Genomic DNA, 55,508 nt, shown 5'->3' with positions numbered 1-55,508 from the left:
TAGCGCCGGTCATCGGCCCGCTCGTGACACCGTTCGGGTTGGCCAACGCCTTCGCGTCGGCGGCAGCTTGCGCATACCACCGTAGGATCTGATGTCGATCTTCGAGCGGCTTCGCCTGCTCGGCGTTCGACCAGTCTGGGCCAAGGCTGCCAAGCAAATAGTCCCTAAGGAAGTCGTGGAACGTCAACCACTTGGTGGAATGGTATCGACGCTTACCAACGATCACAAACCGTGTGCCGGCAACCTCGGCGGAAAGGATTGGGCGGCCAAGGCCCTGCTGCTGCAACCGCCGCATGCGGACCGCGTCGGCACGGCGCCGCGCAACGTCTATCTGATTAAACGTGGGCGCCGACAACATCGCGCAGGTCGCCGTAGCAACGCTTCGACTTCTTGCCACTGCCACACGGACAAAGCTGGTTTCGGCCGATCCGCGCCATCGAAACAAGATCGTTACGGGCCTGCCCTTTATCAAGTGCGACTCCGCGACTGATTGCTGACTGGCCGTTTTCACGATTTTAAAGTCGAACAGCTACTGCTTTTCGCTGGTGATGTCCTGTGGACCAATATTAACGAATGGCTGAAGTCGGCAAGCGGCGACGATGGTTTGAACGTCCACTTGTGGGCGGTTCCGGCCAACCAGCCTTTCCCATCAGGATGGTAATATGGGAGAGGCGATCTGCGCGGCTGGAACACAGATCGCCTATCGGAGCCATCTTGTAGGCCGCACCGGCCCGAGAATCCTCTATCGGACAAGTCCGGAGGATTCTCGGCTTCACACTGCGTAGATTATTGATGCAACCAGTCGATTTAGTGCTCGACCTTTGGACCAACCCGCTCGGCGCCATCCTGCACGCCACCCTTGCGTGGTACGGGATCGGCCCGCAGCCCCAGCGTGATCAGCACGATGACGACACGTAGATGGACGAATACGTTCCCACGACGATCCCCAAGATCATCGCGGCGGTGAAGCCGCGCAGCACATGCCCGCCCAAAATCAGCATCGCGAACAGCGCAAGCAGTATGGTCACAGAGGTCATTACGGTACGAGGTAGAGTTTCGTTCACGGACAGGTCGATGATATCGCGCATGTCCATCTTCCGATAGCGGCGCATGTTTTCTCGGATACGATCGTCGATCACGATCTTGTCGTTGATCGAGTACGAGATGATCGTCAGTACCGCCGCGACGATGTTGAGGTCGACCTCGAAATCATTCCGCATGAGCGCGAAGAAGCCGAGCGTCATCAATACATCGTGGACGATCGCGACGATGGTCGCCGATCATCTGCTCCATGGCGTTGGTATCGGGCTGCTGACTGGCGCTGCCGCGACCGCGATCGGCGTCATCGCCACCAGCTTGATCCCGCAATGGCCGCGCATCGTTAGGCTTGCGCTCGGCGAGGTGGAGCCAGCGCATCGAGTGTGGGACGTTATTCCACACCTCGCTAGCGATGGCAGAGAGTCCTGCCCGTTGCAGACAGGTCGTCCGCCTATGAGCACGTCACGTACCATCACCAAAGCGGTCCGCCTGTGACGTGGCGGACGTCGCCGTCTGTGGTGGTGATCGCGCCCTCTTCGGAGGGTTCGGCCGCACCGGTAAGCAACGAGACGTCCTCGCCGTCCGCAAGGCGTTCGCCTCGGTTCGCTTCGATGACGGGCAGGCAGTCCTCTGCCTCGCCAAGGATCTGCACCCGATCCAGCGCCGCCCGCCGCCGATGTTTTGAACGCCCGGCACTTGGTCAGCCCCTTTCTGCAAGGAAGGCCGCTGGCGCGAGCGCTCGATCCCCCCGCACGAACAGGATCTCCATGATGATCAGCGCCGCTCCCACCGAAGCCAGCAAAGATACGACATTGACGGTCACGAAGCCCTGTTCCGCAAATCGGGAACAGGTAGCGTATCCAATCGAAGTGGCCCGTATGATGGGCCTAGACACCGCAGCCGGATTGTTCGGTAAGATCCGGCTCGCCGACGAACTCTGTATCACCGTCCGCAACCTGAATTACAAGATCAACGGAGAGCGCGGCGCGTCTGATGCAGATGTCGTCGCAGCGGCTCGCGGACTCGAACAGCGCGCGGAGCGGCTCCTGGCGCACGCACAAAAGCTGCGAGCCGTGGTGTCGCCTGCCGTATCCGACGCTGTAACTGCCGCTCGCTTGAGACAGGCGAGCACCGTCCTCGCACACTGCGATCACGTCGAGCGCTTTGCTTACGAGCGGCAGGGCGTGGGGCTGGATGCGATTGAGCGCGAAGATACGCCTTCTTGCTTCTCCCAATACGCCCTCTGTGAATGAAAGCGCAGGCAATGAACGCTCCGTCGCTCGTCAAACTCTCCCGCAAGCTGTTGCGCGCGGCGGACGTCGGGAAAGGCGTCCGGATCGAGTCTCCCGACCTCGATCTACTCGGAAGCCTCGGACTCTTCGACATCATCAATCGCGCCGTAGCCGACTACTCGACAGAACAGACACAATGTCGCGACGCAATTCGCCGATCTACCAGCGTGGCAAATACTGGCTCGGCTTCAATCAGCTCGCCGATGGAAGCCAGCGCAGCCCTAACCTCTATATCTGGTGGTACGACGCAAGCACGCGACGTGAACGCGGCATGTCAACGGGTACAGTAGATCAGGCCGCTGCTATCCTGTTTCTCGACGAACTATACTTGGCTGACAAAGGCGAGGCACCCGCATTTTGCCAATCATGCGGACAGACGCTTGCCCAGGCGAATGCGTACCTGCTGACCGATGCTATTGCCGACTATAAAATCGAGTGGGGCAATACGCGTGCGTCGGCCGACACGATTGCGAGCCGACTGGCGCACGTCGTTGCATTTCTCGATGCCGAGGAGGCATTGGGTGCGCAAGGCCGGTTTGGTCACGCGACAGCGTGTGCGGTAGCATGCGCGTCGGTTTTTGTTCACGCGTTCCGCGCCTGGTCCAAGCAGCAGCCGGTCGAATGGCGAAACGGGAAGTGTGACGTCACTATATCGCGCGCACGATCGCCCGCTGCGACCGAGGCGTCGATCGCGCAGCTTATCGCGGTATTGAATCATGCCGCCAACGCGGAACCACCCCGCTCTGACAAGCGGCCGATCTATAAGCCACTTCCAGCAAGCCAGGTGCGGCGCAAACGGCGCACCCGGATCGGTATCGAAGAACTGGCGCAGATGCTTTCCTGCGCGGCCGAGTCCGGTCGCCAGCGCGAATCGCTGCACGCATTCCTCGTCGCCTCGATCTGCACGCTCGCGCGCCCGGGTGCGATTGTGGACATCAACATCACGCCCGACCGTGAGCAGTGGTGGCCAGGTGCGCCGACCGTCGACCTGAACCCGCAGGGCAGGACGCAGAACAAGAAGCATCGTGCTCTGGTGCCCGTCCTCCCAACGCTCGATCGCTGGCTGCGCGCCGAATACGCGACGTTCATGGATCTCAAGCCGGAAGAACGCGCTGGCCGCGGCTGGCTGGTCAACTACCACGGCCGCCCCGTCCAGGACGTCGACCGGGCATGGGACACGATGCTTACGAAGCTCGGACTGCCGAAGGGCCGCGAGTGGCGCTCGTACCTATTGCGCCACAGCCTCGCGACGCTCGCGCGCAACCGCGGCGCTACGAAGTGGGATCTGGAGGGCTTCATGGGTCACAGCGATGGCGGCCAGACCGAGGTCTACGCGATCGGTGAATTTCCGAGCGTCGTCACCGCACTGACCGGCATTTTAGCCGACCTCGAACGGCTTGCCCCCGGTGCATTGCACCGAACCCGCACCGAACAGGCAAACACCGCAGCACAGGCCGGAGTGACAAAAATGTGAGGTAAAACAGGCACTTGTCGCTTGGAAAAATGGTGCCCCACAGGGGACAAAGATGGGCACTCAGATCATTGGATAATTTCGGTCAGTCGTCAGTGATGTAAGCATCGACGCCGAACTGTGCGGCCTTGAGATTCCCACGATTCCAAGTACCGCCGTTCAACCCTTCGCGTCGCGCAAAGCTTCCAGTGCCGCCAGCTTGACCGGGTCGCCTGCTGCCAGCGCGTCTTCAAGATAGTAGCCATAAGCTATACCGCGCACCACCTCTTGCGCCTCGCCGCTGTATTGTTCCGCTATGATCGGGAACGCGTTCACGAGCTCACGGAGAAATCCCTTGTCCATCTCTTGAAGCTGACCAGCCAAGGCTTCCATCATCTTCACGGCAGTGTCGAGGTTAAGGTCCTCTTCGTCGGTCAGTTCGAGAAAGACGACGTACTGCGCGATAATCTCTGCAACCTGCATAGCGATCATGGCTTCACAACCTTCACGTGGATGTTGGTGATGCTCATCTGCTTGAGCAGTTTCAGCGCCTTGGCTTTCTGGACAGGCGTGGGGACCTCCCACGTCCCGATCAAACGGTGTTGTGCCAATACCTCTGACTGCCGTAAAATCTGGGCCCGCGCGCGCGGCCTATTTACGACAGACCATTTTCGGTCGATCATATAATCGCCCTGAATGCCGTCAAACTTCACCGGCCGCTTCGAACCGTCAGCCATCGTCCGCATCAACGTTGGTGCCTGACCGGCGCGCGCGCCCGGCGCGGTATCGTTATAGGATTTCCAAGGCTTTTCCGACTTGGTCGCTTCCTTCACCCAGCCGATTTGCGGCGGGTCAAAGGTAATACGCGGCGTCGCGATAGGGAGTCGGCGCAATGCGGCAGCCTTTGAGAGCGCCGCCCCCGGCGCTACCGCCAGCGCGACGTTCCCAGCAACCTTTCCTGCGGCGCGACCGATGTCCCGTGCCGAGGCGTTGGCAACGGCGCTTGCCGCGCGGGAGGCCTGGATATGGGCCGGGGTATCCTCAGCAGCGATTGCGGTGTCGATCATGGCCGCGATGCCACGGCCGGCGTTGCGAACAGTCGTTACCGGATTTGTTGCTAGCGCAGCATGGACTCCCGCCACGGTTCCTTCCCCAACATCATAAAGTCCCTGACCGACGCCATCAACGAATTCGGCGACGGGGTTCGGCTGACCACCGGGCCGCGCTCCCGGAATCCGCGTGGACTGCACCTTGGCCGACCTGCGTTCTACCGATTTCGGGTCGTCGCCCGCAAGCGATCGGGCGCGGGGCGTTTCAGCCTTTGGCGGTTTTGCGGTTCGCGATGTATGATTATCCCCTGGGCTTGGAGCGCGACCGCTCCCAGAACGCGCACGATCGTTTCTGGCGCTCGTCGTATCGGTTTGGGTCGGTCCATCATGGCGCCCCGCGCCTGCAAATGTAAACCGGCCGTCCGCCGGATCATGCCATGGATTGAATTTGAGTTCGAGACCGTCAGGACCTAGCGCCGATGGCACCATGCCCGTCCGTAGCCACCGTGAAAATGCGATCCGCTGACTGGTGCCTGATGTCTGGACCATGCCGTCCCCCGCCTATTGCTGCGGTGAGAACATCTGAGCAACATTATTCTACAAGTCAAGCGCAACGCGAGCAAATCTTAAAATTCGCCCTGCTCGACCGCGCTTCTGTAGCATGGTGCCGCTTACAGGACTCGAACCTGTGACCCCCGCATTACGAAGGCTAGTGACGCACCGGGATTAATCCAACGATTACATGCTCTTATGTGCCAATACCCTGTACCTCGGCGGCGGCACCCACCCGCTTCCCAGTTTGGCATGAGACCGCCAACCGGACACTTCCTAGCGAAAGCGCTTTGGCTTGGGAAAACCGAAAAAGCCCACCTGCGCTATACCTACGGACTCGATCGACCGCCGACAGACTGCGCGGCCGTTCGGCGCACGGTTACCGGAAAATTTACAAAGCTATGTGCAAATGGGGCATGACTACCATACCGTACGTCGGTGAGCTCCGGTGGCTTTCATCCCAGCGTCCAAAAAGTCGCGAGATCATCCGATCGGTAGGTGCGCCCTCCCCGGCGCCGGCGTGGCGGATAGTCGGCCTGATGGCCTTCCTAGTCGTGATAACCGGACACATGTTGAGGTTCACCTTCAACACGGATGCAATAACGTTCACAGCAACTGCTCTGGGCGGCGCTGTCCTTCTCGCTCGAGTCGCGCTTGCGGTGGGAATGCGAATCATCGCAACGTTTGTCGAGTCGTGCGCCCTCCTTCTTGCAGCGAGTATTTGTGCTGTAAGTTTGACCGTCCTGGTCTCAACGTTAGGCCTGCCCTACGCCGATCCAGCAATGGCCGCGGTCGACAACGTGCTGCTGCCTTTTTCTTGGCGCCAAATGGTGGAAGCGCTAGGACCACGTCACGACTTAGTAACCGTTATGTGCGCAATCTATCAGTCACTGAACTGGCAACCGTTCGTTCTGATGGCAGCATTAGCAATCAAAGCAGACGAGCTAACGGTGTGGCGGTTCGCGCACGCATGGTGCTTGGCGTTAGCTCTTTCAGTAGCTATATTTGCAATCGCACCATCGGTGACGGCGTACGTCCATTACGGGATCAATCCTTCCGCGATGCCCGCACTAACCGTAAACGCGGGATGGCGTCCGGCCGAGGTACTTCATGCAATTCGTGATGGCTCACTTCGAGAGGTAACGACGTTCGGAGTTCCGGGATTAATCACGTTTCCCAGCTTTCATGCAGCTGGCGCGATGTTACTAGCATGGGGGTTTTCTAAAATTCGCCCATTTGGGCTCATCTTCGTTTCACTGAATGTAGCAATGCTGCCATGTATTCCAGCGATTGGTAGCCACTATTTCGTGGATGTGATTGGAGGCATTATAGTCGCTGGCACTTCACTACTAGCAAGCTCTACGAAACGGGCAAGCTCTGTTAGGGAAAGTGCGAGCGGCAAAATGATAAATTGCGGACCTGCTGGAGCAAGTTTATAGAATCTGTGCGACAACGCTTGATCGGGATGCACCGAGCGAGACCGAGCGACAGACACCTGCGTGAAGAGCGATAGGAAGCTGCTCAGCGTGAGCGACCGGCGCGAGTAGCTTCATTGCACGTACTTCTAACCGCCGAGGCGCGTCTAAAAATTCGACGAACCCTTGGCCTTCGAAACTCAACGGCGGAACATGCCGGTCCCGCATAGAAATTTGCGCCTGGCTCGACGCGCTGGACGTAAGGGCGATCCGCATCGCGCATGCGTTTGGCGACTGCTGCCTGCATCTACAGGCGCGGGAGGCCATCAATCAATGCCGACAACGCGTCGTCCTGAAAGGTATGCGGTCGAACGTGCCGATCAGGTAGCGACAGACGCAGTCCGCGGCGCTCGGGTCGCTTCATGGCTTGGACCTTCTTGGCCAGCGTCAGCAACGAACCTTCGAACAGCAATTCAGTCGACTGATCGTCGGTTTGACCGGCGACGGCCATGCGCACCAACGTCGCATGTTCTTTCCACGGAAAGTTTATGATGTTTCCCCTCTCGAAAGTAGTATAACGTAATGCCTGTTGGCACTGATTGATCTCGCTGGCCCCGTCCAAGCTATGAACAGTTAGACGTCCGCCAGTACCTTCATCACCGTTATCAGACTTGTCGTCATCGTGACGCGATTATTTCGGCGGCGGTGGTAGCGTCACAAGCCCGAGATTGCCCAACTGACCACGTCCTCGCGGCTGTCGCTCGCCCAGAGTGACATATGGGGAATGTTTCCAAATGCGACCTCGCGCCCAAATGCTAATGCCTTGCCGCGATGAGCCTTCCAATTGCCATGCTTAGCATCGCAACTTTCGATGAAAAGAATTTTTACCCCAGCCTTGAAATGATCGAGATTTCCAAAAGTCATCAAGAAGCGGGGCCGAATCGCTTCGATAAATAGTTCGTGTACTGGGGCACACAACTCGACTGCGCTCCCGTACCCCGGATGCGTTGCCAACCCTGTTGACCGGGTGAAGGCGAGATTGGGCGATGGCGTTGCTCTCGTATCCACACCCATAGCTTTGCAGACCAAGCCGATTCATCCTGCAACGACAATTTATAGGCAGGGATCAAGCGCTTCGTTACCCTGGGCGCCCAGCGCCAACTCCTTGCTTTGCGATGGCGAACGAAGCTGCTCCACCTGACCATCCATTAGGCCTACGCTCCGTTCGGCCGCCATCAAGCGCCATATCACGAGCGTGATTGTGCGGGACGAAACCTGCCCTAGAGGCTCGACGTTACCGAGCATCGGAATACAGTTAACATGCCGACTTAAAGCGCGATATCGGTTAGAGCGATATGATCACGGCCGTTGCGGAATGTTAATTTGCAGCTGCTGGAGCATCAAATTTTGCGGAGCTGCGCGATGAGTATCGAGTTTCTTAGCCCAGAGATGGACGATCTGGCTCCTCGCATTGCGGTGATTGGGGTTGGTGGTGCTGGGGGCAACGCGATCGCCAACATGATGCGGGCCGACGTACAGGGCGTCGATTTCCTCGTGGCAAACACCGACGCGCAGGCGTTAAAGCAGTCGACCGCGCCGCAGCGCATTCAGCTAGGCACCAAAATAACTCAGGGCCTTGGTGCCGGTTCGCGTCCAGAGATCGGTCGCGCCGCGGCTGAAGAGACGATCGACCAACTCGCAAAGCTGCTCGAAGGCGCACACATGTGCTTCATCACCGCCGGCATGGGCGGCGGCACGGGTACGGGTGCAGCGCCGGTCATCGCCAAAGCAGCACGCGACATGGGTATCCTGACCGTAGGCGTCGTGACGAAGCCATTCGCATTTGAGGGCAATCGTCGCGCGAAGAGTGCTGAAAGCGGCATCGAGGAGCTGCAGAAGCATGTCGATACGCTGATCGTCATACCGAACCAGAACCTGTTCCTCATCGCCGACGCGAACACGACCTTCAAGGAAGCGTTCACGATGGCGGACGAGGTGCTCCAGCAGGGCGTTCGCAGCATCACCGACCTGATGGTGATGCCGGGCCTCATCAACCTCGATTTCGCCGACGTCCGTTCGGTGATGCAGGAGATGGGCATGGCGATGATGGGCACGGGCGAGGCCAGCGGCGACAACCGCGCGCTCGAGGCTGCACAAAAGGCGATCTCGAACCCGCTGCTCGAGGGCGTCAGCATGCGCGGCGCGAAGGGCGTCATAATCTCGATCACCGGCGGCGACGACATGCGCCTGCTCGAAGTCGACGAAGCTGCGAATCACATCCGCGACCTGGTCGATCCCGATGCGAACATCATCTGGGGTTCGGCGTTCAACCAGGAGCTCGAAGGCAAGATCCGCGTCTCGGTCGTCGCGACCGGTATCGACGCCGACGCGCGTCCGCCCGAGGCACCCGAGCCACCCCGCTCGTTCAGCTTCGGATCACGCAAGACCGACGAGAACAAGTCGTTCCGTCCGAGCGAACCTGTCGCTACGCCTGCTGCATCGTCCGCTGAGGATGAGCCGCTCGTCCTGAACGCATCGTCGGAAGTAGAGCCGTTGTCGTCCAAGTCGAATGACGAACTCGTGCTTAGTACCGAGACGATCGTGCCGCAGGCAAGCCCCGCTCCCATCGTTCCGGCGCAGCGCACTTATGGGGACGAGCCTTACGGCCGCGGCCCGATCGCGCGTCCGGCGCCTGCATCCTCCGTGCCACCGGCTCGCGCACCCGTTGCGACTGCAATTCCGGTACCGACGCCGGCTGCCGACGAAGGCGGCGCGCGTCGCCACTGGCTCGCTCCAGGTGCCGAGGCTGCACCCGAGGGAGTTCCGGCCGCGCCGCGCGTAAAGCTCGGCGGCACGCTGTTCGAACGCATGTCGAATGCAGCGCGTGGCGGTACAAAGGAAGACGGCGTAGACGGAGTGGATTTGCCTGTTCCGCGGTTTCTCCATCGCTCCATCGACGAATAGTTCCTTTTTGATTATTTACCGCCACTAGGGTTTGCGTGAATGGATAAGGTAGTTTCCCTGTTTTCAGGTGCGGGCGGTTTATCGCTCGGTTTCAAGAACGGAGGAGTCCAACCGGATTTTGCCGCCGATATGAACGTTGACGCGTGCCAGACATACGCGGCCAATCTTAATCACCCGTCTCACGTTCTTGATCTCGGTAGCGAAGACAGCACTGCTATTAAGAAGCTACTTCTACCGTTTAAAAATTGTCTGGCAGTGATTGGCGGCCCACCCTGCCAAGGTTTCAGCACCGCAGGCCGGCGAAACAGTAATGATCCACGCAACCGGCTTGTTTTCAATTACCTTCAAATCGTAGACTACTTGAATCCGCGCTGGTTCATCTTTGAGAACGTAGAAGGTTTGCTTACGTCCGGGGATGGCGAAAGTCTTCAGAGCCTACTTGATGCCTTTATAACACGTGGTTATGCGGTCAGGGTAGAGAAGATAAACTTCGCAAGTTATGGGCTTCCACAGTCCCGCAAGCGGGTTCTAATCATGGGCAATCGAGTTGGCGCTCATTTCCATTTTCCCGCCCAGACCCATTCTTACGTGTCGGGCAAGCACAACAACCGATCACTGCTACCATATGGACCATCTATAAATGATGCTATCCTCGATCTACCCGAACCAGGTCGACTTGATGAGCGCCTATCACATACCCAGCAAACGCAAAATGCTTATGCCGAGCAGATGCGTGCCGGATCCGTCGCGGTCACACATCATTTTACGAAAATCAGTCAAGCGGACGCCACAAAGTTTGCCCTATTGTCGGCGGGGCAAACGATGCGAGACTTGCCAGAGTCGGAATGGCACGCAAGTTATCGGTTGCGCGCTTTCCGCCGTGTCGCCGATGGCACACCGACCGAACGTAGGGGTGGCGCACCAGCCGGAATTCGTAAGCTTGTTGGCGAAAATGCAAGTCCGACTATCACTGGAGCGGCATCTCGCGAATTTATACATCCGACTGCCCCACGCCCGCTTACCATTCGTGAGACCGCGCGGCTGCAGAGCTTCCCAGACGCCTTTCAATTTATTGGCACCGCACGTTCCAAATCGGTCCAGATTGGAAACGCTATCCCCCCCTTGGCAGCAGAGGTTTTAGCTCGCACGCTTGTTCGCCTTGATGGTCAAGCAGGCGCCGACACGGGCAATTACTGGACTACCCCTGGCTTGCTAGGTTACCATCTGACTGATGCGAGCGGTCAAAGTCCAGCACTTCAAAAGACTGAGACGCGCTTAAAGGCGCTACCTTCGGCAACCATAACGAGATCCAAACAATATGGCTAAATCGCGTGATGGGCGGCTGACCCTTGAACAATCTTCCAGCCTAACCCAGCTACGGACAATGGGAATGGCGACAGCTATTCCTGTCCGCCTTGATGATACTGAGCTAGTAAAGCTGGCGTCAGTCATACTTCGCGATATTGGCTTCGATGAGTCCATCCTACCCATCACTGTTCCGGACGACTATACTAGCTATTACAATCTATCGCTGGATTGGTTTTCAGAGGCTGGAACCGAAGATTTTGTCCCTGTATACTTGTTTTGCCTTAACAATGTAACAGACTTCTCGACGTACTTTAAATGCCTAGTTCAAATACACAAACGGCGTCGAAAGTTTTCTCTTATCCTCACCAAGCAGCCGCTGCCCAAAATGATTCAGGTTGCACCCAGAGCATTGTTAGAGTTCGGTATCTTGAACTCCAATGCGCTTGCATCCTGGATGATTTGGAGGAAGTGGTTCTATGATATCGACAACCGATCCGCACAAGAAACTGGTTATTTGTTTGAACCGATTTTGGCCAGCGTTCTGGGGGGCTGTTCTTACGGGTCAAGAAATTCACCGGTCCGACGCCGGAACGATCGAAGCAAAGGCAGGCAGGTTGATTGCGTAGTCGACGACTTAGCTTATGAATTCAAACTGCGAGTAACGATTGCCGCAAGTGGACAAGGCAGATTTGGTGAGGAACTTGATTTCGCAGAGGACTGCCAAGCCTCCGGGTACAAGCCGGTTTTGCTCGTTCTAGACCCAACGACAAGCCATCGACTTACGGACTTGTCCGCCGCGTTTGCCGATGTCGGAGGTGAGGCATATATTGGTGATGACGCGTGGGCATACTTAGAAGACCAAGCTGGCCCAACCATGGCGACATTCGTAGAAAAGTACGTTCGGACACCTATTGCTGAGGTAGATCAGTTCTCATCTGAGCTATTGAACTTAAAAATTGAGAGGACGGAAGAGGCGCCTGAGTTCAAGCTGACTCTCTTTGACAAATCGTGTCATCATACGCTCCCTATACATCGTAGCGAAGATCAATCGTTGAGTAGTGACGACGATCAAATCGCGGCTGACGCACCTTCGCCGTAAACACCACAGTGCTGATGTTGTATAAGCTGACATCGGTGCCGGGTATGTATTATGTCAGCGCAACCTAGTCACCGTATAGGACGACGTCCTATCTTTGTATTCCAAAAAACTCGATTACCGGTATTCAATAGATTGCTGTCTCGGTAAGAGCACGCCTGGCAGGAGAACCGCAAAATAGCGTCGTCGGATCAAACCTCGTTTGAACTACTATGCAATAGGGTTCCGGCCATTGCTGTCGCGCATCCGCCCTCAACCGCTCCTGAGGCACCGTGAGCGCGACGAGAGCCCAGCCCGGAGCCTGCTCGATCAGGTCCGCGATACGTTCAGCGGTTATCACGCTCGCCATCAACTGAACGTCATCGCATGGGGCGACAAGCCGCGCTTAGCGAACTCCGCCTCGATCGGCGCCAGCAAGCTTTCGGGACCGTCCTCCATGCATTGAAAGTAGACCGTCTGCATTTCGGCAGGACGCAATTCTGGCAAGATTTCCGCGATCAGATGGTGCGTCTGAGAGAGCGGTTCAGCGTCATTGCGCATCGTCTCGGGTGCGTGTTCCATGCGGACAAACGGGGAACACGATGCGGATTGAGTCAACGTGCTAACGGTTGCTACCGATATCGAGCGCGGTCGTCAGAAGGGGAAATGGGGAGGCTCTTCAACCTCCCCGGTCCGTTACCGTCCTTCCGCATGTATATGATGCGGAACAGAGCCAATGCGGTTCACGCGATTACACGCGCAGGACGATCTTTTCGAACAACGCTGGACATGCGCCTGTGATTGGAGTCGGCTCCGACCTCCGGTTCATGAGCCGCCATTCTCCAGGGAATGTCCATGACCGAGTAACCAATTGTAAACTTATGACTAAAAGCGGCGACAGGCCCCGTTGGCGACCCTGAAGCTCAGACCTACCAGCAGGCATGGTTGCGATGTCCGGAGCCGAACCGTCCCGTTTTGCAAAGTGCCGCTGTAGCGGCCTCCTGGCTTATCAGAATCGAACAGCAGACCGTCCCGAACACCTCGATGCCCGAGTCAACCATGCTTCAGGCGCCCGATGCGTTAGGAAAGCAAGCTGTATTGCTTCTCTGTATAACAACGCCAGCAAGCGTTCTTCGACCTCCCGGCCGGACTGCTGCTCAGCGTCGCTCCGACGTGCCCGCGGCTAAAGCAAAAGGCCATCGACGTTGCGATGGTCGCACCCGCAGTTTTGCAGCCCGCCCTGATGCACGCCGGTATGACATTAGAACCGGCAGCGCACCGCCTTTGAACCCGTACGTCCTCTATTCCAGCTTACTATCAATCGGCTTTATATAAACTGACAGGTCTCGATGATCTACGTCAAATGCACCCGTACTCTTTATAAGAGGAAGCAATTTATCGTATCCATAGTGGCGATGGTCAAAATCCGTTTTCAGATTTACTATTCGACTTCCAACACTGCCAAGGAAATACCACCCGCCTTGATCATCCATACTATCAAGTGCCGCCTGAATATGCGGCACCGCTGCGCTTGGCGGCTGCCATATAGGACTTACTTTCGATTCATTATTGGCACCGCATTGATCGGTAATGGGTTGATCAAATTCTTTTTTGTCGAAGAAAACCTCGGTGTAGGTGAACTGCTTACAGGCGTTACGAAAACTTTCGGGTGTCTTGGTTTCACCAAACCCATAAACGTCAATACCCTGCTCGCGTATCCGAGAAGCTAGCCGCGTAAAATCGCTGTCGGAGGAAACCAAGCAGAAAGCGTCGAACCGGCTACTGTGAAGCAAATCCATAGCATCGATAACTAACGCGATATCTGACGCATTTTTATGAGTGGTATGAGCAAAATTTTGTTGAACAATTATTGCATGCTTCGACAATACAGCTACCCAACCCTTTAAGTTTGGGCCAGAAAAATCTCCATAGACTCGCCTTACACTGGCATCACCTATCGCGGCAATTTCTTCAAACAGGCGATCTGCAATGCGAGACGACGCGTTATCGGCATCGATCAAGACAGCTAGGCGCGGACGTCGTTCAGAATCATGAATCATACTTTGATTATATGAGTGCAAGACGGCTTTTGAAACGTAAAACCATCCTTTTCGACGCTAATCAACAGATCGACCCGAACACCTCGAATGGAATGTTCGGGCCATCCTGCGAATTAATCGATCAGGTAATACAGTCCATCTCCGCCTTGCTTCCAAAGAAGGCTTGTTCGGCCGCCGTCCGTCATATGCCGAAGCGTCATTCCGGCGTGCTGACGATTGAATCCGAGCTTATCAACAATACCCGTGATGCGGTATCCCTCGTGGATGCCTTCAAGGAGACAGGCCACTATCACGTTGGCCACGACCTCGGCCTTGCTCAGCGTCGAACGACACGCTTCGACCATCTCACGCAGTCCAGTGAAGAACGCATTAAACGAGGCCGTTGAACGATCACTTGCGGCTGGTTGCACCTCGATCTTTGCGAGTTCAACTGCGGACGGCGGTACCAGCGCACTTTGCACCGGCGGCAGGATTGGCGAGGCGCAGGGAGCAGCGCTCGCCGGAATGGTGAAATTGGCGGTAGAAGACGCCTTGGGTGTATCGGACATGTCTAGGGATCACTTTTCGTAGAGGCCTCCCGTTCGAGGGAAGCCGTTTAAAATTTAGGAGTTTCCCGACCCACATCCAGCAAAACGCCAGCGCATGGATCGGGAAAATTGGTTAGTTCTTCCACCCGGCCTTCGCCGCGCCAGCCTCGACCGCTGCGAGCAGAGTGTCGTTGGCAAGGTGGGAATACCTTTGCGTGGACTGGTAGGAAGCGTGACCGAGCACCTTGCCAACCGCGAACAAATCAACCCCACTATTGATCATGAACGAGGCCGCCGAGTGCCGAAGATCGTGAATACGCAGGTCGTGCAGACCGGCGTCATCCCTGGCCTTCTGCCAAGCGTGCTTGATCGTCGTAAAGGGTTTGAGCGTATCGGGGTTGGGCAAAACATACTGGCACCGACCGACCCGAGGTAGCTGCTCGATAATGCTGACAGCAGCCTGAGACAGCGGCACGTGACGAGACTTGCCCGTCTTGGAGGTCGGGATCAGCCATGCGCGACGTTCAAGATCGACGTGCTGCCATTCAGCGTTGAGCAGTTCAGATACGCGCGCGCCCGTCAGCAGGAGCAAGCCGACAATGGCAGGAAGCAGCGTGTTGCGTGACGTCGCCACCGCCTTCTGCAGCCGCTGCGCCTCCTCGACGCTGAGAAAACGCTCCCGCGCATTGTTGATCGGTGGACGACGGATGCCGACCACGGGGTTCCGCGTAACACTGGGGGTGCCCCAGGTAAGCGCCAAAGAGAACGAGCGCCCGAACGTGACCCTGATTTTCTCGACTGTTGCAGGTGCAAGCCCCTCGCCCGCTTTCTGCGCCAGCCATTGGGCAACGTCTTGCTGCTTGATAGCGGTAAGCCGAACCTTCCCCCAGCGGGGTAAAATGTGAACGCGAACATACATCTCAGTTGTGCTATAACTTCTCTGATATGTTTTCGCATGCGCGAGGTGCTGTTCCGCAAGCTCGGCATATGTTGGCACGGATTTGATATCTTCCTTTACGGCTGCCGGATCTCCTCCAAGAGTGATTGTAGATCTTAATCTCTTCGCTTCCTTTCGAGCTTGGTCAAAGGTAACATCACCGAACACACCGATCTTGTGCTGCCTTTGCCGATCATGCTGATCATTATAGCGCATGTAGTAGGTCTTGCCGCCGGATGATCGCACCTCCAACACAAAGCCTGTAGTTATCGTATCGTAGTATGTTTCCTTGGCTTTGCCCTCTGGACAGCGCGCGACGAGGCAAAACGTGTTATCTAGTTTGACTTTCGGCATATTGAGATCCTTGGATTCGAGAAATGGACGCACGCCGACGGCTGCCCCCGACAGGGGCATTTTGCAGCGCGGCGATGTGGGAGTTGCCTGGACGGGCGGATTGGCGCCCGACGGAGCACTGGGAACAGCTGCTGACGACGATGACCCCTCAGACGGCGCGAGCCGCCATCAGCACCACGGCACCGTCGGCCGCTGCGGAATCTCAGCTCGTAAATACCGTGAAGGGCATCACGGAAAGACGATCGGTGAGTTTGTAAGTACCGTTTGGCATGATCGACCAGAGACGATCTGGGACGGTATCGCGGCCCAACTCTTCAAGAACAGCAAGGATGGTGGTTTCCCAGCAACGGGTTGCCCGAGCAACCGCCGGCACGATCTCGTAGCTAGTCGTGAAGCCCATTTCTATTGCCGCGACGATTGCACCCGGTACAACTGGAAGCCCGCCCAACCGACGCTTTCCTGCAGTATAGACGGAAGAGTTCGGGCCACACATAAACTGCAACGCAGCAAGATGGTAAGCCGTGCGCCCACTATCCACAACGCCCTGATTGATTGTCAAAACCCGCACAGTAAATTCCCTTTATTAGATATATTCGAAACGAGACAAGTTCGGATCAGCTGAGTTGCTACACAACCCTTCAGTGCTCGTTCGATGGACACGTAATACAACATTTTACTTGACAATCAATATCGTTGACTTGCCCTTTACTTATCATGCAAAGATTGCATAACTTGCACTCGGCTTTTCCCGCTAGGAAGATGCAGCTTCTGCATTGCAGCTGGCGAAAATTTATTTTAAGCGCGCCTCGAAATCGAACGACAAAATAGCGCGCCTGCCCACCGATTCGGTCGAAGGACGCGAAAGGGATTCGGCGACCATTCACTCAGGCGGGAGAGAAGCCGGCATGTCGAAGGCCCGTATTGGTGGACTCAGGTTAGTCTGGGTGGAGGCGTTCCTGCTGGCCGCTGAACACGAAAGTTACACAGAAGCTGCCAAAGCTATGGGTTGCGATCAGTCGACCGTCAGTCGGTATGTCGACAATCTCGAAAGATGGATGCGCCGGGTCCTAACGACGCATACGTTGCCCTTCGCCCTAACGGAACATGGGCGGCAATTCGTTGTGACAGCCAAAGAGGTTAGCCGGCTCCTGGCCGCCAGCCGAGGCGATACCACGACTGCCGTTCCGAGCACTGTGCGCGTATCCGGCACCGAGATTGATATGTCGTGGTACACGCAGGAGGGCTGAGTTCTAAACCGGGGGATCCGAGGACCCTCACCTTGGCAGCCCCGCTTATCGGTCTTGAGGGCTGGCAGTTGGGTACATCCGGCTGGCAGGCCGGAACGGGGAACGCGGCGGCGGGGGCAACCCGGACCGGAAACCTGGCCGGGGTCAGAAACCTGGAAACGTGAGGGCCTGACCCCGGCCTCGCTCCTTAGTCTGACGCGCAGGTGGCGGCGGCCAACATACTAAACACCTTCCTCCCCCGCTCGCCGACGCTGAAGTCCCATTTATGCGCGTCGGGGTCCTTCCCCGTATACTTGTCGATGATCCCGACGACGGACTGACGGCCAAGGCCCTCTCGGGCACCGACCGCGCGAGCAAGCTCCATCTTCGTTGTGATACCTTCGAGGATCACAGCCTCAATTGCCGCGATGATCACCGCGTCTGACCGAATCGCTACCTGCCTTTGAAGGCCATCCATTGTTGCCGGATCGACCTCCTGAACGGATGCGAGCAGGCCGGCGTACGACGCGTCCGGGTCGGTGGTGAAGGAGTATGCGACGCTTTGAGCGACATTACCCCTTCGCTTCGTGCAGTCGAACTCTACAATCCGTTCCCGACCGTTTCCTGCACCGACCAACTCGTCGATGACATACGCGCAGTCGAAATCCTCCATGATGTCGCTCGTGCCTGCGTAGACAAGCTTTCCGTCGCTACCGCGCTGCTTGTTCGTATGTGCTAATGCCAGGAAGGTGCCACCCTTCATCGTGAACTGCCGGATCAGCTCGCCGAACGCCCTTCCCTCGTTTTTGTCCATTAGAGACATGAACTTCTTCAGTGTATCCGCTACTATGTATATTCCTGCTGCCGCGTCACGTACGATCATCGCTCTCATAGTTTGAGCAAGTGTCTTGGTTTCGAAGCCATTATGCCCCGGAGCGACAATGTTAATGCCATAATCCTCCATGATATGTAGCTTCTCGACCAAGCCGTGGGCGCTATCGTCCGCTGCAATGTAATAAATGTTGGAGGGTTCTATTCCTCCGTTTATCACGGCATCAATCATCAGATGCATCGTAAGCAGGGTCTTGCCCGTGTTTGGCTTAGCATACCAAACCGAAGCCTGACCGGAGAGACATACCTTCCCTAGAAATGGTCGCTGCTCTTCGATCATCCTCTCCAACTCAGCAGCGGTGCCGGTCAGGGTATAGTGCTGGAGAAGATTATGTGGATGATGCTTGGGCTTCGAAACTTCTGGCAAGCCACTGGTTTCTGTATCCGGTAGCGAGTCCGGCTCCTGAGTAACGCTCGTCCCGTGGGCGCGAACCACAGAACTCCTCGACGCGTCTTTATTAAATGTAGTCATGTTGCACCAATCTCAGGCGAATATCGCTCTGATTGATGTGATGGCCGCGATGCGGTGGGTGCGAACAAAAGGCAGTCATTCGATCGGATTGTCGACCCATCACGTGATCGGTCCGAACGAAGTGGCAAGATGGTGCCGCCGCACGATCCCGTCAAGTCGGCAGCCCCTCAGGTTTTCAGGTTTCTGCCCCCCCGTCAGGTTTCCAGCCAGATGGCGCGGATCGGTCGGGCGCCGGAGGGCGAGTAAAAGCGGAGGGCCCCCGACGTGAAACGACATCACGGAGATTCTCAGTCTCGACGTCGAAAGCGCCGGCCCCGGTTGGTATCCGTTTTGCTATGTTCGACAGCGGTAGCGCCGCCAAACGCTGAGATCTTAATTCAAACGGCCCCTCACCCGCTCCGGCGGGTCTAGCCTGAAGCCTCTCTTTCTGGCGGCTTGGGCAGGACCGGTCGATGATGGTGGCGAAGGCGGTCTCACATTGACGCTGTGCCCGGCCCGACAAACCAAAACAACTATCAGCACACCTGTTGCCAGCCAAATCGCTCCAACGGGGTCAGACTGCAATAGGCGAGCGAATAATCCGAACACGAGCAGACCGAAGGTCGCTGCCGGACGAACGAAAATGCCGACGATCAGACCGGCCACGATGAGTATTGAAAGTGCCGCCTGCAGGACGCTCAGCAGAACGCACGCAAGAAGGAATGCGCCAATCATTTTCATCAGATGCCCTCCGGCTGGGTATGTGAACGGCACAAGGCCAGTAGGGCTGGCTCGATCCCGTCAACGTCGGGCACCAGCAGGATCGTGGCAAAGGTCGATCCGTACGTAATGACCATTCGAAACACGCCGCCGCTGAGGGTGAGCAGGTCCCAGGCCGGTTCAAAGCCGGACTGATCGAAACGAATGCCCGTGATCTGATCGACCAACGGTGAGAAGCCCGCTTGCCTAATGATGTCGGCTTCTGTGTCGCCTTGCTGGACGACCAGCACATCGGTTTCGTCGGTAAGGTCGTGGTCGCCTCCAGTCAGAAGAAGCAACTCGGCTACAACGGCGGCACGTACAGGCGGATCTAGGCTCCCCGCGAGAACACGTATGGCGGATGCGGAATCCTCGATTATGATCATGGTCTGGTTCCTTGAAAGGCAAAAAAATAGCGCCAAGGCGGGATGCCTGGACGCTGCGGGTCGATCGGTAGTGAGGTCGTTCAGGCCGTCGTTCGGTGGCTCCGGCACAGGGCAAGGAGACGTGGATCGATGCCCAGCTGGTCAGGGACGAGCAGAATGTGCCCGAAGCCATCATCGGACAGCACGAAGGCCAGTTCGAAGTAGCCAACGCGATGTTCGATCCACTCCCATGACGGGATGAAATTGGGATGGCCGAACGCAATTCCGTCCACGAGGTTGATGTCGACGGCGAACCCGAGAGCCGCCTTTACCTCTGTAAGCCCGTCCCCCGCCTCGACGGCGTGGAAGTGGGCAAGGTCGCCGAGTTCGATGTCCGGTTCGGTGTCGCCTTCCAGCTGCGTTGCGCGGATAGCGAGGAGGTCGCGCAAGCCGGGATCAAGTGAGGTGTTTTGAATGGCAGCCTCTACGGCGGCGCGCGTGGTAAGTGAGAGCATATATCATCTCCTGATTTGGTCATAAAAAAAGGCCCCCGCGAACTGATCGCAGAGGCCGGGGGCGGATTGATAATAGGTGATTGGCCGAAGAAGCTCAGCTTTGCGTGTATTCCAACATCACGCTGCCGCCGTCACTTACATGTGCCCCGTACTCAGCGAAGCCCGTGCCTTGGCTCCATTCCGCACTAGCAATGCATTTAATCTCCTGCCCTGATATGTTGTATTTGGTTTGTATGTTCGAAATCTCAAATATCTCTGGGGCCTTTCCTTTTGACATAGCGACGACCTCTGGGGCTAAGGAATCGCACGACCAAGCATGAGGGTCGATCCCTTTACTTTCTGAGCCTCCGCTTCCTCCACAGGCGGTAAGTGCAACGCACCCGGCCAGGACGATAAGCAGGCGCGATGATTCTATATGATCCATGGCTGTTCCCTTCATGATGATATCAGCGCTTGAAGTGTGCTTCGGCGAAAGCACGGCAGGCAGTACGGGCCTTGATGATGTTTCGGCCGGTCGAGACACGAATGGTCTGTTCGTTGATTGGCTCGATCTCACGACCACGGGCTTTGGCTTCATCGTAGGCACGAGCCGTCACCAGCGATCGACATGCTACCAACAGCGCGTCGGCTTCGGGAACGAACTGATAGCGGGAGTAGCGGACCTCGACGCTGAACCCGTCGGGGGCATCCTTGACGGTGAAGTGGGCGTTCTTGTCGGCGACCTCCGTCAGAGGATGGGACACGTCCGCTGGATGGGTGCAGGCTGCAACTGCTAAGGCTGCGCTCAGGCCGAGCGTCTTCATCTTCATAATCATTGTATTCTCCCGTTGATGTGATGCGGACGCGACAAAGGGCGTCAGGACGCAGGTGCGCTGACGTATGGCTTTGATGCGTTCATTGTACTGCCCCCTAGCGGGGCGACGTGCGGCTCAGACCTTGCGCCACCCCTATGTTCCTCTCGGGGCGACGGCCGAAGCCGGATGTTGGTAACCTGACCGTAGGCGCAGGCGCATGCGCCTTTACCGGTGAAACCAGCTGGACATGCGCGCATGCCACCCGGCCACAGGAATCCTGTCGACCGAGTTACCTACGATTGGGGTTACCACGCCCCACCCCCTGGCTTTCACAGGAGGCAGGACGACCTTGGAAGGGTTGCGTGCGCTTCGCAATAGCCGTTTACGGCGATTACGGCGTACCGGTCGGCCTTCCTATATAAGGTGGCAGATTTTGCGCGCAGCGACCATGAGCGCAATTCCGATCCTCCGTACGGACGCGTGCAAGCTCCGAGTTGAAGGGCATGTCACAAAAAGAGATTGCTACTTGTACGAGGTCGACACGTTTTACCCGTCGCACATGCCGGTTGATGCTTTGACAATGTAATTGCCTACCAAGAATCTATCAGCCGTAGTTCGTTTCATCCATATCGGCGTTGGCAGAAATGATTGCACCCCGTTCTTTCAGAATGGTATCTAATGGATTACCGTCGCGCGGATAAAAAGCTCCTATACTGAGAAGAGCTCATGTCGGATTCAAGTACGTGGTTCATCTGACTGCCCGTCTGTACGTGAAACGAAGGCAGATCCAGCAAGCCTCGAATTTGGAATACGATCTGATGAAACTCCTCTGTCATTCCTTTATCATCTATATTGATACCACTTCCTGTGAATTCAGGATCGAAGTTCAGCATAAACAGGTTATTTTCCACCTCCCCCTTACAATATTCCATGATGCGCTCGAAGCTATTTCGATACGACAACTGTACGGTGGATAGCTGGGCCGCATCAACAAAAGTTGCCACCCCCCAACTCACCACACCCAATAAATGCGAGCATTCTTGGACACTCGACCCTGCTGCACCCCTAGCGGATTCCGTACCAGCAAATATTGGAATAATTCTAGATCTTTGAAGAAAGTTATTCGACAGCTCGTCTTTAATGAAATTAAAGCGCCATCCAAACTGCACGCTAGTCTTGTGAGACCATGTAGCCCGCTCAGTTATGAAAATCAGCCCGCGCTTATATGGGATCCAGGCAGCACGGCTGCCATGTCCCAACTCTGCATTTAGCTTCGTTAAGCCAAATGAAATTGCGACAGACAAGGCTCTTACGATTACCGATGTAGATTGTGTCAACTGCACCTCGAGATTGTTCCCGAAATTTTCCCGCTGACAAAGGCGCTCCAAAGCGTGCCTTGTCCAAAAGAAACAGATAGGGGCTTCAAAGATCGCAGCTTTCTTATGTGAAAAAGTTGCACCAATACGGGCAATCATCAGGCTTTGCTCGGTAAAGGCCGGGTCTGTTGAAGTTGTATTTCTTCCGAATGTTATAGGCCAAAGAACGTGACCTTTGACCGAAAACGTTGTCTCTGCTTTGAGTTTCAAACGGTCGGCGGATCCACGACGCTCAAGGTCAAACACGCCAACATCAGTCAGAAGATTTTCGTACGCTGCAGCGAGACTCTTTATACGCCCCCGCCGATCATACCCTTGCCCGCCGTGAGTCGCCCAATCCCGATCATATATCGACTGAATTGAGCGAACGAAATGCACACGTCGCTGGAGCTGCTGGCGAAGCAATTGCCGTACGACGATGACAGGGGGTAGGTCGACATTCATAATCCCTCGATAAGACGGCAATTGAGCATCGCAACAAACGAATGTGCGCCATCATCGGAAGCTGAAGGGGTTGTCGCAGGAGCGGCTAGCGCTCGATGCGGGTATGGAACGCAGCTACGTGAGCGATCTCGAACGCGGCACTAGGAACCCGTCTGTGCGAGCACTGGGGCGACTGGCGGACGCGCTGGGGATCGAGCCGAAGCTGCTGCTGGAAGCGTCCGTAGGTGGACCTTCCATATAAGATACTCGGTTTAGCCCGAGTTCGACTGACTGCCGGCGCCGGCCGTCGATGGCGCTTGAGTTTTTCACGACTTGCTCGGCGCCTCAGCGATCTTCAGAGGTAACCCAACGTGTGCCCTCGGCGGCGAACTGCCCCCCTCGTCCGTATGAAACTGGACACAAATCAAGCCGTGTCAGACGTCGCACGGCTTTCCGTGAGATTGAGGCCCCGATGAAGCCCATCGTGAACCTTGTACAGCTCTGACTCAACAAATCCCTGAGAGCTAAAGAAACACTTGTACCGCCACTGGTTGGACTTCCCGACCCTGAAGCCGATAATTGAGTTGTCGAACAGAAACTTGAGGTAAGAAGTTACTTCACTGTTTGATGGTACCTTTCCACCTTTTCGAAGGCCTTGCTCAATATCTTCCCGATTGAAGTTCGTCTTTCCATTATTTTGCAATGCCGAAATCAAATCGTTGATAGCAGGATACTGAGTGCGCCATTCGTCTTTCAACTCTTCTACCAGCCATTCAGAGTAAGCTGGCTCGGCGTTGTAAATGGCTGCGCATTCTAAATAATTTTCGTCAACGCTTTCGCTTTCGAAAGGGTTGTCTCGCCGCTCAACCATGTCGAGCTTCACCAGTTGAAAGAAGCGGATGAAGTCCCTTGGCCTTAGCATGGTACGCAGCATAATATGGTCAAATGGTGCGCGACCCTGTCGCATTTGATCTTTGTCGAACAAGTCTTCGATCTTGACTATTTTATCCTCTTCGGCATTCTCGGCATAATAATTAACTCTCTCAAGTATCATTCTTGAAAGCCCGTCTTTGCTCCAGGCCAGCAGCTGTCCGCAATCTGACCGTAGCTTATTCTTGTCGTTGAGATCTAAAGTTTCAAAGATATCTTCTCGTAGAAAGATTAGCGGACGTATCGCTCCCTTGAACTTAGCATTGATGTATTCGGACGCACCAACAAGCCCAGCGATGACTCGCTGACTTGCTTCGAACGAAGAGGCATCCCAAGCCTCATCGATTCTATCAAAAGAGATAATAATTCGCCTCCCTTTTGCGTTTTCGCTAAGGGCTACTTCAAAGATGTCAGATAATCTTTCTACCGACCGATTTAACGAAGCCTGGAGCGAGGTATCTTTTTGGACATCTGAGAAAGAAATCTCTCCCCCGCTCGCACTAAAGCTATCAAGACTGAGACCATCTAAGTCCAAGCCTGCGGATGGTAGTTTAATGCGGCTAAGTTGAAGAAGTTTTTGACCAATCACTTGACCGAGAGAGGGCGTTGGTGATGTATAAATCTTTTCAATTATCTTTGCGGCATTTTTTATTTTGGCGCTTGTCTCACCGGCTTCAATTAAAGCCCTGACAGCCATTAAATAAATTATGTATTTCCAAGACTGGATATAGGCCAGCGAAGAAGCCTTCCCCTCGGTAGCAAGAAGTCCGTGTATGTCCCAGCTATAATTCTGCAGCGATAGGTTGATTGTTAAATCGTCGTCGCTCAAATATTTCGAGGCGTTGTCATTGAAATGTTGAAAAACAGCGGTTTTACCAGCTCCCTTTCTACCTAATATTAAAAACCGATAGCTATTATCGATCGCGGCCTGGAGAACTCCGTTTTCGAAGAAATAGCTGGAGAGGTTTTCATCTCGCTCGGCCGATACTTGGCCAAAATCAATCCAATCAATGATCATCTGGTTTCATGCCCCATTCCCATATCGACGAGGTAAATGTCCTTGATCGCCGCCGCAAGACTGAACCCGGGTTTGTTCACAACCCAAAGTTGGTTGAACTCGCTTTCCTTCTCAAAGCACCCCAAACGGTTGCCCAGCAGAATGGCCTCCCGGCCTCAGCCGCCGCCGCTCCCCTGTTAATAGGCCATAAAGCAAGGTGGTACCGCTTACAGGTTTTCGGTCTCGAACACGTTGCAGCTTTGCAGACGCGCTTCCAAGCTCAACCTCCAGCACATCCGCCCTTGCGTCCAAAGCCCTGGCTTGAAAGTCGAACGGCTCGACGTCGCTCGGGTGGTAGGTGAACCGGTAGCTGTTCGGTCCGCCGACCTTCATTACGAAAGTCGCCAGAACCTTGCCGTCGGCGTCCCTTTGAATGCTCACTTCGCCCACAATCAGCCCGTCTTCCAGCCCCGCCACGTTCCTCCCATCAGTCATGTAGTAAATCCCGGCGGCGTTTGGCCACGTTACCCCGAGGCCTCCAGCGGGCGAACCGTCCGGCAACTGTGCGACGACGCGCAGGGCGACGCTAGAATCACGCGTGGGCGCCCCCGCCAGTTCCAGCCTTACTGGTCCGGGCTTGTTGTAGATGTGGACGCGACCCTCTCGGACTGCCCAAAAGCCATCCGCGCGGCCGGCGTTGACCTGGTAACGGGCGGTTCCGTCTGCGTTGAGGTCGACACCTACCTTCAAGCCTGCTTCCTCAAAGTGGTACTTGCCCACGAGAAGTCGCTGATTGGGAGGGAGTACGGTTTGGGACGATGCGGGGGCCACAGCCACCAGTCCAGTCAACGCAGAGGCACAGATCAAGCGAAGCATAGCCACAACCTCCTACCCAAAGCGCCCCACGTAGGACCCAAACGAATAGCCTAGCTAAGCCGCTTCCAGTAGGAAACATACTGCTGACCAACGTTATGTAACTTAAAGAAGGGTGGTGCCGCTTACAGGACTCGAACCTGTGACCCCCGCATTACGAACGAAGCCTTTAGCCCGGACTTCTAACGTTCTTGCTGGGGAAACTCTAGAGCCCCGCACCTTCTAGCCCCGCAGGAATCCGTTATCAAAAACGGACTGCACCGGAAACGCACCGGAGGCGAAACCATCGACATCGAGCCCCGCAATCCCAGCCCCAGCGCTGGCCGATTGCCTGCCATCGACTTCCTTCGGGAGCCGACACGATGTCGAATTCACTGCCCGCCGCCACTTCCCCCCGCGCTCCTTCCGGCACGAGCAACATCGCCCGCTCGTTTAGCGAAGTCACCACCGGCATCCGCGACCGCGCACGCTCAAACTCGCCAGTGCGCCGCAACAGCCACAATGCCGGTGGGTCCGAGGGGTCCCTCTGGCGCACGCACAACACGTTTCCGAAGACCGAACACAATGCGCGGATGCGCGCGGCCGAGGCGTTCGACCATGAGACCAAGCTACCGGGAAAGCGCAACGGCGCCCTGGGCGCGGTCGGCCTCGAAGTGCTGCGCTGCCTGCTTCGCCTGCGCGGCCGGAAGGACGGCCGGCTAGATCCGACCTATCAGTGGATCGCGGACAAGATACACCGGTCGCGTAGCGCTGTCGGTGAGGCGCTCGATCGACTGAAGGCTTGTGGCTTTCTTGACTGGATCCGCCGCTGCGTGCCGATCGAGAACGCCTTGCCTGACGAACAACAGAGCGAGCAAATCTCCAACGCCTTCATCCTGCTACAGCCGCCAACGGTGCGCGAATGCGTGCGCCGGATCCTCCGCAAGCCGAGCGAGTTCGTCCGCGCTGTTGCCGAGAAGCTCGCGCGCCAAAAAAAGCTGGACGCTGCGACGGTCGACGACGTGATCGCCGAAGTCCAGAGCCCCGAGCTGCGCGCCATCCTCGCGCGCGTCCGCGCTGTTGTTGATAGTGCAAATCCGCCGAGCGGTCACACAGAGGCCCTGTAAGATCTAAATATAAAAGGAACGCCTATGGCGTGCGCAGTTTGAAGCTCCACCAAGCCCCCGAGGCCCCGAACCCAACGGGTTCAGCATTTAGCGACCGCTGGTGAGCGTGCCGGCTTGCGCCGTCCCGTGCATCCTGGGGAGGATGCGCAATTTCGGTTGCATCACGTCATCGATGTTAAAAATATGGAAGCGCGGAAAAAGGTTCTGGCCCCGAGTTGGGATCGCAAACCGAACATCGCGTGTACGGCCGAACCTAGTAAAAAAACTACACGGTAAATTTCTGCAAGTGCGACTAATTGATCGTCGGGCGGCATCGCCAAGGGGTTAATTTTTATGCAGACTTTTTCCGATTATGCCGCCTCCAAGGGTTACTCGACGGTTAGATGGGAAGATATTCCTTCCCTGTCAGAGCCTATCTACAATTTCTATTTTCAATTCAGTCATGCTTTAAGCGTGGGTCGTCGAGACGGAAATCCGATGATACTGGACGTTCACGTTGTCGATGAAACTGGCTTCGGAGCGTTTGCCGGGACCTATGCTGAAGCAGACGCCATTGTACTATATCGTGACGTACCATTGTTGATTTTGAAGCTTGCGAGGGCATTAATTTCGCAAGGGATAATTTTGCCTGATATTCGTTCGGACGATGTGGATCTAACGCCAATCATCGTTCCTGGAAGTTTGAATGATTTTCTGGGCGCCGTGAACGTCTGGGATGTCCCACCGTTAGCTGACAGCAAACGTGAGTTTTTGGCACTAAAGCTCGCCGAGTATGCGAATCTATTCATTATGGCTCATGAGTTCGCCCATATATTTAACGGCCACACGAGCTACGTAAATCGGACGATGGGAATATCTACGATAGTAGAGCTTGATAGTGACATCACGCAAACTGCGGGAAATTACGATCGAGAGACGCTTGAATGGGACGCGGACAGTTTTGCTCAGGAGCACATTCTTAAACGCGCTATTGAGTCCACCGATTATTTGGTTGACGGGCGATCCGCCTTGCTGATCCCTGAAACAAACCAAATTGGATCGTTGAATGACGCGATAGCTATAGCGTTTTTTAGTTCAGCAATATGCAGCCTCTTTTTTTCCGTTAATTCGTATCAGTCGGCAAGCGACCCGACACCCAAAGTTCATCCACACCCTGCGTTCCGCGCGGCGGGCGCTGCGGCAATGATCGCTCAAACCTTAGCCTTTCGCACCGGCGGAACTGAGGAACAGTTTCAGGACATATTGCATTCCAGCATCGAGCAATTTCTGATGACTGTGAAAGCGACTTTTGCAACCCCCGGTGAACCTAAGTGGGCGGCTAACGTTGCCCAAATCGGCGACCCAGAGGTGTTCGGTCACGCACTTGCGCAACGTACGGAGATATGGTCCGAAACTTGGTCAAGAATCCATTCTGAACTTAATGAGGCGAAGCGAGGGCCTATGATCCCTCTCGCGACCCCCGCTAGACACCCCGCATTTCCCGACAATGATAGGCTCGGTTAATCACCCCGATTTCTTGATCTGGCGTCCTGCAAAGCTATCGGTTTGTAACAGAATACCCCACGCCAAGACGCTGCTCCTGGCGTTCAACAATTCCACCGGTGCTGCACCAGATCGCACCCGGTAAATCCGCAGCGTACGTAATATCCCCCGTAGGGCCGTGGAGGGCTTTCCACCGGTTGTTCGACTGCACCTTTCGCGAGTTAAAAAGACCGCGGGCGAGGCGGGGGGAATAGCGTGTTTCGCGGGGTAGCGAGCCCGAGAGCGGCGAAGCGGGCGTCGATCATCTCATAATTTTCTTTCGCGTAATTTTATTGCGCACCTGCCGACCACCCGCGCTTTGCGTTCCCCATCTGTTCCGCTATAGCTTTGGCATGGAACACGCACCCGAGTCGATGCGCCACAGCGCACAGCCCTTCAGTCAGACGCACAGTCTCATCGCAGAAATCCTGCCCGACATCCGGCCATGCGAGATGCAGACGATCTACTTCCAAGCGATGGAGGATGGGCCGGCCTCGCTGCTCGCGCCGATCGAGGCGGAGTTCGCGCGTCGCGGCCTGTCACCGCACGCGACCTACTCAACCAACTACCTTTGATGGGTGGCATGATCACTGCGGAGCGGATTGCGTCGCTGATTAAGGACGCCCCCGCCTGGGCGCTGATCGGCCTTGCCGCGCCGGGGGAAAACCTGCGTGCTGCTGCCCAACTCCAGGTCGCGCAACATATTTATAGCGGTCTATTTCAACCGGTAGCCGCCGAAGCGATACAGATCCCGCTGCCTTGGTGATCTATGGGCAACGCGCGTTTCAGGACGTTGGGCGACTTCGCGAAGCATGAAGCGAATGTCGGCGCTGTATGTGGCCGTTGCGGACGCAAAGGCGTCGTGCATCGAGATATTCTCGCCCGCTGGTGTTTCCTCAAGCGGGTGAACAGCATGGTAGAGAACCTGCCACGATACCTACGCTGTTCGAAATGTGGAGGCAGGCCGAACCGAATCGTGCCAACGCCGCTGCCGCCATCCTTCCCTTTATACGGTCGTGACGAACGACACTGGAAGCGCTTCGAGCGAAGGCTCCGAGGGTAGGGGGCACGTCGGACGGCCCCTCATGTTGACATCGTCCATGACCAGCAATCTACTAACGCTGAATGATAGATTTTGACGTTTCACGGCTTAAGACAGAGTATGACACCCGCCGTTCTCTCATTCCGTAGAGATTTCATATGAGGCAACTCAATCCACAAATTCCGAATTAGATAGCGTCGTAAGAGCGTCAACAATTGGAAGCGGGCATAGATCAAGATCAAGACCGATTACTTCACTGATGATTGTATCGAGGAGCCTACCTTTTCCTGACCATCTACTGAGGGGATGCAAATGACTGCAAACGAGTTTTTCAAGCTCATGCCCTTTCATGGTTTGAAAACCTGCCGGTACACGAAGCTCAAGCCCTCCGAAATATCGACTGGCAACCATCAACCGATCGTCTTCCTGTGCAAAAGGCACTTTGGATGCAACGAAATCGATAAGCTTCTGAAGAGTCTTTGGGCTTTTCGACAGTAAATCACTAAGCCCAATAGGATAATCATACGCAGACGCCTGCCCGCGCACGAGCACAGCGCCGATGAGTAATGGGTCCAGAAGGACGTTCTCAATCGCGTAGTGAGTACCGATTCCTAAGATGACAATGCGCTTATCCGGCAAGTTGCGGCCATTATCCCAGTCGAGCAGACCGAATAAAGATGGTACGCCCCGCTCCACAAGATTCTCGACGACGCTGCGTGCTAGGGAACACCCCCCGGCATCGTCACCTCCTTGACCAGTGGGCTTTTCTTTGCGCGCAGATACAAAACCAAGACCGCGTTTAAAATCGACTCTACCCTTCAGCTGGCCGACCAACGCATCATACCAGCGCGCGTCATTACTACTCTCCACGAATATCTGTCGGCGAGCGCTAGAGTCGATCGTCAACGCCGGTAGCCCGAAAGTTAGACGATCGATCGCATGCTGCCGTGTAACACTACGAGGAGTTGGATCTGCCTGTGCCATCTCGAAGACACTACCCTCTGGCGCCAATGCAACCGTTGTAGGTGAGTGCGTAGTCAAGATAATACTTATACCCTCGCTCTCCGCGAGGCCTATGATGGATTTGATCCAACGAGCAACAAAAGCCGGATGAAGGGAGGCATCAACCTCGTCTAGCAATAGCAGCTTCGGAATCGTTAACACCAGATTTGCTTCGTCGAACTGGTATGTAGACAGGGCGAAACGTAAAAGTACCTGCTCGCCTGAGGATAGATCAAAAAGACGGACATCCTTTCCGTCTGCCTTACGCCTTAAAGAAAAGCGGACGTTGTTATCGAACAAATCAGGTTCAACAACCTCGTAATTTAATCCCATTACTAACAAAGCATCGTTTACTAAATTCCAAGGTGGCGGACCGTTTACCTTGGCAAACTGATCAAGATCCAAACCCAAGGGGGTACCTAAATAAATTCCTTGCGCTATGGCACTGATGTTTTGATGATATCGCTGTATATAAGAAGAGAAAGCCTGTGATACGTTAGAATTAAACCGGTCCATTACCAACTGGTTGCAGAACCTCGACAGGGCAGCCGGGGATATCGCGAGCTTGGGCTTTCCCGTTTTGTCAGATAGGCTATGTACTTGGAAAGCGAGTTGACCCAACGCGCTTTCGCAATTTATAAATTCTAGCTGCTGCTCGGCTATATTAAAGCACCGCCTCACCTCCTCTTCGTTAATAACAAGACCTGCATTCGCAGCTGCCAATATCAAGGCGTCTGGCCCATTTGCCCAAACATCGGCTTCCCAGTCATCTGAGGGATCCGGCACCAGTTCTTTAATAGGAATTATTGATCTGAGGTGATCCAAGTGCTCTGCGAGCAGGGACTGCCTTCCTGTAGAGAAATGGGCCGCATTATCAAATACCGCACCTCCCGCCACCGGCTTTGAGCGTACATCTACAATGCCGACTGAGGAGGTGACGGACAACATCGCTGGCAGCGTATCGCGGGCAGTTAAAAGGACAACCTCGTTCCGGAACGGAATGTCTTCTTCCTCGGGAAGAGCCATATCCGCAAATAAAGCCTCCCCGAATAACGAGCATTCGATACGCCCGTCTGCAAGCCCAACAAGCAGATTAGATTTACCGACTCCATTGATTCCAGTGATAACCGAAAGGGGCTTCATAACTCTTGACTGAAACGGGGGAATACCGCGAAAGCTTTGTTTGTTGGCGATCGTAAAGGTCATTAATTTCCCCTAAGCGAAACAGGTCGGTCAAAACCGACATCACATTTTATCGATGCCGCCACAACAAGACGAAGGTACGACCGCACGGTAGAAACGTGTAGTACCAGGACATTGTAAGGTGCGTGGCGCCCGGGCGATACCCCTTACGCTGTTGCCCACACGAGCAAGTAGCCACCATCGCGCACTGCTGGCGGGATTGCGCTAAATTGAAGATTTTAAGAATTTCGTTTGACCACCTCGTAAGCCAATCTTTCGCCAAGGCAGATTAGGGGCGGCACGAGGCAGCCCCAGCCGTCATCGTGCGTCGAAGTTCGAGATAATAAGCTCAGCGGCCTTTACGCCGGCCCCAGCGCCGACTGTGTACGTTGTATCGGCCTCGATCATACGGAACCCGGCGAACGTCGCACGCACGCCGGGCGTATCGTTGATCGACAACAGGAACTTGCCCTTGATGCCGGCGAGCTGCGCCGCGAGATGGTCGAAGTCGCCGCGGCCGAACACGTCCTGGCCGTAGTCCTTCTCGCAACCCCAGTAGGGCGGATCGAGATAGAACAGCATCCCGGCGCGATCGTACCGCCGGATGAACTCGCCATAGCCGAGCTGCTCGATCACAACGCCCGCTAGGCGCTCGTGAATGTCCGCAAGCATAGGCTCCAGCTTCGATACGTTGAACCGCGATCCTGCGTCGGTCCGGACTCCGTAGTTTCGACCGGCCACCTTGCCACCGAACGCCAGGCGTTGAAGGTAGAGAAAGCGGCAGGCGCGTTCGAGGTCGGTCAACGTCTCGGGCGGCGTCGCCTTCAGCCGCTCGAACTCGGACCGGCTGGCCATGCGGAAGCGCAGCATGTCGAGCATGTATGGGTAATGCCGCTGCAGCACGCGGAAGAACGTCGCGACATCGCCCGACACGTCGTTGATGACCTCGACCTTCGGCCGCGATCGGCGACGAAGGAAGACGCCACCCATCCCAACGAAGGGCTCGGCATAGCCGTCATGGTCGACGCGCTCGATCATCGCGACCAGGCGCGACGCCAAATTGCGCTTGCCGCCAATATATCCCGCCGCGGGTGCGACAGGCTGCACAGAATTAAGGGTGTACATGTAGGATTTCCTCGCCTTGTAGAGATCCCGCCCACGCGATGAGCGCGGGTGCGGGACGGCCGGTTGGCCAATGGTCGTGGCGAGCGTGATCCTCGTCGGTTTGCCGGGTTGCACCCCGACATCCCCCGCCCGGCTATGCCGGACGTGAAAGCTTAGCTGACTGGTGCGGGTGCCTTGCGCGGCGCAAATGCGACCGCCTCGACGCCTACCACCTCATTGATGTCCAAAAGGCGCGCCTGGATCGGTTCGATCTCCAGCTCGAAGAACATATCGACCGCCTCGCTCGGCTTGCCGAGCGTCGAACCCTGCGCCGGCACAATCCCCAGCAGCACAGGCGGCGTGCGGTGCGCTGCAAGTACGTCGTCGCGGGTCGCGTTCTTGATCCCCATAAACTCGTCGTTAGCGCCGACCTGTGCGATCGGCAGGATCTTGATCCCGCCATCCTTGCCACCTGGCTGGTGGACGAAGAGGTTGCGGAAGTTACCCGGCCCCTTCGACCGCTTCAGCGCGTCGCGGATCGCGTTGACGTCGCCGTCGGAGAATTCGCCGGTTGCATGTAAGATGAAGCCCGCGTGACTACCGTTCAGATAGTATTTGCGGCGAAACAGGGTGGCCGCTTCATTGAGCAATGCCGATTGCAGCGCCGAGATATACTCTGGCACCCCGTAAATCTCCTGGTTGATGTCGGGCTGCATGATCTGAATGACGCTACCCGGCCGGAACTCGAATTCCGTCGCCAGGTTCTCCACGAAGAAATAGCGGCCCCCTTCGATCCCGCGGCGTGTGAATTTCGCGAGGGAATGATCGAGTCGCATCAGCCCGCCAAGAACGCTGCGGCGCTGCTCAACGAAGCCGAAACCGAACACCAGGTAATCGAACACCAGCTTTTCAAACGCGCTACGGGACAGCCACGGCGTCGGCATGAAGGATCGCACCAGTAGATTGCGCTTCAGCAGGATAGCCGAGCTGTGATGCGGACTGGCGCGAAACGAACGGGCCAGGCCTTCGACGCTGATCGGTGGTTCGAACCACCGGCCGTTATGCGGGCATTCCAGCATATCGAGGATTTCGCGCCGGCTATTCACCGGCTCCGGATCTCCGAACGAGAACGCTGCGACCGACGTCGACTTGTCCGGCGTCGCGACGATCGCGCCGGCTCGGCCGGCCTCGTGACGGCCCATACGGCGTGCCTTGCCCATTACAGGATCTCCATGGTCGACTTGGGCGCTTCGCGGCCGTCGAGCGGTTCGTTGTTGAGAATGTGCATGATCGACCAGGCGAGATCCGCATGGCCGTCGTCGCCGCCCCGGCCGGCCTTGAACGTGACGTTCCGGCCGCTGGTGGTCAGCGTCTTCTTGATAGATACGAAGGACGAGACAACGTCGAGCCAGCTGGCATCGAACGCCATGCGCCCGCGCGAAATGACGTTCTGCGCCTTCATGATCATCATGGCCTTCACCTCCAGCGAATATTCGATCTTTGTGACGCCCTTGATCCCGGCATCGGGTTTCGCGAGCAGCTGATAGACGCCGGCGCCAACGCCGGACGCATCGATGCCGAGGAACGTGCAATTGTACCGCGACAGCATGCCCTTCACGAAGGTGGCCTGCTGTTCGAAATCGAGACCGCGGAGCGGGTGACGTTCCAGCAACCGAAACGGGCCGCCCTGGACCAACGGCGGTGCCATGATCGAGAGGGAGGCATTGTCGCCGTTTTCGCTGTTCTGCGGATCATAGCCGGCCCAGACCGGGCGCTCGCCATACGGGCGCGCGGCCTCCGGATTGAAGTCCGTCCAGTCCTCCATTGAATCGCAGCCGCATTTGACCAGGTCGTTGAACCGGAACGCGGACAGGCTGTCGTCGACGAAGTCGCAGTCGAACAGGTTGGCGAACTCGTCGGGCGCATATTCGTCGCGCAGCTCGTCGATGTCGAACAGGTCGCACCCTGCCGCCTCGGCATCCGTGATCGTCACGATATGCCGCCAGATACGATCCGGTCCCTGCGCGCCATCCTTCAGCGCGGCATGGCTGACATCGATCTCGACACGCTCGGCTTTCGCGCGACGCCGGTTGCGTCGCTCACCTGTCCAGTACGGATATGCCGCGTGCGCGATCGTCGATGGCGTCGAGAAGTAGGTTTTGCGCCACTTCTTATGCGTCGCCATGCCCGAGGCGACCTTGTTCAACTCTTCGAAGCTGTGAACCCAAAAAAATTCGTCGAAGTAGAAGTTACCGTGACGGCCCTGTGCGGTGCGAAAGTTCGTACCGAGGAAGTGTAGCTCGGCCGCAGCCTCTTCCGCCGGCCGCAAATCCGATGTGATATTCATCGGGTCGCCGGCAAGGCTGACGCCGACCAGCTTGGCAAAGCTGACGATGTAGCTGCGGAACTGGTGCGCCTGCGCCTTCGACGCCGACAGGAATATCTGGTTGCGGCCGGTCTCGATCGCGTCGATCAGCGCCTCGAACGCGAAATAGTAGGTCGCACCGATCTGGCGCGACTTCAGTATCATGCGCGTTCGAAACGATAGGGCCTCGAACCAAGCCTCTTGATAGCCGTACAACTGGTCGAGGAAGATGGCCTTCAACTCGGCCGCCTGGTCGGCGGTGAAGTGGTTCTTCTTCGCCTTCTTCTTTTCGCCCGCGTTGCGGTTCGCGACACGGTCGTTCAGATCGCCGGAATGACCGCCTGGCGCTTCATAGCGACGTACCTTAGCCAGGCTCTCGACCTGGCGACGTAGCGCGTCCAACTCGGTATAGTTGTCGCCGGTTTTCTTATCCTTGCAGATCAGCACCATCAGGCGCGTATCGAGGCAATCCTCCAGCTTGCGGATCGACGGTGCGTCGTCCCAATTATGTCGGCGCGCCCAGCTTTTCACCGTGTCGTATTTGACGTCCAGTTCGGAGCTGATCTGCGCCAGGCTCCACCCGCGCCAGTACAGGCTGCGCGCCGCGCGGATCCGTTCTTCGACGGGCAGGGTGAGAGGGTCGGCAAGGATCGACATGTCAGCGCCAGCCTAGCCACGCCTGCGGGCCTGCCGCCCCCCACCGCTCTTGTAGAAAGCAATTCTACAAGAGCGTGCGCTTGAGGAAGGCACCGTATTCGGTCCCTGTTCGACCTCGCTAACGGGCGCTTGGCGCGCCGCAACCGACCGAACCGAGGACCAGCCGCCATGGGCACCAAGAGCAAGCCGTTTCGCATCTTCGTCGAAGGTGAAACCATCAGCGATGGCCGCAAGGTCACTGCCGAGATGATCGACGAGTGCATCGCCACCTTCGCACCCGACACCTACAGCCCACGCTGCAACATCGAGCATGTTTCGGGCTATAGCCCCGAGCCCCCGTTCAATGGCTATGGCGACGTCGTCGAGCTGGAAGCCAAGACGGACGATTTCACGATCGCCGGCAAGGTCGAGAAGCGCCGTGCGATGTACGCCGTCGTCGAGGGCAACGACCAGCTGGTGGCACTCGCCAAGGCCGACCAGAAGCCGTTCCCATCGGTCGAGCTGACGCCCAGCTATGCCGGGTGCGGCAAATTCGGCATCATCGGGCTGGCGTTCACCGATACCCCGGCGTCGATCGGTACGCAGCGTCTGCAATTCTCGAACCGCGCGCCCGGCACCGTATTTGCCTCAGCAACCGACGCCGTCACGATCGAATTCGAGGCTAAGCAGGCCGAACAGGAAAAGGTCGAGAGTATAGTCGACCGCCTGTTTTCGGCCGTTGTCGCCAAGTTCAAGCCGACCGAGCCCGAGAAGCCGAAGGATGAACCGAAGCCCAAGCCGGCTAACGATAACTTCGACGCGGCCGGGTTCGCGACCGACATGCAGACGGCCTTCAGTGGCGCTCTGACCGCGGCGCTCAACCCGATCATCGCGACGCAGACCGCCCAACAGCGCGATTTCGCCACCCTGAAAACGAAGCTCGAAAACACCGAGCAGCAGGGTTTCTCACGCTCGCCCGCGTCGGGCGGCGGGGATGACGCCGTTACCGACTGCTGATCGTCAGCCCCCGCCCCGACCGCAAAGACCTCACAGGAAGCGCCCCCAATGCTCAACATCACCCGCAACAAGTACGACGCCTACACCCAGCAGATCGGCAAGCTGAATAACGTCGCCGATCCCAGCCGCTCGTTCGAGGTGCTGCCGTCGGTAGCGCAGACCCTCCGCGCCAAGCTGAAGGGGTCGAGCGACTTCCTGTCGAAGATCAACATCATTCCGGTGGTCGCGCAGGAAGGCGACAAGGTCGGCGTCGGCGTCAAGGGCACGATCGCCAGCCGCACCGATACCCGCGTGAAGGACCGCGAGCCGCGCTATCCCGGCGATCTCGACGAGACGCGCTACCGTTGCGAGAAGACGGACTTCGACACGCTCGTTCGGTACGAAACGCTCGACGCGTGGGCGCATCAGCCCAATTTCCAGACCCTGCTGCGCGACGCCATCATCAGCGCCAAGGCGACCGACATCATCACGATCGGTTTCAACGGCGTGAAGGTCGCCAAGGATACCGACCCGGTCGCGTTCCCTCTGCTCCAGGACGTCAACAAGGGCTGGCTCCAGCACATCCGCGAAGACGCGCCCGAGCGTCACGCGGCCGGGGGTGACCTGAAGCAGGAAACCCGCGTGAACGGCGTCGTGACGGTGCCGGGCGCGATCTACGTCGGTGCCGGCGAAGTCGGCGAAGAGGTCGACTTCGTCAACATCGATGCGCTGGTGTTCGCCGGTATCGAGCTGCTGCACGAGAATTACCGCGAGGACACCGACCTGGTCGCGATCGTTGGCCGCGAGCTGGTGAACGACAAGTATTTCTCAATCGTCAACGCGTCCGGCGACAAGGCGACCGAGCAGCTCGCGCGCGACGTTCTGCTGTCCGACAAGAAGATCGGCGGTCTGACCGCGGTCCGCGTGCCCAAGTTCCCGAAGAGCGCCATCCTCATCACCACGCTCGCCAACCTGTCGGTCTACGAACAGATCGGCACCGAGCGGCGCAAGATCGAGGACAACGCCAAGCGCGACCAGATCGAGAACTATGAGAGCGTCAACCACGCCTATGTCGTCGAAGACATGGGCAAGGCCGCGCTGATCGAGAACATCGTCATGGGCAAGAAGCCCGCCTGACGGCCGGGCATCTAAACCCTTTCCCCCGTTCCCGCCCCCACAGGACACGCCATGAGCTTCGCTCGACGCCAGGAACAAATCCTAGCCATGAAAGCGGCGTCTGCTCCTGCATCCGGGGGCGGGCACACCCGCACCGCCGCGGTCGCCACACCGACCGCGGCGGACCAACTCCCCGTTCCCGCCGGCAACACGCCAGCCGCCCGCGGGGCCGCAACCGTTGCCATGCGATTCCGCCACGATCGGCAACGTCTCAAGCAGATCAAGTCGAAGGAATTGAAGGTCGCCGCCAAGCGCCAGATGCTTCCCGAGTATCAGGCCTGGTGCGATGGCCTGCTGGACGCCGGCCGCGGCGTCGAGGGTCGGCAACTGAAGCCGACCGGCGCCGACGATGTGCTGCCGAGCATCATGGTTTGGTGCCTCGACGTTGGCGACTGGACGCGTGGCTTGATGCTGGCGAGTTTCGTCCTTCGCTTTTCGATCCCCATGCCGAAGCACTTCGTGCGCGATGCCGCGACGTTGGTCCTGGAAGAGATCGCGGACGCCGCCCTGCGGGCACAGGCACGAAGCGAAGCATTCCCATTGTACGTGCTGGAGGCCGTCGAATTGCTGACGGACGGCATCGACATGCATGACGAACCCAAGGCCAAGCTCTTCAAGGCGATCGGTGCCGAGCTGGTACGCGCGGCCGGTGAGGCAACCGGCGACGCGATCGTGCCGACGATCGAGCGCGCCATGGCCGTGCTGACCCGAGCCCAGGACAAGAACGAGCGCGTCGGCGTGAAGACGATGCTGCGCGGCCTAGAAAAAGCGAAGGCGGCGGCCATCAAGAACGCTGCCAGCGATCCTGAAACCACCCCCGGCGATACCGCAGATGCGACCGCCACCACCGAATCTCAGGCTGGCGACAACGCCGGCTGACCAAGCTCGCCCCCGGCGCTCGGGGACGGATCACGCGAGACGGGAGGCCTCCGGGCCGCAGGGCCGTCGATCGACCTGATCCCCACCCCCGTGAACTTTTGAGGACTGACAATGCCCGGCTTTCTCGCCAGCACCCTGATAGCCTTCGTCGGCGTCATCGCCGTGATCGGCGCGATTGCGCTAGCCATCGTCGGGCTCGTGGTGCTTGCGATCGAGCGCAAAGGCGATCGTCCCATCGAGCTTTCGCCGCGGACCTTCGCGCTCAGCGCGATCGTCCTGGGGACCTTGATCGGCACTCAGGCACTCGATCTCATCGGCGTTGCGCTGTGACCGGTCTGATCGCAACCGTCCTGCCCGATGAGGATACGCTGCCCCCGGCGATAATCGTCAACGACGGCTTTTTCCCCGACGTCGATCCCGCGATGTTCCGCGCGCAACACCGTATTCGCGATGCCGTTACGACAGAACGAGCGCGCGAGGCGCTGATCGCTGCGATGCTGGCGGTGTATCGCGATCTCGCTGCATGGTCCCGCGGTCACCGTGCAGCCGGCTTGAAGACGCTCGCCGACGTTCGGTTGTCGGACGGCTCCATCTCGACGATCGACGGCACCAATACGCTCGTCCTGCTGTACCATCGGGCGGTGTTCACTGCGGCCAAGGCCGAAGTCGTCGAGCGCTATCGCGACGTCGACCTGACCAGCGCCGGACAACGCAAGGTCGAGGATCTCGAACCCAGCGTCACGGAACTGCGACGCGATTCAATTCACGCGATCCGCGATATGCTCGGCGTCACGCGCACGGCGGTCGAATTGATATGACCGCACCATTCGAAATGGTTCGCGCGCGCGACGGCGACACGCTGGACGCGCTGATCTGGCGCGAGCGCAACCTCGGCCCCGCGGATCTGCAAACCGTCCTTGCCGCCAATCCCGGCATCGCCAGCCTCGGACCGATCCTCCCGAAGGGTCAGCCGATCAACCTCCCTGCCATCGCAGCACCGGCCACCGCCGTCCGCACCGATGTCCTCAACCTGTGGGACTGACCGTATGAAGGATCTACTCCACGAATTTGGAGCGTGGCTATGGGCGTTCGCCGTCAGCCTGGTCCCCGCTGGACTCGGCTCCGTCGTCAGCCTCCTAGTCGAGACCGGGCTTACCTGGGGCCAGCGCTTCGCCCAGGTCTGGGTCGGCATCGTCGTCAGCTACTTCGTCACCAACGCCACCAACGCGCTGTTCGGACTGCACCCGTTCGTCTCGCAGGCGATCGGCTTTCTCGTCGCGATGGTCGCCTTCAAAGGCGCACCCGGCTTCATCGCCGGCTGCGCTGCGGTCCTCGCCGAACTCCCCGGCAAACTCAGCGAGCGCCTGCTCGCGCTCATTCCGCGAAAGGACCCCAAGTAATGCCTGGCCACAACAGTGGAACGTCGCAGCCGGTAAAGCTCAAAACGCTTATCGGCGTGATTGGCGCGGCCGCAGCGCTGATCGTCACGCCGTTCGTCTCCGGATGGGAGTCGGGCGGCACGCCACGGCTCGTCGCCTACCAGGACATCGTCAAGGTCTGGACGATCTGTGGCGGCGAAACGCTCGGCGTGAAGCCCGGCATGGTCGAGACGGTCGCCGGCTGCGAGCTGCGCGAGGAAGCGGCGCTCATTCGCCACGCCGAACCGGTCCTCGCCTGCACGCCGATCCTGCGCACCCATCCCAACCAGCTCGCGGCCGCTATCAGCCTCGCCTACAATATCGGGACCGGTGGCTACTGCGGTTCCACCGTCGCGCGGCGCTTCAATGCCAGCAACTGGCGCGGCGCCTGCGATGCTTTCCTGATGTGGAACAAGGCCGGTGGCCAGGTCGTGCGCGGCCTCGATCGCCGACGTCGTGCCGAGCGCGACCTTTGCCTGAAGGAGCTGCCGCGATGATCCGCGCCTTCTTCATTAAGGTGAAAGCCGAAGCGTTTTTCCTTGTCCTGCTCGCCGTCGCGGCGGTCGGCGCATGGCTGTACGTTCAGTACCGGCAGGTCAGCGCCGATCGCGACGATCTACGGCACCGCGCGGAGCTGATCTGCGCTGGCTCGGGCGCCGACTTCGCCGCGATCGGCACCACCGCGCGCGGCATCCGCTGCGCGCAGACGGTCGCCGGCCTCGTCAAATTCAAGGGCGATAGCGACCAGCTCGCCGCGGCGACGCTCGCGAAGGCGATGGCCGACCACGACGCTCAACAGAACGAAGACACCCGCGCCGCGCGCGCTGCTGCCGAGGCAGCAAGCTCGGCCGCACAACGAATGGAGATGGCAGATGCGAAAGCTGAACGGACGAACATTGTCGATAGCGAGTGGTTTCGCGCTGTTAACGGCGTTGCCGGCCTGCACCCGGCACGCTGAGGCCCCGCCCGCGGTGGTCTCAGCGCCGATCGTCGTCACGGTGAAGGCCAAGCCGCCTGCCGATCTGCTGCAGTGCGCAGATCGCCCCGCCGGGCTTCCCGAGGATCCCGCGCTGATCGCGCAGATCCCGACCGCCATCCGCGCCGGCATCATCCGCCTCGCGCGTGCCTTCGCCGGCAACGCCGATCGCGGCGACCGCCTCGTCAACTGGAATGCGCCCGGCACCTGCCGGTCCGCCAACGCAAAGTGAAAGGAGCCTCGGTGAAAGTCCGTCTAATCGCACTGCTCGCACTGCCCGCGCTGTTGGCGTCCGCCAGCGCGCACGGCCAACCGAGCACGAACTCGGAGTCGCAGGATGGCTATCACGCGACGATTGCCGGCAGCGTCGGCCCCGACCAGGCGTACACCGTGACGTTGATGACGCGGCCGTACAAAGTCCCCGCCTTCGACAGCAAGGGCTACATGGCCGCGTATATCTACCTCGAAGGATCGTGTGCCGGCACGGTTAGTGCCGTCATCAAGCAGGTCGCAGTCAAGCGACGCCTGTCTGCCCCGAACGGTTGAACGGATCCACCATGAAGAAACTAGACAGCCTGCGCTCGCATCTTCTCGCATCTGTTCCCGAAATCAGGAACAGCCCGGAGAAGATGGAGATATTCGTCGATAAGGGCGATGTCGCCGTGCGCGCCGGCTCGCTGTCGTTCGAGTATAGCTACACCGCATCGGTGTGGGTGCAAGACTTTTCCGTCAGCGTTGACAACCTGCTGGTGCCGATCCTCGCATGGATGGCCGCGAACCAGCCAGATTTGTTCGAGAAGGGGGACCGCAAGCCCTTTACGTTCGAGTCCGAACTGCTCGATGCCGAGACGTGCGACATCACGATCTCGATCAACCTGACGGAACTGGTCCGCGTCGAGCAACAGGCGAAAGGCGTGAAGGTCTTCCACTTGCCCGAGCCGGTAATGCTCGATCAGTTTGCCGGCGTTCCGACCGGCACCAAGTTATGGGCCGGGCTGATCGAGGACGTCGCCGGCACGATCGAGACGGTCACGCGATGAACGACTTCGCGCCGATCGAGCAGCTATGCCGGGATTTGCTGCTGCGCACGGCAGCGCCCGAGCGAGCGCGTCTCATGCGCTCGATCGGTCGCGAGATCCGCAAGAGCCAGTCCGATCGCATCGCCGCCCAGCGCGACCCTGACGGCGCGGCCTTCGCCTCGCGCCGTCCCAAGCCCGATCGCGGCAAAAAGGGCCGGCTGCGGCAGCAGAAGATGTTCCGCAAACTCCGGATGGCGAAAAGCCTGAAGGCTGGCGGCAACGCGGATGAAGCATGGGTCGGCTTCGCCGGCCGGGCGTCGCGGATCGCGAGCATTCATCAGGAAGGTTTGTCGGATGCGCCCGCACCGGGGCAGGCGAAAGTCCGTTATGCGCGCCGCGTCCTGCTCGGACTGACGGAAGCAGAACAGCAGCGGATCCTCGACCTCATTCTCGCTCAGGTCACCGCGAGCTGATCTTGTAGAAAGCGTTTCTACAAGAGCGCGGCATAGCCATGCCGTCGCAACCGCGACGACATGGCCGGATTATGGCCGCAATCTCCACCACCGTCGATCTGTCGAGCCTTCCTGCGCCGATCGTCGTCGAGCAACTGTCTTTCGACCAGATCGTCGACCAGATGATCGCCAAGTTGCGCGTAGATTTGCCGGCTTTCGACGCGACGGTCGACAGCGATCCCGCGGTGAAGGTGCTGCACGTCGCCGCCTATCGCGAGCTGATCGTGCGGCAGGCGTTTCAGGACGGCGCTTTGCAGCTCTTCGTCGCCTACGCGACCGGCGCACGCCTCGATCATCTCGCCGCCCTGGTCGGCGTCACCCGCCAGATCGTCACGCCAGCCAACCCGGCGACGGGCGCAGTCGCGATCTACGAAGACGACGATCGTTTGCGCCAGCGCATCGTTCTTGCGCCCGAGAGCTTCTCGGTCGCGGGCCCCGAGCTCGCCTACGTCAAGCATGCGAAGGATGCGTCGGCCGACGTCCTCGATGCCAGCGCGACAAGCCCGGCACCGGGCGAGGTCCTCGTGTCCGTGCTCTACCGCGGTGGTGACGGCACAGCGCCTGCTGAGCTGATCGCGAAGGTCGCCGCCATCGTTACAGCACCCGGCATTCGCCCGCTCGGCGATCATGTGGCCGTCGCGTCGGCCAAGATCGTGCCGTTCGTGGTCAATGCCCGGCTCATCACGTTCACAGGGCCGGATCCCGCGCTGATCGTCGCCACCTCGCTCGTGGCGTTGCAAGCCTTTCTCGCCGAGAATCGCAAGCTCGGTCGCACCATCACGCGGTCGGGCCTTATCGCGGCGCTGAGCCAGGCAGGCGTTCACCGTGTCGATCTCGATCTCGGGGCAGACGTCGTGTGTGACGGAACGCAGGCGGCGAACTGCGTCGCCATAGCCGTCACGCATGGCGGCTATGCGTCATGAGTCTGCTGCCCCCCAATGCGACCCCGCTCGAACGCGCGCTCGAGGAAGCCATCGCGCGGATCGGCGCGATCACCGCGCCGATCGACACGCTGCTCGATCCGTACCTGATCCCGGCCGAATGGTTACCGTGGCTCGGCTGGGGGCTTTCGCTCGATAGCTGGGATGCGGACTGGTCCGAAGCGCTCAAGCGGCAGGCGGTCGCGGAATCGATCGCGCTGCACCGGATCAAGGGTACGCGCGCCTCGGTAGAGATCGTGTTGCGTCGCTTCGACCAGCTCGCGCACGTCGTCGAATGGTTCGAGGCTGCGCCGCGCGCCACGCCGCATACATTCGAAGTCATCCTGCCCCTCAGCGTCGGGGGCGTGGCGCCCGGCGGTACGCGCGCCACTGCCGCCGTCGCCGAGGCCATCATCCGTGAGGTTTCCCGCGCGAAGCCACTTCGCGAGCACTTTCGCCTGGTGCAGCTGCTGGCCGTAGCCGGCGCGATCGGCGTCATGGGCGGCGTCCGCGCCGTCCAGTCGCTCCGCCAGGACCTGACACTCACCACCGCACCGGCCGCCCCATGGGACGCCTACCTTCAAACCGAAGACGGCGAGCCGCTGGAAGACGATTTTGGCACATTCTTCGAGGACGCCTGATGCCCCTGACGCTGACCTTCACGAACGCCGGGCTGGCGCGGTTCACCGCCGCGCAGCTCGGCAATGGCGCGGATCTCCGCGTCTCAGCAATCGGACTGACCGACAACGCCATCGTCGTCGCGCCGACCCTGACTGCGCTGCCCGGTGAATTCCGCCGGGTCGCAACCGTCTCGGGCGCACAGGTCGATAACAACATCGTCCATCTGATCGTCCGCGATGACGAGGCCGTCACCTACGCCTTTCGCGCATTCGCGCTCTACCTGTCGGATGGCACGCTGTTCGCGGTCTACGGCCAGGCCGACCGCATCATGCAGAAGGCGGCGGGCGCGTCGAATATGCTGGCGGTCGATATCGCCTTTCCCGCCGCCAACATCGCCACCGTCAGTTTCGGCGATACCAACTTCCTCAATCCGCCCGCGACGTCGACGACGAAGGGCGTGGTCGAGCTGGCGACCGATGCCGAGACGATCGCTGGCGTAGACACGTCGCGCGCGGTGACACCAACGGGGCTCGCCGCCCGCCTCGCGCAGATCCTGACCGGGACCAACGACCAGATCGCTGCGATACTGGCGACGATCGCCAAACTTGTCACGGCAAACCGGCGTGTGAACACGACCGGCCTCGCGACCGGCGGGCGGGCGCTCGACGGCGACGTTACGATCGATGTCCCGGCCGCGAGCGCAGCCGAAGCCGATGCCGGCGCGGTCACGACCAAGGCACTGACGCCGGCAAGTCTTGCCAACGTGCTCGCCTCGATCGTCGCGCGCGTGCCACTCGCGCGCCGGGTCGACACGACCGGCCTCGCGATCGGCGGGAACGCGCTCAACACCGACATCACGATTTCGGTACCGGCCGCGACCGCTGCGCAGCTGCTCGCCGGTAGCGCCGGCAACGTCGCCGCAACGCCGGCTGCGCTCACTGCTGCCGGCGTCGTCTATCTGGTCGAGAGCAAATCGGACGGCGCGAACCGCTACCGTCGCTTTTCGGATGGCAGCGTCGAGATGATGGGCGTGTCCGCGCTACCAGGCAGCGAGGCCGCTTTCACACTCAACTTTCCGTGGGCGTTTCCGACCGCTTGCGACGGCATTTGGACCACGATCATCAACAGCGGCCAATCGAACGATGGCCAGTCGACCGTGCAGGAAGTCTCGCTCTCTGCCGCCAGTGCGCAGCTCTACGCGCAAAACCACAAGACCCCGACCGCCGACGCAGCCGGCGGCTTTCGCTGGTTCGCGCGCGGTCGCTGATCCGTCCCGGTTTTCCTGATTCTCCGATCTCGAGGTTTGAACGATGGCGAAGATTTCCGCCCTTCCCGCAATGACGGCATCCGATGGCACCGAGACGGTTCCCGTCGTGAAGGCCGGTCGGGCTGCAAAGGTCGCGTTCTCCGCGCTGGCGCGGTTGATGGTGCCGTTCCTTGCCAACTGGTACAAGGGCGATCGCGGCGATCCCGGCGGTGATGCCGGACAGGTCGCGCCCTTCACCCTCGCCAAGACCATGTCGTACAAGGTCGGTATCAATCGGATGCGCACGACTGGCCGACTGGGCGACGGCGACGGCGGTGGCGCGATGTACGACCGATGGGCGGGAGGGGCACTGCCCAGCGCTGGTCGTGACGTATGGTGGTTCACGGCAACCGGCGACAATTCCGCCTGGGTGCTTTCACCCGACCAGCTTTTCTTCGCCTCGCAGTTCGGCGCGACCGGCGGTGATGCGATCGATGCCGGCCCGATCCTGAACGCGGCGCTGAATGCACCCATGGTGCAGACGCTTAATCTCGGGACGCTCACCCATTTCTTTTCGGGCCAAATCATCAAGCCGAGCGGTAAGGCGCTTATCGGCGTGTCGCGGTCTGCGTCGTGGCTGAAGGCGATCCCCGCCTTCGTCGCTCGGCAGTGCGTCTACACGATCGACGACGTCAACGGCCGGTTTGCAGACTTCTCGCTCGACGTGCAGCGCTCCGGCCTCGGTGGCACGAACGCGCAGCGATCTTCCGGCGTGACCATCCGCGCGCAGAATGCCGACGGGTTCGGGACGATCGTCGATCGGGTCGATGTCTACAACGCCACCGGATACGCGCATTATGACAGCGCCGACTATGGCGGCAGTCTCGCGACGCCGCGCAAGCTACGCGGGATCGTCCGCCGCCAGTGCCGCGCATTTAACAGCCAGGTCGGTTTCGAAAGCACCGGCGATACGTCGATCAAGACGATCGACTGCGACGTCGAGGCGTCTACCGTTACGTGGGACGGTGGTTCGCTGGTGCCGACCGAGGCCATGTACCACGAATATGGTCCCATCGCGCATGTCCACCGGATCCGCTGCCGCGGATACGGCCAGGCGGGGGCCGGCGCGCTTCCCGCTGTCGTCGATCCCTTCAGTCTTCGTCGTGTCACCTATGACGAGTGCGATATTGAGGTGACCAGCGGGGTCCCCGCTCTGGTGGTGAACGGGCAAGTGATCAACGGTGTCGAGTATCGTGTTCAGAACCTTCAGATCATCAATTGCCGGTTCGTTTCCGCCAACGGTGGGGGAACAAGCCTCAATGGTACGACCGCGACGATCCGCGGCGGGACGTTCATCGGCGGAGCCAGCGCGTCGAACGGGCAAGGCAACGGTGCCGGCATCGATACGTCCACGAACTCGATTGTCGATATCTATGCCGCCGAAGTCGTCGGCAATGCGGATCCTGCCGGTGGCGGTGCAGCCTATGGGGTAAACGCTCAGGGCAACGCGGTCGTGCGACTGCATGGCGGTAGGGTGACGGCGACCGGCCCGGCGAACCTCGCGATCACGCTTGGCGGTACGATCACCGTCGTCAGCCCCGCCGTGCTGACGCCTACACCGTCCGGATCGTCCGCAACCCCGGTGGAAAAGGCGGATTACGCCACCTCCTACGTCCCGGCGCGCAAGAACTCCGAGCCGACTGTCGAACGGTACGTGCCGCTGACCGAGATCGCCACGAGGGATGCGAACAACCGCTTCATCCTCGGTTTGTCGATCGCAAGCGGCATCACGTTTGCAACGCCACTTTGCCCGGTAAACGTGCTGGGGTCGGGACGCTCCTTCCTCGTCGCCAACAGTAACGGCAACAATTACCTCGAGATGGGCGGACAGGGCAGCGGCACCGCGTACTTCCGTGCCTATGAAGGCAACATGCAGGTCGGCAACGCCTTTGCCGGCAGTCTCCACCTGTGCACCGGAGCGATCAATCGATGGACGGTTCAGTCCGCCGGTCACCTCGCTGCTGCGGCCGATAACGTCTACAGCATCGGAACCGCGGCGCTGCGCGCATCGGTGGTCTATGCCGGCACCAGCTTGATCAATACGTCGGACGAGCGCGAGAAGACGTGGCGCGGGGCGATGACCGACATCGAACGCCTCGCCGCCAAGGCGATCTTTGCGGAGCTGGGCTTCTACCAGTGGAACGACGCTATCGCTGACAAGGGCGAGGACGATGCCCGCTATCACTTCGGCGCCCGCGCGCAACGCGTCTGGACGATTATGGCCGATCACGGCTTGGTCGATCCGCTGGGGAGCGATGGCTTGCCCGCTCGCACCCCCTACGCGTTCCTGTGTTTCGACCAGTGGGACGATGTCTTCGAGGACGTGATGACCGAACGGTTCGGCCCGCCCCGGCACGGCGAGGGTATGGATTACGTCAAGACAGGCGAACGGCTGATTATGCCAGCAGGCAACCGCTTCGGCCTGCGCGAAGGCCAGATGACGCTGTTCCTGCTCGGGGCTTTGCTGGGATGATCCGAACGTCGCTCTTGTAGAAAGCGTTTCTACAAGAGCGACGCCTCGCCTCTCGAAACGTCTCGCGCATGGTCGCCGCTATGGCCGCCACTGCCGATATCCAACGCCTCATTGGCGATCTCGCGCGCGAAGGCACCGTCGTGTCCGTCGATGGCGGCACTGCCCGCGTCCAGTTCGCCGACGATCTCACCACCGGTGACATCCCCTGGCTTTGCCCTCGCGCTGGCAAGACGCGTGTATGGTCACCGCCCTCCGTTGGCGAACAGGTCGCAGTGCTATGTCCGGAGTCGGACACCGCCCGCGGCATTATCATCGGCAGCCTCAGCTCAGACGCGCACCCGCACGCCGCGCAGGATGGATCAACCCGGATCGATTTCGAAGATGGCTCGTGGTTCGCATACGATCCCGTCAGCGGCGACCTTACCGGCGTCGTCACCGGCAAGATCTCGCTCACTGCACCCGGCGGGATCCGCCTGGTCGGTCCCGTCATCATCGAAGGTGACGTGGATTTGAAGGGCGCGATGATCGCCTCGGACGATGTCGTCGCGGCAGGCAAGAGCCTCAAGTCTCACACGCATACCGGCGTACAGGCGGGTGCCGCGATCTCTGGACCACCGAAGTGAACGGGATGGACCGGCAGACCGGCAAGGCGCTTGGCGGCACCGATCATCTCGAACAGTCGATTGGCGATATCCTCGGGACTCCCCTTGGTACGCGGCTCGGTCGTCGCGAATACGGTTCGTTGCTGCCGCAGCTGCTCGATCAGCCGAACAACGAACTCGGCCGCTTGCGCATCTACGCTGCGACCGCGCTCGCCCTGCTCCGTCAGGAAGGGCGAGCGCGTGTCACACGCGTGACCCTTTCCGCCGGAGCCGAGCCGCAACAGGCGATCGTCACGATCACCGGCAGACGTAGCGACGCAGCTGGTCGCCCTACTTTTTCCATTTCGTCCCCCATCCGCGCCTCGTCGGCGCTCGCTCGAAAGGCACACACATGACCTTCCTCCATGGGATCAACGTCAACGAGGTCAAGAAAACCTCCCGCTCGATCGCGACGGTCGCCACCGCCGTAATCGGACTGGTCGCAACGGCACCCGACGCCGTAGCCGGCGCGTTTCCCCTCGATACGGCGGTTAAGATCGTCAACCTCGACGAGGCGATCGAGGAGGCGGGCGCGACCGGAACCCTTCGCGCGTCACTCCGGGCCATCGCCGGTCAGGTGTCCGCCCCGATTGTCGTCGTGCGCGTCGCGCCAGGTGCGACCCCGGCGGATACGGCGGCAGCAATCGTCGGCACCGACGAAGCTGGGGTAAAGACCGGCATGCAGGCGCTGCTGACCGCGTCCGCGCAGTTGAATATGCACCCCCGCATCATCGGTGCCCCCGGCCTCGAAAGCGAGCAGGTCACCAAGTCGCTGGTCATCGTCGCCAGGCGGCTGCGCGCCCGCGTCTACGCAAAGGCTATCGGCGACGATCGCGACGAGGCGGTCGCGCACCGCGGCCTGTTCCCGAACGCGCGCGAGCTAACGTTGCTGTGGCCGAGCGTGACCGCACCGTACGGAGCGGACGGTTCGAGCATTGCCGTGCCGGTTGCGGCGGTGGCGATGGGCGCGCGAGCCGCGATCGATCAGGAGCAAGGCTGGCACAAGACGCTGTCGAACGTCGCACTTGCGGATCTCGACGGCCTCGCCGCCGACGTAACCTTCGATATTCAGGACCCGGAGTGCGATGCGAACGTGCTGAACGCGGCCGAGCTGGTCACCGTGGTCCGGATCGCTGGCGACCTCCGCTTCTGGGGCAACCGCACGTGCGCGGATCCGGCAAGCGACTTCGTGTTCGAGAGCGCCTGCCGCACCGCGCAGATTCTCGCGGATACCGTGGCACTTGGCTTGGTGTGGGCGATGGATCGTCCTCTGCTGCCGAGCCTGGCGAAAGACATCGTCGAGCAGATCAACGAGAAATTCCGCCAGGAAAAGCGCGCTGGTCGGATCCTCGGTGCCGTCGCTGTATTCGAGGGAGCGAAGAACCCGGTCGAGCAGCTGAAGGCCGGCAAGCTGCTGATCGGCTACCGCTACACCTTCGTGCCGCCCCTTGAGGCGCTCGGGCTCGAGCAGGAGATCTCCGATGAGTTCTTCGCCGACTTCGCCAGCCTCGTCGCCGCAAACTGATCCGCTCCCCCCTGACCACCCGCACGAAAGGCTGACGCGATGGCGTTCCCCAGCAAGCTCAAGCAGACGATGATGTTCAACGACGGCGAAGCCTTCATCGGTGAAACCGTATCGATCACGCCCCCAAAACTTGTGCGCAAATTCGAGGACTATCGCGCTGGTGGCATGAGCCGCGCGGTGAAGGTCGACATGGGCGGCGAAGCCCTGGAGATGGAGGCGACCTATGGCGGTCCCATGCGCCAGATCCTGCGCCAGCACGGCATGCTGAATATCTCGGGCGTGCAGCAGCGCTTCGTCGGCTCGTTCCAGAACGACGACACCGGCGCGGTCGATGTGGTCGAGATCGTCACGCGCGGCCGGCACGAAGAAATCGACATGGGCGAATGGAAGCCCGGCGAGGACACCGAGTTCAAGGTCAAAAGCCAGCTCAGCTATTTCAAGCTGGCCTGGAACGGCGTCGTCGAGGTCGAGATCGATGTGCTTGGCATGATCGAGGTCGTCGGCGGCGTCGACCTGATGGCCGCGCACCGCACGGCGCTTGGTCTGTAGGGCCCCCACCACCACCCCGCCCCCGCCGCAAACCAAACCCAAGGACCGATAAAATGAACGAGCAGAACGACACGCCAAACTCCGCACACGCCGCCCCCGGCGACGTCACGCTGGAATACGACATCGTCGTCGCCAACAAGGTCGTGCTGCCGGCAGGCACGCTGATTCATGTCCGAAAGCCGATGGGCGGTGCGCTGCGCGGTGCCAATCTCGGTGGCCTGGTGCGGATGGATTACAACCAGGTCGCGCTGGTCGCGCCGCGCGTGACGCAGCCAATCCTGCACCCGCATCTCATCGACGCGATGGATCCGGCGGACGTCACCCAGATCGCGGGGGTGCTCGTCGATTTTTTGCTGCCGACTGCGACGAAGGAGGCTCTCTCCCAGAACATGTAGAGGATCCGATGGCGGATATCGCCTTCGTCTTCCACTGGTCGCCCGACGCCCTCGACGCGCTTTCGATCCATGACCTGATGCAGTGGCGCGCGCGCGCCGCGCGCCGCCATAACCCCGAAGGAAAGACCCGTGGATCGTAACCTGCGCATCCGCATGTTGCTGGAAGCCGGTGACCGCGTCACCGGCCCGTTGCGCGCCATCGCCGGTGGATCGACCAAGGCGGCGCAGGCGCTCAAGCTGACCCGCGACGGCTTGAGAGAGATCGAGCGCGCGCAGGGCGATATCGCCGGCTTCCGCAAGCTGAAGACCGGCCTCGGCGATACCGGCACCGCGCTGGGGACGGCACGCACGCGCATGGCGGGATTGCGGCAAGAGATCGCCGCGGCCGACAAGCCGACCGCGACGCTGACCCGCGCGCTTGCCAAGGCGGAACGCGAGGTGACGACGCTGGAAGCGACCGAGCGCAAACAGGCGCAGTCGCTTCAGGAGATGTCGCTGCGTCTGCACACGGCCGGGATCGATACGAACGACCTCGCACGTCACCAGCGCCGCCTGCGCACTGAGGCGGTTCAGACCAACCGTACGATCGTAGAGCAGACGGCAGAGGTCGGACGGCTCGCCGACCGCGAACGCCGCATGGCGGCAGGTCGTGCGCGGTTCTCGCGCACACAGGCTATGGCGACTGGACTCGCGGCGGGAGGTGCTGCGGCAATCGGCACGGGCATGGCAATGGCCGCGCCATTGATCGGCAGCATCAAGGCCGCGCAGGACTATCAGTCGGTCATGACTGACATCGGCCAAAAAGCCGATCTATCGCGCGCCGCATCGGAGCAGCTGGGGCGCAACCTGCTCGTGTCCGCGCGCGCGGCCAACCAGATGCCGGCAGACCTCCAGGCGGGCGTCGATGCGCTCGCGGGCCTCGGCGCGAAGGTGCCCGACGCGGTCGCGATGATGAAACCGATCGGCCGCGCCGCAACCGCCTACAAGGCCGAGATCTCTGACCTGTCTGCCGCCGCGTTCGCCGCCACCGATAACCTCAAGGTGCCGGTCGCGCAGACCGGCAAGATCATCGACGTGATGGCCAGCGCCGGCAAGGCAGGCGCGTTCGAGATCAAGGACATGGCGCAGTATTTCCCGGCGCTGACCGCCGCCTATCAGGGCCTTGGCCAGACCGGCGTCGGCGCCGTCGCGGATCTCGCAGCCGGTTTGCAGATCGCGCGTAAAGGTGCCGGCGATGCCGCCAGCGCAGGCACGAACCTCGCCAACATCCTCCAGAAGATCGCGTCGCCCGCCACCAACAGGGCGTTCGAGAAGATGGGCGTCGACCTGCCGGCAGCGCTGAAAAAGGCCTATGCCGAGGGGAAGACGCCGCTCGAAGCCATCGCAGAGCTGACGAACAAGACGCTGAAGGGCGATCTATCGAAGCTCGGCTATCTGTTCGAGGATGCCCAGGTGCAGCAGGGCCTGCGCCCGCTGATCCAGAACATGGAGGAATTCCGAAAGATCCGTGCGGAGGCGGCGAAGGCGGGCGGCACGACCGACCGCGACTTCGCCGACCGCATGAAGGACTCGGCCGAACAGTCGAAACAGCTGAAGGTCAACGCGACGACGCTGGCCATCACGCTCGGTTCGCAGCTGCTGCCGACGATCAACGCCATCGTCACGCGCGCCAATGCGTTCGCGACATGGATCGGCGATGTCGCCAACCGATATCCCAATGCGACCAAGGCCGTGGCCATCGGCGTCGCGGCGTTCGCCGGACTGTTCTTCGTGCTGGGGGGCGGTGCGATCGTCATCGCCGGCCTGGTCGCGCCCTTCTCGGCGCTGGCGTTCGCGGCCGGCGCGCTCGGGATCGGCATGTTGCCGGTCATCGGCATTGCGCTCGCGGTCGTCGCTGGCATCGTCGCGATCGGGGCCGCGGCGTATCTGATCTATGCCAATTGGGGCGCGATCGGCGGATGGTTCGCCGGGCTCTGGCAGGGGATCAAGGGGACCTTCGCGGGCGCGGTCGATTGGTTCGCGACGCTACCAACCCGCTTCGCGCAGATCGGCCGCGATATGATCTCCGGCCTGATCCGCGGGATCTTCGGCATGTTCGGTTCGCTGAAAAGCACGATCGTCGGCGTCGCGTCGTCCGCGGCGGGATGGTTCAAGGCGAAGCTCGGCATCCATTCGCCCAGCCGCGTCTTCGCGGGCTTCGGTGGCAACATCGTCGACGGGCTGACCAACGGCATCGCCGCGCAGGAAGGCGAGCCTGTCAAGCGCATGGACCGCCTCTCCAGCCGCCTGACATCCGCGATCGTCACCGGCAGCGCGATCCCGGCGCTGGCGATGGGCGGTGCCGCCAGCGCCGCCTCCGCGCCGGCCGGTGCAACCAGCGCCGCGCCCCGCAGCTACACCATCCACATCCACCAGCAGCCGGGACAGGATTCGCATGTCCTCGCCCGCGCCGTAGCCGACGAGCTGGACCGCCGCGACCGGGAAACGGCCGCGCGGCGCCGATCGTCCTTCGCCGACACCCCCGATTACGAGACCGTCTGATGCTCCTTGCGCTTGGTATGTTCCCCTTCTCGATCCAGACGCTCGCCTTCGACGAGCTGGCGCGCCGCGCGAGCTGGCGCCACGCCACGTCCGCGCGGATCGGCGCGCGCGACGCGACGCAATATACCGGCCCCGGCGAAGAGACGATCGCCCTGCCCGGCACCGTCTATGCCGAGATCGCCGACGGCCGCGTGTCGATCGACGAGCTGCGCCGCATGGCCGACACCGGCGACGCCTGGTCGCTCGTCGACGGCCTCGGCTATGTCTATGGCGCGTTCGTCATCACCGGCATCGACGATCGCGCAAAGGTCTTCTTCCCCGACGGCACGCCGCGCCAGATCGACTTCGCGATCGACCTCCTGCGCGTCGACAGCGACGTCGCATGATCGCCAACATCGCCGCCGTCCGCGTCGTCGTCGACGGCACCGACATCACGCCGCTGCTCGAAGGCCGCGTCGCGCAAGCCAATGGCCGCCCGCCGCGCCGTCGCCTCGTCTCGCTCGGCATCACCGAAAAGCGCGGCGAGGAGGCCGACCAGCTCGATCTCGTCATCGACGACACCGACGGCGCCGTCGCCCTCCCGCCGACGGGCGCGAAGATCCACGTCTGGCTCGGCTGGAAGCAGGGCAGCGACGTCACGCCCAGCCTGGTCGACAAGGGATGGTTCATCGTCGACGAAGTCGCGCATGGCGGCCCGCCCGACCTGATCACGATCCGCGCGCGCTCGGCTGACTTCACCAGCGACCTGAAGACCAGGCGCGAGAAGAGCTGGCACGGTACCACACTCGGCGCGATCGTGACCGAGATCGCCGAGTGCCACCAGCTGACGCCGCGCTGCGCGGCCAGCCTCGCCGACATCGCGGTCGCGGCAAAGGCGCAGAACCGCGAAAGCGACCTCGCCTTCCTCCGCCGCCTCGGCCGGGAGCGCGGCGCGGTGGCGAAGATCGCGCGCGGCGTGCTGATCTTTTCGCCGATCGCCGCCGGCACGACACCGTCCGGCAAACCGATCGCGACCGTCACCATCGCGCGGCGCGACGGCGATGCCCACCAGTTCAGCCGCCAGAAGCGCGACGACGTGCCGGGGGTGAAGGCGACGTGGCACGACCGGAAGTCCGGCAAGCGCGAGCAGTTCGTGGCCGGGAAGGTGGAGGGGGCAAAGACGCTGTCGCGCGTCTACGCCAACGAGGTGGATGCTCAGGCCGCCGCCAACGCGGCGCATGGCCGCGCCGGGCGTGAGCCCGTTTCGCTCAGTCTTACGCTCGCGCTCGGCCGGCCCGACATTCACGTTGAGATGGAGGCGAGCGTCAGCGGTTACAAAGCTCCGATCGACATCGCAGCGTGGCTGGTGGCAGAAGTAACGCACACTTTAGGCGATCGGGGATACTCGACGAGCGTTAAACTGGAAGCAGCCTAGTCTTTGCCCTTGACTGTGTAAGCTTGGAACGGGTTGTTGCGTGCCGTTGGAAACCGCAATTTCAGGATGCCTCTTTCTACCATTCCGCTGAGTAAGCGGCGCCGAAGGCTCGTCGCATTCCTACCCATAAGGCTGGCGATTTGGTGGCTATTAAGCCACCCGCCTACCCTGCATAGCTCGATAACCACGTCTTCCTGATCATTGACGCTCAGAAGGGTACCACGGGCTCGGTTACCGATCAGCGCGAGCTGAGGCCAAAGACCTCGAAGGGTTTCGTCAACGCCGGCGCCGATTTGTCCGACCTCAGCTTGCTTATCTGGTTCAAGGAGCTTGGTACTAGCGTCAGAGGTTATGCCAGAGGTTATGCCAGAGGTTGGGTCAGAAGTTGGGTCAACGTCGTTCGCTGCATCCTGCCGTGCCTGAACGATGGTGCGGCTAGCGTCTCGCAATTCGTACCGGGTCCAGCGGCCGGTACCGATGCGCCGAAGAAGTCCACTTTTAACGAGATGCTGAAGCGTCTTAGTCAACTCCGTTCGGTGAACCGTCAGCACCTCCTGCAGCCGCGCGT

General features: G+C 59.6%; 63 protein-coding genes and 1 pseudogene (2 of these 64 cut by a window edge). 40 read left to right on the top strand and 24 right to left on the bottom strand.

What is annotated here, in order from left to right:
- On the bottom strand, positions 1-295 hold the beginning of the coding sequence (locus tag EQZ23_RS18105) for a hypothetical protein (RefSeq protein WP_128455845.1). The gene continues 1,280 nt to the left of window position 1, outside the view; only the first 295 of its 1,575 coding nucleotides appear in the window; it begins with the start codon at positions 293-295; the stop codon falls past the left edge of the window.
- 512 nt (positions 296-807) lie between these two features.
- Positions 808-1,277 (bottom strand): annotated as a pseudogene (gene secF / locus EQZ23_RS18095) (protein translocase subunit SecF); the annotation flags it as partial.
- Here secF and EQZ23_RS18090 point away from each other — a divergent pair.
- From EQZ23_RS18090 to EQZ23_RS18075, 4 genes are all read left to right on the top strand, one after another.
- Positions 1,219-1,533, top strand: a complete 315-nt coding sequence (locus EQZ23_RS18090; RefSeq protein ID WP_128455843.1) for a hypothetical protein — start codon at positions 1,219-1,221, stop codon at positions 1,531-1,533. The pseudogene secF and the gene EQZ23_RS18090 sit on opposite strands and share 59 nt — an antisense overlap.
- 1 nt (position 1,534) lies before the next feature.
- On the top strand, positions 1,535-1,723 hold the full coding sequence (locus tag EQZ23_RS18085; RefSeq protein ID WP_128455842.1) for a hypothetical protein: 189 nt from the start codon (positions 1,535-1,537) through the stop codon (positions 1,721-1,723).
- An 82-nt stretch (positions 1,724-1,805) separates the two neighbouring features.
- Positions 1,806-2,291 carry a hypothetical protein gene (locus EQZ23_RS18080; protein ID WP_164913494.1) on the top strand — a complete coding sequence of 162 codons (486 nt, stop codon included), beginning with the start codon at positions 1,806-1,808 and terminating at the stop codon, positions 2,289-2,291.
- A gap of 175 nt (positions 2,292-2,466) precedes the next feature.
- Positions 2,467-3,804, top strand: a complete 1,338-nt coding sequence (locus tag EQZ23_RS18075) for a hypothetical protein (RefSeq protein ID WP_128455840.1) — start codon at positions 2,467-2,469, stop codon at positions 3,802-3,804.
- A gap of 156 nt (positions 3,805-3,960) precedes the next feature.
- Here EQZ23_RS18075 and EQZ23_RS18070 read toward each other — a convergent pair whose 3' ends face one another.
- Positions 3,961-4,272: a hypothetical protein gene (locus tag EQZ23_RS18070; RefSeq protein ID WP_128455839.1), complete on the bottom strand. Its 312-nt coding sequence runs from the start codon at positions 4,270-4,272 to the stop codon at positions 3,961-3,963.
- Complete coding sequence (locus tag EQZ23_RS18065) at positions 4,269-4,847, bottom strand: hypothetical protein (protein WP_128455838.1); 579 nt, start codon at positions 4,845-4,847, stop codon at positions 4,269-4,271. The genes EQZ23_RS18070 and EQZ23_RS18065 overlap by 4 nt, the downstream gene beginning before the upstream one ends.
- Positions 4,848-5,920: 1,073 nt before the next feature.
- On the opposite strand from EQZ23_RS18065, the gene EQZ23_RS18060 reads away from it, so the two are divergent.
- Complete coding sequence (locus EQZ23_RS18060; RefSeq protein WP_164913493.1) at positions 5,921-6,820, top strand: phosphatase PAP2 family protein; 900 nt, start codon at positions 5,921-5,923, stop codon at positions 6,818-6,820.
- Between the two features lie 283 nt (positions 6,821-7,103).
- Here EQZ23_RS18060 and EQZ23_RS18055 read toward each other — a convergent pair whose 3' ends face one another.
- Positions 7,104-7,307: a hypothetical protein gene (locus EQZ23_RS18055; RefSeq protein ID WP_128455836.1), complete on the bottom strand. Its 204-nt coding sequence runs from the start codon at positions 7,305-7,307 to the stop codon at positions 7,104-7,106.
- Positions 7,308-7,510: 203 nt separating this feature from the next.
- Complete coding sequence (locus EQZ23_RS18050; RefSeq protein WP_128455835.1) at positions 7,511-7,720, bottom strand: hypothetical protein; 210 nt, start codon at positions 7,718-7,720, stop codon at positions 7,511-7,513.
- A 498-nt stretch (positions 7,721-8,218) separates the two neighbouring features.
- Here EQZ23_RS18050 and ftsZ point away from each other — a divergent pair, with 498 nt between their 5' ends.
- The 3 genes from ftsZ to EQZ23_RS18035 are packed head-to-tail and all read left to right on the top strand — an operon-like array spanning position 8,219 to position 12,167.
- Positions 8,219-9,760: a cell division protein FtsZ gene (ftsZ, locus tag EQZ23_RS18045; protein ID WP_128455834.1), complete on the top strand. Its 1,542-nt coding sequence runs from the start codon at positions 8,219-8,221 to the stop codon at positions 9,758-9,760.
- 39 nt (positions 9,761-9,799) lie between these two features.
- Positions 9,800-11,086, top strand: a complete 1,287-nt coding sequence (locus EQZ23_RS18040; RefSeq protein WP_128455833.1) for a DNA cytosine methyltransferase — start codon at positions 9,800-9,802, stop codon at positions 11,084-11,086.
- On the top strand, positions 11,079-12,167 hold the full coding sequence (locus tag EQZ23_RS18035) for an ApaLI family restriction endonuclease (RefSeq protein ID WP_128455832.1): 1,089 nt from the start codon (positions 11,079-11,081) through the stop codon (positions 12,165-12,167). The genes EQZ23_RS18040 and EQZ23_RS18035 overlap by 8 nt, the downstream gene beginning before the upstream one ends.
- A 345-nt stretch (positions 12,168-12,512) precedes the next feature.
- Here EQZ23_RS18035 and EQZ23_RS18030 read toward each other — a convergent pair whose 3' ends face one another.
- The 5 genes from EQZ23_RS18030 to EQZ23_RS18010 form a co-directional block, all read right to left on the bottom strand.
- Positions 12,513-12,725 (bottom strand): hypothetical protein, encoded by a 213-nt coding sequence (locus tag EQZ23_RS18030; protein WP_128455831.1) that lies wholly within the window; start codon positions 12,723-12,725, stop codon positions 12,513-12,515.
- A 719-nt stretch (positions 12,726-13,444) separates the two neighbouring features.
- The gene (locus EQZ23_RS18025; protein ID WP_128455830.1) at positions 13,445-14,203 is read right to left on the bottom strand and encodes an NYN domain-containing protein; all 759 of its coding nucleotides are present in this window, start codon (positions 14,201-14,203) and stop codon (positions 13,445-13,447) included.
- Between the two features lie 113 nt (positions 14,204-14,316).
- Positions 14,317-14,751: a hypothetical protein gene (locus EQZ23_RS18020; protein WP_128455829.1), complete on the bottom strand. Its 435-nt coding sequence runs from the start codon at positions 14,749-14,751 to the stop codon at positions 14,317-14,319.
- Positions 14,752-14,863: 112 nt separating this feature from the next.
- Positions 14,864-16,021, bottom strand: coding sequence for a site-specific integrase (locus EQZ23_RS18015; RefSeq protein ID WP_164913492.1), 1,158 nt, complete (start codon positions 16,019-16,021; stop codon positions 14,864-14,866).
- A gap of 202 nt (positions 16,022-16,223) precedes the next feature.
- On the bottom strand, positions 16,224-16,589 hold the full coding sequence (locus EQZ23_RS18010; protein ID WP_128455827.1) for a hypothetical protein: 366 nt from the start codon (positions 16,587-16,589) through the stop codon (positions 16,224-16,226).
- Positions 16,590-16,794: 205 nt separating this feature from the next.
- Here EQZ23_RS18010 and EQZ23_RS18005 point away from each other — a divergent pair, with 205 nt between their 5' ends.
- Positions 16,795-17,268 carry a LysR family transcriptional regulator gene (locus EQZ23_RS18005; protein ID WP_128455826.1) on the top strand — a complete coding sequence of 158 codons (474 nt, stop codon included), beginning with the start codon at positions 16,795-16,797 and terminating at the stop codon, positions 17,266-17,268.
- 187 nt (positions 17,269-17,455) lie between these two features.
- Here the strand turns inward: EQZ23_RS18005 and EQZ23_RS18000 are convergent, their stop codons facing one another.
- The 6 genes from EQZ23_RS18000 to EQZ23_RS17975 all read right to left on the bottom strand — a co-directional run bounded on the left by EQZ23_RS18000 (position 17,456) and on the right by EQZ23_RS17975 (position 22,842).
- The gene (locus tag EQZ23_RS18000; protein WP_164913491.1) at positions 17,456-18,505 is read right to left on the bottom strand and encodes an AAA family ATPase; all 1,050 of its coding nucleotides are present in this window, start codon (positions 18,503-18,505) and stop codon (positions 17,456-17,458) included.
- A 477-nt stretch (positions 18,506-18,982) separates the two neighbouring features.
- Positions 18,983-19,330 carry a hypothetical protein gene (locus EQZ23_RS17995; protein WP_128455824.1) on the bottom strand — a complete coding sequence of 116 codons (348 nt, stop codon included), beginning with the start codon at positions 19,328-19,330 and terminating at the stop codon, positions 18,983-18,985.
- Positions 19,330-19,734, bottom strand: a complete 405-nt coding sequence (locus EQZ23_RS17990) for a hypothetical protein (RefSeq protein WP_128455823.1) — start codon at positions 19,732-19,734, stop codon at positions 19,330-19,332. The genes EQZ23_RS17995 and EQZ23_RS17990 overlap by 1 nt, the downstream gene beginning before the upstream one ends.
- A gap of 80 nt (positions 19,735-19,814) precedes the next feature.
- Positions 19,815-20,228: a hypothetical protein gene (locus EQZ23_RS17985; RefSeq protein ID WP_128455822.1), complete on the bottom strand. Its 414-nt coding sequence runs from the start codon at positions 20,226-20,228 to the stop codon at positions 19,815-19,817.
- A gap of 446 nt (positions 20,229-20,674) precedes the next feature.
- The gene (locus EQZ23_RS17980) at positions 20,675-21,043 is read right to left on the bottom strand and encodes a hypothetical protein (RefSeq protein ID WP_128455821.1); all 369 of its coding nucleotides are present in this window, start codon (positions 21,041-21,043) and stop codon (positions 20,675-20,677) included.
- Positions 21,044-21,705: 662 nt separating this feature from the next.
- Entirely contained in the window at positions 21,706-22,842 is a 1,137-nt protein-coding gene (locus EQZ23_RS17975; RefSeq protein ID WP_128455820.1) for a hypothetical protein, read from the bottom strand.
- A gap of 43 nt (positions 22,843-22,885) precedes the next feature.
- Between EQZ23_RS17975 and EQZ23_RS17970 the strand changes: the two genes are divergently transcribed.
- On the top strand, positions 22,886-23,083 hold the full coding sequence (locus tag EQZ23_RS17970; protein WP_128455819.1) for a helix-turn-helix transcriptional regulator: 198 nt from the start codon (positions 22,886-22,888) through the stop codon (positions 23,081-23,083).
- Positions 23,084-23,245: 162 nt separating this feature from the next.
- Here the strand turns inward: EQZ23_RS17970 and EQZ23_RS17965 are convergent, their stop codons facing one another.
- Positions 23,246-24,769 (bottom strand): ATPase, encoded by a 1,524-nt coding sequence (locus EQZ23_RS17965; protein ID WP_128455818.1) that lies wholly within the window; start codon positions 24,767-24,769, stop codon positions 23,246-23,248.
- Positions 24,770-24,880: 111 nt separating this feature from the next.
- Positions 24,881-25,624, bottom strand: coding sequence for a hypothetical protein (locus EQZ23_RS17960; RefSeq protein WP_128455817.1), 744 nt, complete (start codon positions 25,622-25,624; stop codon positions 24,881-24,883).
- Positions 25,625-25,983: 359 nt separating this feature from the next.
- Here EQZ23_RS17960 and EQZ23_RS17955 point away from each other — a divergent pair, with 359 nt between their 5' ends.
- From EQZ23_RS17955 to EQZ23_RS17940, 4 genes are all read left to right on the top strand, one after another.
- Positions 25,984-26,727, top strand: coding sequence for a replication protein A (locus tag EQZ23_RS17955; protein ID WP_128455816.1), 744 nt, complete (start codon positions 25,984-25,986; stop codon positions 26,725-26,727).
- 333 nt (positions 26,728-27,060) lie between these two features.
- The gene (locus tag EQZ23_RS17950) at positions 27,061-28,230 is read left to right on the top strand and encodes a hypothetical protein (RefSeq protein ID WP_128455815.1); all 1,170 of its coding nucleotides are present in this window, start codon (positions 27,061-27,063) and stop codon (positions 28,228-28,230) included.
- A 371-nt stretch (positions 28,231-28,601) separates the two neighbouring features.
- Positions 28,602-28,823 (top strand): hypothetical protein, encoded by a 222-nt coding sequence (locus EQZ23_RS17945; RefSeq protein WP_128455814.1) that lies wholly within the window; start codon positions 28,602-28,604, stop codon positions 28,821-28,823.
- On the top strand, positions 28,823-29,014 hold the full coding sequence (locus EQZ23_RS17940) for a DUF6771 family protein (RefSeq protein ID WP_128455813.1): 192 nt from the start codon (positions 28,823-28,825) through the stop codon (positions 29,012-29,014). The genes EQZ23_RS17945 and EQZ23_RS17940 overlap by 1 nt, the downstream gene beginning before the upstream one ends.
- 444 nt (positions 29,015-29,458) lie before the next feature.
- Here the strand turns inward: EQZ23_RS17940 and EQZ23_RS17935 are convergent, their stop codons facing one another.
- The 4 genes from EQZ23_RS17935 to EQZ23_RS17920 form a co-directional block, all read right to left on the bottom strand.
- On the bottom strand, positions 29,459-31,498 hold the full coding sequence (locus EQZ23_RS17935; protein ID WP_128455812.1) for an AAA family ATPase: 2,040 nt from the start codon (positions 31,496-31,498) through the stop codon (positions 29,459-29,461).
- A gap of 294 nt (positions 31,499-31,792) precedes the next feature.
- The gene (locus tag EQZ23_RS17930; RefSeq protein WP_128455811.1) at positions 31,793-32,599 is read right to left on the bottom strand and encodes a DNA adenine methylase; all 807 of its coding nucleotides are present in this window, start codon (positions 32,597-32,599) and stop codon (positions 31,793-31,795) included.
- A gap of 152 nt (positions 32,600-32,751) precedes the next feature.
- Positions 32,752-33,798: a phage portal protein gene (locus EQZ23_RS17925; protein ID WP_240663666.1), complete on the bottom strand. Its 1,047-nt coding sequence runs from the start codon at positions 33,796-33,798 to the stop codon at positions 32,752-32,754.
- Positions 33,798-35,600, bottom strand: coding sequence for a terminase family protein (locus EQZ23_RS17920; protein WP_128455810.1), 1,803 nt, complete (start codon positions 35,598-35,600; stop codon positions 33,798-33,800). Before EQZ23_RS17920 ends, EQZ23_RS17925 begins: the two co-directional genes overlap by 1 nt.
- Positions 35,601-35,768: 168 nt before the next feature.
- On the opposite strand from EQZ23_RS17920, the gene EQZ23_RS17915 reads away from it, so the two are divergent.
- From EQZ23_RS17915 to EQZ23_RS17790, 26 genes are all read left to right on the top strand, one after another.
- The gene (locus EQZ23_RS17915) at positions 35,769-36,596 is read left to right on the top strand and encodes a GPO family capsid scaffolding protein (protein WP_128455809.1); all 828 of its coding nucleotides are present in this window, start codon (positions 35,769-35,771) and stop codon (positions 36,594-36,596) included.
- A 48-nt stretch (positions 36,597-36,644) separates the two neighbouring features.
- Positions 36,645-37,712: a phage major capsid protein, P2 family gene (locus EQZ23_RS17910; protein ID WP_128455808.1), complete on the top strand. Its 1,068-nt coding sequence runs from the start codon at positions 36,645-36,647 to the stop codon at positions 37,710-37,712.
- Positions 37,713-37,763: 51 nt separating this feature from the next.
- Positions 37,764-38,630, top strand: coding sequence for a phage terminase small subunit (gene gpM / locus EQZ23_RS17905; protein ID WP_240663665.1), 867 nt, complete (start codon positions 37,764-37,766; stop codon positions 38,628-38,630).
- Between the two features lie 111 nt (positions 38,631-38,741).
- Positions 38,742-38,960, top strand: coding sequence for a hypothetical protein (locus tag EQZ23_RS17900; protein ID WP_128455807.1), 219 nt, complete (start codon positions 38,742-38,744; stop codon positions 38,958-38,960).
- Entirely contained in the window at positions 38,957-39,448 is a 492-nt protein-coding gene (locus EQZ23_RS17895; protein WP_128455806.1) for a head completion/stabilization protein, read from the top strand. Before EQZ23_RS17900 ends, EQZ23_RS17895 begins: the two co-directional genes overlap by 4 nt.
- Positions 39,445-39,672 carry a tail protein X gene (locus EQZ23_RS17890; RefSeq protein ID WP_128455805.1) on the top strand — a complete coding sequence of 76 codons (228 nt, stop codon included), beginning with the start codon at positions 39,445-39,447 and terminating at the stop codon, positions 39,670-39,672. The genes EQZ23_RS17895 and EQZ23_RS17890 overlap by 4 nt, the downstream gene beginning before the upstream one ends.
- Positions 39,673-39,676: 4 nt before the next feature.
- Positions 39,677-40,030: a hypothetical protein gene (locus tag EQZ23_RS17885; RefSeq protein WP_128455804.1), complete on the top strand. Its 354-nt coding sequence runs from the start codon at positions 39,677-39,679 to the stop codon at positions 40,028-40,030.
- A complete protein-coding gene (locus EQZ23_RS17880) occupies positions 40,030-40,545 on the top strand; it encodes a lysozyme (RefSeq protein ID WP_128455803.1) in 516 nt (171 codons plus the stop codon). Before EQZ23_RS17885 ends, EQZ23_RS17880 begins: the two co-directional genes overlap by 1 nt.
- Entirely contained in the window at positions 40,542-41,006 is a 465-nt protein-coding gene (locus EQZ23_RS17875) for a hypothetical protein (RefSeq protein WP_128455802.1), read from the top strand. Before EQZ23_RS17880 ends, EQZ23_RS17875 begins: the two co-directional genes overlap by 4 nt.
- Before the next feature lie 13 nt (positions 41,007-41,019).
- Positions 41,020-41,256, top strand: a complete 237-nt coding sequence (locus EQZ23_RS17870) for a hypothetical protein (protein ID WP_128455801.1) — start codon at positions 41,020-41,022, stop codon at positions 41,254-41,256.
- 11 nt (positions 41,257-41,267) lie between these two features.
- Positions 41,268-41,570, top strand: coding sequence for a hypothetical protein (locus EQZ23_RS17865; RefSeq protein ID WP_128455800.1), 303 nt, complete (start codon positions 41,268-41,270; stop codon positions 41,568-41,570).
- Between the two features lie 11 nt (positions 41,571-41,581).
- Positions 41,582-42,064 (top strand): phage tail protein, encoded by a 483-nt coding sequence (locus EQZ23_RS17860; RefSeq protein WP_128455799.1) that lies wholly within the window; start codon positions 41,582-41,584, stop codon positions 42,062-42,064.
- Positions 42,061-42,516, top strand: coding sequence for a phage virion morphogenesis protein (locus EQZ23_RS17855; protein WP_128455798.1), 456 nt, complete (start codon positions 42,061-42,063; stop codon positions 42,514-42,516). Before EQZ23_RS17860 ends, EQZ23_RS17855 begins: the two co-directional genes overlap by 4 nt.
- Positions 42,517-42,587: 71 nt before the next feature.
- Positions 42,588-43,478, top strand: coding sequence for a baseplate J/gp47 family protein (locus EQZ23_RS17850; RefSeq protein ID WP_128455797.1), 891 nt, complete (start codon positions 42,588-42,590; stop codon positions 43,476-43,478).
- Positions 43,475-44,116, top strand: coding sequence for a phage tail protein I (locus tag EQZ23_RS17845; RefSeq protein WP_128455796.1), 642 nt, complete (start codon positions 43,475-43,477; stop codon positions 44,114-44,116). Before EQZ23_RS17850 ends, EQZ23_RS17845 begins: the two co-directional genes overlap by 4 nt.
- A complete protein-coding gene (locus EQZ23_RS17840) occupies positions 44,116-45,363 on the top strand; it encodes a hypothetical protein (protein WP_128455795.1) in 1,248 nt (415 codons plus the stop codon). Before EQZ23_RS17845 ends, EQZ23_RS17840 begins: the two co-directional genes overlap by 1 nt.
- Before the next feature lie 43 nt (positions 45,364-45,406).
- Positions 45,407-47,875, top strand: a complete 2,469-nt coding sequence (locus EQZ23_RS17835) for a tail fiber domain-containing protein (RefSeq protein WP_128455794.1) — start codon at positions 45,407-45,409, stop codon at positions 47,873-47,875.
- Positions 47,876-47,943: 68 nt separating this feature from the next.
- On the top strand, positions 47,944-48,498 hold the full coding sequence (locus EQZ23_RS17830) for a phage baseplate assembly protein V (protein WP_240663664.1): 555 nt from the start codon (positions 47,944-47,946) through the stop codon (positions 48,496-48,498).
- Between the two features lie 5 nt (positions 48,499-48,503).
- A complete protein-coding gene (locus EQZ23_RS17825) occupies positions 48,504-48,872 on the top strand; it encodes a GPW/gp25 family protein (RefSeq protein WP_240663663.1) in 369 nt (122 codons plus the stop codon).
- Positions 48,869-50,041 (top strand): phage tail sheath subtilisin-like domain-containing protein, encoded by a 1,173-nt coding sequence (locus EQZ23_RS17820; RefSeq protein WP_128455792.1) that lies wholly within the window; start codon positions 48,869-48,871, stop codon positions 50,039-50,041. The genes EQZ23_RS17825 and EQZ23_RS17820 overlap by 4 nt, the downstream gene beginning before the upstream one ends.
- A 39-nt stretch (positions 50,042-50,080) precedes the next feature.
- The gene (locus tag EQZ23_RS17815; protein WP_128455791.1) at positions 50,081-50,590 is read left to right on the top strand and encodes a phage major tail tube protein; all 510 of its coding nucleotides are present in this window, start codon (positions 50,081-50,083) and stop codon (positions 50,588-50,590) included.
- A 53-nt stretch (positions 50,591-50,643) separates the two neighbouring features.
- Positions 50,644-50,985, top strand: coding sequence for a phage tail assembly protein (locus EQZ23_RS17810; RefSeq protein WP_128455790.1), 342 nt, complete (start codon positions 50,644-50,646; stop codon positions 50,983-50,985).
- An 8-nt stretch (positions 50,986-50,993) separates the two neighbouring features.
- On the top strand, positions 50,994-51,125 hold the full coding sequence (locus EQZ23_RS17805; protein ID WP_121886733.1) for a GpE family phage tail protein: 132 nt from the start codon (positions 50,994-50,996) through the stop codon (positions 51,123-51,125).
- Positions 51,115-53,526, top strand: coding sequence for a phage tail tape measure protein (locus tag EQZ23_RS17800; protein ID WP_240663662.1), 2,412 nt, complete (start codon positions 51,115-51,117; stop codon positions 53,524-53,526). Before EQZ23_RS17805 ends, EQZ23_RS17800 begins: the two co-directional genes overlap by 11 nt.
- The gene (locus EQZ23_RS17795; RefSeq protein ID WP_128455789.1) at positions 53,526-53,912 is read left to right on the top strand and encodes a phage tail protein; all 387 of its coding nucleotides are present in this window, start codon (positions 53,526-53,528) and stop codon (positions 53,910-53,912) included. The genes EQZ23_RS17800 and EQZ23_RS17795 overlap by 1 nt, the downstream gene beginning before the upstream one ends.
- A complete protein-coding gene (locus EQZ23_RS17790; protein WP_128455788.1) occupies positions 53,909-54,940 on the top strand; it encodes a contractile injection system protein, VgrG/Pvc8 family in 1,032 nt (343 codons plus the stop codon). The genes EQZ23_RS17795 and EQZ23_RS17790 overlap by 4 nt, the downstream gene beginning before the upstream one ends.
- Here EQZ23_RS17790 and EQZ23_RS17785 read toward each other — a convergent pair.
- Positions 54,937-55,508: the 3' end of an ATP-binding protein gene (locus EQZ23_RS17785; RefSeq protein ID WP_240663676.1), read on the bottom strand. 1,360 nt of this gene lie beyond the right edge of the window; the window shows 572 of its 1,932 coding nt (coding positions 1,361-1,932); its start codon lies off the right edge, out of view; the stop codon is at positions 54,937-54,939. The genes EQZ23_RS17790 and EQZ23_RS17785 overlap by 4 nt on opposite strands.

The organism is Sphingomonas sp. UV9, assembly GCF_004101245.1.
In the GTDB taxonomy this organism is placed as follows: Bacteria; Pseudomonadota; Alphaproteobacteria; order Sphingomonadales; family Sphingomonadaceae; genus Sphingomonas.
Note: the sequence above shows the minus strand (reverse complement) of the source record. Positions and strands in the feature narration are given on the sequence as shown.

Coding starts and splice junctions, on each gene's coding strand:
- EQZ23_RS18090 (WP_128455843.1), top strand. CDS start 1,219: ATGAGCGCGAAGAAGCCGAGCGTCATCAATACATCGTGGACGATCGCG.
- EQZ23_RS18080 (WP_164913494.1), top strand. CDS start 1,806: ATGATGATCAGCGCCGCTCCCACCGAAGCCAGCAAAGATACGACATTG.
- EQZ23_RS18075 (WP_128455840.1), top strand. CDS start 2,467: ATGTCGCGACGCAATTCGCCGATCTACCAGCGTGGCAAATACTGGCTC.
- EQZ23_RS18070 (WP_128455839.1), bottom strand. CDS start 4,272: ATGATCGCTATGCAGGTTGCAGAGATTATCGCGCAGTACGTCGTCTTT.
- EQZ23_RS18065 (WP_128455838.1), bottom strand. CDS start 4,847: ATGATCGACACCGCAATCGCTGCTGAGGATACCCCGGCCCATATCCAG.
- EQZ23_RS18060 (WP_164913493.1), top strand. CDS start 5,921: ATGGCCTTCCTAGTCGTGATAACCGGACACATGTTGAGGTTCACCTTC.
- EQZ23_RS18055 (WP_128455836.1), bottom strand. CDS start 7,307: ATGGCCGTCGCCGGTCAAACCGACGATCAGTCGACTGAATTGCTGTTC.
- EQZ23_RS18050 (WP_128455835.1), bottom strand. CDS start 7,720: ATGACTTTTGGAAATCTCGATCATTTCAAGGCTGGGGTAAAAATTCTT.
- ftsZ (WP_128455834.1), top strand. CDS start 8,219: ATGAGTATCGAGTTTCTTAGCCCAGAGATGGACGATCTGGCTCCTCGC.
- EQZ23_RS18040 (WP_128455833.1), top strand. CDS start 9,800: ATGGATAAGGTAGTTTCCCTGTTTTCAGGTGCGGGCGGTTTATCGCTC.
- EQZ23_RS18035 (WP_128455832.1), top strand. CDS start 11,079: ATGGCTAAATCGCGTGATGGGCGGCTGACCCTTGAACAATCTTCCAGC.
- EQZ23_RS18030 (WP_128455831.1), bottom strand. CDS start 12,725: ATGGAACACGCACCCGAGACGATGCGCAATGACGCTGAACCGCTCTCT.
- EQZ23_RS18025 (WP_128455830.1), bottom strand. CDS start 14,203: ATGATTCATGATTCTGAACGACGTCCGCGCCTAGCTGTCTTGATCGAT.
- EQZ23_RS18020 (WP_128455829.1), bottom strand. CDS start 14,751: ATGTCCGATACACCCAAGGCGTCTTCTACCGCCAATTTCACCATTCCG.
- EQZ23_RS18015 (WP_164913492.1), bottom strand. CDS start 16,021: ATGCCGAAAGTCAAACTAGATAACACGTTTTGCCTCGTCGCGCGCTGT.
- EQZ23_RS17995 (WP_128455824.1), bottom strand. CDS start 19,330: ATGAAAATGATTGGCGCATTCCTTCTTGCGTGCGTTCTGCTGAGCGTC.
- EQZ23_RS17990 (WP_128455823.1), bottom strand. CDS start 19,734: ATGATCATAATCGAGGATTCCGCATCCGCCATACGTGTTCTCGCGGGG.
- EQZ23_RS17985 (WP_128455822.1), bottom strand. CDS start 20,228: ATGCTCTCACTTACCACGCGCGCCGCCGTAGAGGCTGCCATTCAAAAC.
- EQZ23_RS17980 (WP_128455821.1), bottom strand. CDS start 21,043: ATGATTATGAAGATGAAGACGCTCGGCCTGAGCGCAGCCTTAGCAGTT.
- EQZ23_RS17975 (WP_128455820.1), bottom strand. CDS start 22,842: ATGAATGTCGACCTACCCCCTGTCATCGTCGTACGGCAATTGCTTCGC.
- EQZ23_RS17965 (WP_128455818.1), bottom strand. CDS start 24,769: ATGATCATTGATTGGATTGATTTTGGCCAAGTATCGGCCGAGCGAGAT.
- EQZ23_RS17960 (WP_128455817.1), bottom strand. CDS start 25,624: ATGCTTCGCTTGATCTGTGCCTCTGCGTTGACTGGACTGGTGGCTGTG.
- EQZ23_RS17955 (WP_128455816.1), top strand. CDS start 25,984: ATGTCGAATTCACTGCCCGCCGCCACTTCCCCCCGCGCTCCTTCCGGC.
- EQZ23_RS17950 (WP_128455815.1), top strand. CDS start 27,061: ATGCAGACTTTTTCCGATTATGCCGCCTCCAAGGGTTACTCGACGGTT.
- EQZ23_RS17945 (WP_128455814.1), top strand. CDS start 28,602: ATGGAACACGCACCCGAGTCGATGCGCCACAGCGCACAGCCCTTCAGT.
- EQZ23_RS17940 (WP_128455813.1), top strand. CDS start 28,823: ATGGGTGGCATGATCACTGCGGAGCGGATTGCGTCGCTGATTAAGGAC.
- EQZ23_RS17935 (WP_128455812.1), bottom strand. CDS start 31,498: ATGACCTTTACGATCGCCAACAAACAAAGCTTTCGCGGTATTCCCCCG.
- EQZ23_RS17930 (WP_128455811.1), bottom strand. CDS start 32,599: ATGTACACCCTTAATTCTGTGCAGCCTGTCGCACCCGCGGCGGGATAT.
- EQZ23_RS17925 (WP_240663666.1), bottom strand. CDS start 33,798: ATGGGCAAGGCACGCCGTATGGGCCGTCACGAGGCCGGCCGAGCCGGC.
- EQZ23_RS17920 (WP_128455810.1), bottom strand. CDS start 35,600: ATGTCGATCCTTGCCGACCCTCTCACCCTGCCCGTCGAAGAACGGATC.
- EQZ23_RS17915 (WP_128455809.1), top strand. CDS start 35,769: ATGGGCACCAAGAGCAAGCCGTTTCGCATCTTCGTCGAAGGTGAAACC.
- EQZ23_RS17910 (WP_128455808.1), top strand. CDS start 36,645: ATGCTCAACATCACCCGCAACAAGTACGACGCCTACACCCAGCAGATC.
- gpM (WP_240663665.1), top strand. CDS start 37,764: ATGAGCTTCGCTCGACGCCAGGAACAAATCCTAGCCATGAAAGCGGCG.
- EQZ23_RS17900 (WP_128455807.1), top strand. CDS start 38,742: ATGCCCGGCTTTCTCGCCAGCACCCTGATAGCCTTCGTCGGCGTCATC.
- EQZ23_RS17890 (WP_128455805.1), top strand. CDS start 39,445: ATGACCGCACCATTCGAAATGGTTCGCGCGCGCGACGGCGACACGCTG.
- EQZ23_RS17885 (WP_128455804.1), top strand. CDS start 39,677: ATGAAGGATCTACTCCACGAATTTGGAGCGTGGCTATGGGCGTTCGCC.
- EQZ23_RS17880 (WP_128455803.1), top strand. CDS start 40,030: ATGCCTGGCCACAACAGTGGAACGTCGCAGCCGGTAAAGCTCAAAACG.
- EQZ23_RS17875 (WP_128455802.1), top strand. CDS start 40,542: ATGATCCGCGCCTTCTTCATTAAGGTGAAAGCCGAAGCGTTTTTCCTT.
- EQZ23_RS17860 (WP_128455799.1), top strand. CDS start 41,582: ATGAAGAAACTAGACAGCCTGCGCTCGCATCTTCTCGCATCTGTTCCC.
- EQZ23_RS17855 (WP_128455798.1), top strand. CDS start 42,061: ATGAACGACTTCGCGCCGATCGAGCAGCTATGCCGGGATTTGCTGCTG.
- EQZ23_RS17850 (WP_128455797.1), top strand. CDS start 42,588: ATGGCCGCAATCTCCACCACCGTCGATCTGTCGAGCCTTCCTGCGCCG.
- EQZ23_RS17845 (WP_128455796.1), top strand. CDS start 43,475: ATGAGTCTGCTGCCCCCCAATGCGACCCCGCTCGAACGCGCGCTCGAG.
- EQZ23_RS17840 (WP_128455795.1), top strand. CDS start 44,116: ATGCCCCTGACGCTGACCTTCACGAACGCCGGGCTGGCGCGGTTCACC.
- EQZ23_RS17835 (WP_128455794.1), top strand. CDS start 45,407: ATGGCGAAGATTTCCGCCCTTCCCGCAATGACGGCATCCGATGGCACC.
- EQZ23_RS17830 (WP_240663664.1), top strand. CDS start 47,944: ATGGTCGCCGCTATGGCCGCCACTGCCGATATCCAACGCCTCATTGGC.
- EQZ23_RS17825 (WP_240663663.1), top strand. CDS start 48,504: ATGGACCGGCAGACCGGCAAGGCGCTTGGCGGCACCGATCATCTCGAA.
- EQZ23_RS17820 (WP_128455792.1), top strand. CDS start 48,869: ATGACCTTCCTCCATGGGATCAACGTCAACGAGGTCAAGAAAACCTCC.
- EQZ23_RS17815 (WP_128455791.1), top strand. CDS start 50,081: ATGGCGTTCCCCAGCAAGCTCAAGCAGACGATGATGTTCAACGACGGC.
- EQZ23_RS17810 (WP_128455790.1), top strand. CDS start 50,644: ATGAACGAGCAGAACGACACGCCAAACTCCGCACACGCCGCCCCCGGC.
- EQZ23_RS17805 (WP_121886733.1), top strand. CDS start 50,994: ATGGCGGATATCGCCTTCGTCTTCCACTGGTCGCCCGACGCCCTCGAC.
- EQZ23_RS17795 (WP_128455789.1), top strand. CDS start 53,526: ATGCTCCTTGCGCTTGGTATGTTCCCCTTCTCGATCCAGACGCTCGCC.
- EQZ23_RS17790 (WP_128455788.1), top strand. CDS start 53,909: ATGATCGCCAACATCGCCGCCGTCCGCGTCGTCGTCGACGGCACCGAC.